This is a genomic window from Parasphingorhabdus sp. (genome assembly GCF_039977335.1).
GTDB lineage: Bacteria > Pseudomonadota > Alphaproteobacteria > Sphingomonadales > Sphingomonadaceae > Parasphingorhabdus.
The window spans coordinates 342487-400157 of sequence record NZ_JBDWDI010000004.1; the positions used below are offsets into that span (position 1 = coordinate 342487).

Below are 57671 nucleotides of genomic sequence, written 5' to 3' on the forward strand. Positions count from 1 at the left end.
TCGCTTTATTGGAGCGCTGCACACGGCCTTCCAAATTGACATAAGTGCCATTTTTCTCGGTATAGGCTGCAGCTGGCAGGATAACATCCGCTGCATGCGCACCGGCATCACCATGATGACCGATATAAACTTTGAAGCTTTTCTCAAACGCATCGTAGTTCATTTCATCCGCGCCGAGCGAGAAGAGCAACTTAGGTTTCTTCGCAGCAATTGCTTTGATCCCACCATCATAAGCGTAACCAAGCATCAAGCCACCGGTGCGGGAAGCACCGATATGCAGAACATTGAACCCGTTCCAGTCATCGCGAACCAGCTTATATTTCGTAGCGAGTTTCAAAGCTGCGCCATGCGCACCCTCAACACTCAAAGCACCGCCGCCTAGGATAAGCGCCGGCTTCTCAGCATTTTTTAGTGCATCCGCTACCGCTTTGGGAAGCTTGGCCAGCAAGCCCATATCATCACCCAGCCATTCCACCGGATAGGTTTGATCTGCCTCTGGTCCAATGCCAAAGACTTTCGCACCGCCCTTGCGCACCGCCTTGCGGATACGCGTGTTGACCAGTGACGCTTCCCAGCGCGGGTTGGTGGACACCAAAACGATCACATCGGCATCTTCGATACCAGCGATGGTCGTATTAAAGTTCACTGCAGCCAAATTGGATACGTCATAAGACAGACCGGTTTGGCGGCCTTCCAACATGTCCGACCGCATCGATTTCAGCAGCCGCTTGGTTGCATACATGGTTTCGCAATCGACCAGATCACCGGCAATGGCGGCCACGGAACTGCCTGCCTTGACCGCCGCAATAGCTTCAAAGGCTTCGTTCCAACTCGCGGGCATCACTTTATCGTCGCGGCGGATATAGGGTTTGTCGAGGCGGCGCTTCATCAAGCCATCGACCGCATGACGCGTCTTGTCGGTCGCCCATTCCTCGTTCACGTCATCATTGACGCGCGGCAATGCGCGCAGCACTTCGCGGCCACGGCTGTCGATGCGGATATTCGTGCCAACGCCGTCCATGACATCAATGCCCATGGTCTTCGTCAGCTCCCAAGGCCGCGCTTCAAAGGCATAAGGTTTACTGGTGAGCGCGCCAACGGGGCAAAGATCAACAACATTGCCGCTCAACTCACTATGCACTGCGCCTTCGAGATAAGAGGTAATCTCCATCCCCTCACCGCGTCCAATAGCACCAATTTCTTCCACGCCAGCCACTTCTTCGGCAAAGCGAACGCAGCGGGTGCAATGGATACAGCGGGTCATGATCGTCTTGACCACGGGACCCATATATTTCTCGGTCACCGCGCGCTTATTCTCGGCGTAGCGCGATCCGCCCTTGCCATAAGCCATGGCTTGATCCTGCAAGTCACACTCACCGCCCTGATCACAAATCGGGCAATCCAGCGGATGGTTGATGAGCAGAAACTCCATCACCCCTTCACGCGCCTTTTTGACCATTTCGCTATCGGTGCGGATTTCCTGGCCGTCGGCAGCGGGCAATGCACAGCTGGCCTGCGGTTTCGGCGGTCCGGGCTTCACTTCGACCAGACACATGCGACAGTTGCCAGCGATGCTAAGGCGTTCATGATAACAGAAACGCGGGATCTCCTTACCCGCAAGCTCAGCGGCCTGCAGCACAGTTGCACCTTGGGGAACCTCGAGTTCGATGCCATCTACGGTGACTTTAGGCATTAGTTTGCACCTTTCGAACTAGTTGTTTCCATGGAAATCCGCTCGACCAATCTGTAGTAGTTGAGCGCTATGGCTCCCCTCAACTGCATCATATCAAACGCCAAACCACCATGTTTTTCAGCACAAACGTTAAGCGCCGGCTTCAGGTCTTTGAATTTTAACCGTTCGGCATCACTAGACAATTTAGTGGACAAAAGATGCCGAACATCAACAGGGTTTTCTCTAGCAGTACACTCTCCGAAGATACTGAGAAGGTAATCAAGTTGTGCATGCTCCCAATTTTTTGCAACTTCCTTTTTCTTCTCAATTCCTCGCGCCTTAGCAACCAGTTTTTCAAACTTGGCTTTATCCGGTTTAGGCTGAGAAAGTGGTTCAACAGCGCTAAAATCATACGAGGCCATTAGAGAAACTTCTTTCGTGACAAAGCTTTCAGCCAATAGATATCGCAAAAGATCACGCGATAATTTCATTGATCCTGCATGATAGTTTGATCGCCTAAAACACACGTAGGCATCGCTGAAAAACGCGCGAAACTTCTTAAAATCATTTTCCTGATTGTCATAATGGAGCACATATTCTCTGGCCAACTTAGGCTCTCTTTCCGTCAAACAATCAGCGAATTTACCCATCAAAATCCGCGCTGCATCCCTACTCAAAGGCTCACCGCCCAACGTAGTCCGAGGTTGTGCGTCCACCGGAGAGACAAGCAACGAAGACAAAAGCAAAATGCACGCAGCCGCTAGAAAAAAAGTTTTCACGTAACTACTCACTCGGCCGCTTCCATTACTTCTGGCTGTGCGCCATTCTCACGTATCCGCCGCTCCATCTCTGGACGGAAATGGCGGATCAGGCCCTGTATCGGCCAGGCTGCTGCGTCACCGAGCGCGCAGATGGTGTGACCTTCAACCTGTTTGGTCACTTCATACAGCGTATCAATATCAGCAACATCCGCGTCGCCATCGCGCATCTTTTCCATCACGCGCCACATCCAGCCTGTGCCTTCGCGGCATGGGGTGCACTGGCCGCAACTTTCATGCTTGTAGAAATAACTGAGCCGCGAAATCGCACGGACGATGTCCGTGCTCTTGTCCATAACGATCACCGCTGCTGTACCAAGACCGGATTTGAGCGCGCTCAATCCGTCAAAATCCATCGGCGCGTCCATGATTTGTTCGGCAGGCACCAATGGCACCGAAGACCCACCCGGAATAACCGCGAGCAAATTGTCCCATCCGCCGGTTATGCCGCCGCAATGCTTCTCGATCATATCGCGAAACGGGATCGACATAGCTTCTTCGAAAACAGCAGGCTTTTCGACATGGCCAGAAACCTGAAACAGCTTCGTGCCGTGGTTATTTTCGCGCCCGAAGCTGGCGAACCAAGAAGCACCGCGCCGCAAGATCGTTGGAACAACCGCAATGGATTCCACATTGTTGACCGTTGTCGGGCAACCATAAAGGCCAGCACCCGCAGGAAATGGCGGCTTCAGGCGCGGTTGGCCTTTTTTACCTTCCAGGCTTTCGATCATCGCGGTTTCTTCGCCGCAAATATAAGCGCCTGCACCGCGGTGGACGAAGACGTCAAAATCATAGCCGGATTTGGCGGCGTTCTTACCAATCAGGCCAGCGTCATAGGCTTCCTTGACGGCCGCCTCCATGACCTTGGCTTCCATGATATATTCACCGCGAATATAGATGTAAGCAGCACGCGCCCGCATCGCGAAGCCGGCAATCAAAGCACCCTCGATCAGCTTGTGCGGATCATTGCGCAGAATTTCGCGATCTTTGCAGGAACCCGGTTCGGATTCATCGGCATTGATGACCAGAAAGCTCGGCCGGCCATCCGGAGACTCTTTCGGCATGAAGGACCATTTCAGGCCGGTTGGAAAACCCGCACCGCCGCGACCGCGCAGGCCGCTCTCCTTCATCTCGTTGATAATCTTGTCATTACCGCGCTTGATAATATCTGCGGTATTGTCCCAGTCACCGCGTTTTTGCGCCGCCTTCAGGTCCCATGACTGAAAGCCATAGACATTGGTAAAGATCCGGTCCTTGTCCTGCAGGAAATCAAAAGCCATTATTTTTTACTCCTGCGGCCCCAGAGACCACCTGCAACCGCAATGGCCACAACCGCCAGCGCGACCCATCCTGCATATCCGTCGAGCAGCATCTTACCACTCCTTCCGATAGTCATGATTGGCTTTGACCATCTCTTTCAAGACAACCGGACCGCCTTTGGGCTCACTAGTTTTGCGACCAGTTTGCGAACCAACCGGAATCTCTTTGCCGTCGGCCAGATCTTCCAAAATACGCGTCATGATATCGTAATCGAGATCTTCGTAATTATCGTCGTTAATCTGAACCATCGGCGCGTTGGAGCAATTGCCCATGCACTCGACCTCCGTCAGCGTGAACAGGCCGTCCGGTGTAGTCTTACCCTTGGCCATACCTTTGTTTTTACAGGCCGCCATAACATCATCGCTGCCGCGCAGCATGCACGGCGTTGTCCCACAAACCTGCACGTGAAAACGACCGACGGGCGCGAGATTGTACATGGTGTAGAAAGTCGCGACTTCATAAGCGCGCATATAAGGCATATCCAAATAGGCGGCGACATATTCGATCACCGGAACCGGCAACCAGCCTTGTGTTTTGGTATCCGCGCCAACCTGCCGCTGGGCCAGATCAAGCAAGGCCATAACCGCCGATTTCTGACGACCTTCCGGGTACTTCGCGATCTGCCATTTCGCGAGCTTCTCGTTCGCTGGCGTGAATTTAAAATCGCCCCATTTGGCGCGCACTTCAAGTTCATCAGGTATGTTTGGAGCTTCAGCCATCTAAATCACTTTTGTTTCGCGTATCAAAACGCGCTTCCCCGATTTCGTCCCAATGCTTTGAGAAATAGATATTCAACCAGAACCCGGCGACAATTATGCCCATGGTCATGGTAAGCAACAGGATGTTCCAGAACATGTTATCCGGCCGCCACAATTCCCAGAGCAACATGATGGCAACGATCACAAAGACCGTTGCGCCACCGCCGAGCGTCCAGCGCTTGGAGCTTTTGGGTGCATCAACCATGTCGTAACTTCCGTTCGAGATACCGCCCCGCATAAAGCCCGACAACTGCCGCGAAAGCCGTCGACAGTGTTTCCTTGAGACTGACTTCGCCGTGAAATGCCATAAGATAACCGGCCACAAGCGATGCAAAACCAGCGAACGCGGCGATAAAAATGATGATCTCGCGCCCGATCACCGGTCACACTCCCCGAACACGATATCCATCGCACCCAAAATGGCGGTGGCATCGGGCAGCATATGGCCTTTGGTCATAAAATCCATCGCCTGCAAATGCGAGAAGGCTGTTGGCCTGATCTTACAGCGATAAGGCTTGTTGCTGCCATCGCTGACCAGATATACGCCGAATTCACCCTTGGGGCTTTCGGTCGCTACATAGACTTCTCCAGCGGGAACGTGGAAGCCTTCGGTATAAAGTTTGAAATGATGGATTAATGCTTCCATCGACTGCTTCATCTCACCTCGTTTCGGAGGAACGATTTTGCGGTCGATGCTGGCAACGGGCCCGTCTGGCATTTCATTCAGGCACTGCCGCATGATCCGTGCAGATTGGCGCACTTCCTCGACCCGCACCATGAACCGGTCATAACAGTCACCGCGCGTGCCAACCGGCACTTCAAATTCCATGCGGTCGTAGACATCATAAGGCTGTGACTTGCGAAGGTCCCAAGCAATACCGCTGCCCCGGATCATCGGACCGGAAAAACCCCAGCGTACTGCGTCTTCTTTGGATACGGTCGCAATATCTACATTGCGCTGCTTGAAAATACGGTTGTCGATGACAAGGCTCATCGCATCTTCGAAAAAGGATGGAAACTCGTCCAGCCAATCGGCCATATCGGTGAGCAACTTCAGTGGGACATCCTGATGCACACCACCGGGACGGAACCAGGCGCTGTGCATACGGGCACCGCTGGCGCGCTCAAAAAAGGCCAGGCATTGCTCGCGAATTTCGAACACCCAGATATTCGGCGTCATTGCGCCAACATCCATGACATGCGCACCGATGTTGAGCATATGATTGCAGATACGGGTCAGTTCAGCGAACAACACCCGCAGATATTGACCGCGTAGAGGCACTTCGAGATCGAGCAACTTTTCAATCGCCAGCACATAGCTATGCTCCATCGCGAGCGGTGAACAATAATCCAACCGGTCAAAATAGGGCAAAGCCTGCAAATAGGTCTTGTTCTCGATCAGCTTTTCGGTGCCGCGGTGGAGCAAACCAACATGCGGATCGAGCCTTTCGACAACCTCACCGTCCAGTTCCATCACCAGCCGCAAAACACCATGCGCTGCGGGGTGTTGCGGACCAAAGTTGATCGTATAATTTTGGATCTCGACATCGCCGACCGTTGGGTCTGCCTCGTCGGTTATACCATCCATTTCATCAAGATAGTCAGCCATTATGTCTTGGCTCCCTTATCTTTGCCATCTTCCGGTTTCTCTTCGCCTTTTTCATCACCAGGCAAAATATAATCTGCGCCTTCCCATGGTGACATAAAGTCAAAACTGCGGAAATCCTGAGCGAGCTTCACCGGCTCATAGACCACGCGCTTAGCTTCCTCCGAATAGCGCATTTCGACATAGCCAGTCAGCGGGAAATCCTTGCGGAACGGATGCCCTTGAAAACCATAGTCGGTCAAGATGCGCCGTAAATCGGGATTGCCGTCAAATAACACGCCATAAAGATCGAACACTTCGCGTTCCAGCCAGCCTGCCACTTCCCAGATATGGGTCACAGTCGGCACCGGTGTATCTTCATCGGTTGTTACTTTGACACGAATGCGGTGATTTTTGGTCAGGCTGAGCAAGTGATAGCAAACCTCAAATCGCTCAGGCCGTTCGGGATAATCAACGCCAGCAATCTCGACGAGCTGCTGATATTCATGTTTGTCCCGCAACTTGTCCATGACAGTGGGCAGCTTCTTACGATCGACCGTAAAGCTGATCTCATCATATGCCTCAACCGTATCAAGTACGGCCGCGCCCAATGATTTGGCGAGTTTAGCAGCAACCCCTTCGTTGCTGGATATGACTGGGGCCCCGTTTGCCATATTAGCGCTCTAAAGTCCCGATGCGGCGGATTTTCCGCTGCAATTGCATGACCCCGTAAAGCAAAGCTTCTGCGGTCGGCGGACATCCAGGGACATAAATATCCACTGGCACGATCCGATCACAGCCGCGCACTACCGAATAACTATAGTGGTAATAGCCGCCGCCATTGGCACAGCTACCCATAGAGATCACATATTTCGGCTCCGACATCTGATCGTAAACCTTGCGCAACGCCGGTGCCATTTTATTACACAGCGTACCCGCCACAATCATCACATCCGATTGACGCGGGCTAGCACGCGGGGCGACGCCAAAACGTTCCATATCATAGCGCGGCATATTGACGTGGATCATCTCGACCGCACAACAAGCCAAACCAAAGGTCATCCACCAGAGCGAGCCTGTGCGTGCCCATTGGAATAGGTCTTCGGTAGACGTGACAAGAAAGCCCTTGTCATTCACTTCGGAATTCAGGTCTTTGAAAAACGCTTCATCCGGCTGCGTATTGGGGGCCATTGGCGTACCATCCGCATTCAGGATAACGTTGCTGGTAGTTTCTACTCCCAATCGAGCGCTCCCATTTTCCATTCGTAAATAAATCCAACCGTCAAGATGATCAGAAAGATCATCATTGATGACCAGCCAATCCAGCCGATTTGACCAAGCGATACGGCCCAAGGAAACAGAAAAGCTGCCTCCAGATCAAAAATGATGAACAAGATGGCGACGAGATAAAAGCGCACGTCAAATTGACTGCGAGAATCTTCAAAGGCCGGAAAACCACATTCATATTCAGACAGTTTTTCCGGATCTGGACTATGGGTTCCGGTCAATCGTGACACACCCATGGGCAGAAAAACAAACAGGGCAGAAAGGCTAAGAGCCACTGCTAGAAAAAGCAGGATCGGCGCATATTCGGAAAGATCGACCACAATAGACTCGTTTCTCTAAAATTCAGGGCCGCTTTTAGGGACAGGCTCGCCAAGCTGCAAGGATGAAATGGCTCGAATTGGCGGCATCTATCGCTGTTTACAGGTTAAAGTAGCGACCTAGCGAGAATTTTGTGCAGCTTGCTGTGGAGCGCTTCGTTCGCAGCGAGTATTTCGCGCTGTCCAATCGGCTGATCACCGCCCGTATAATCGCTCACAAAGCCGCCTGCTTCGCGGACCATCAAGATGCCTGCCGCAACATCCCAAACCTGCAAGTCCGCTTCCCAAAAACCGTCATAGCGACCGGCGGCCAACCAAGCGAGATCAAGAGATGCAGCGCCATTGCGGCGGATACCGGCCACTTGCGGTGCAATCGAACCGAAAATACGTGACCATTCGGCCAAGTCACCATGACCTTTAAAGGGAATGCCTGTTGCGATTAGTGCCTCGGACAAATCGCGCCGGGCAGACACCCGCAAACGTTTGTCACCGAGATAAGCGCCTTTGTCCATTTCCGCCCACCATGTCTGGTCGGAAACCGGCTCATAGATCAGACCACTGGTAATCTTTCCCCAGCCCTGTCCATCATAGGACCGTTCCTGCACAGCAATGGAAATCGCAAAATGCGGAATGCCGTGGAGAAAATTGCTGGTGCCGTCGAGTGGATCAACGATCCAGCGTGGCTTGCCCTCCTCGGCTTCAATCATGCCGCCTTCTTCGAGCACGAAGCCCCAACCCGGACGAACCTTCATCAACTCATCATAAAGAATGCGTTCCGACCGCATATCCGCTTTGGACACGAAATCAGCCGGGCCTTTTTTGGACACCTGAAGATGCTCTACTTCGCCAAAGTCGCGGCGCAGGCGTGATCCCGCCTTGCGCGCGGCGCGCTCCATGACGGTGATAAGGGCGGAATGTGCTGGCATGTAATCCTCTTACTGTGCCTTGCCGACATATTCGCGGGCGTAGACATCGACAATGATCCGCGTACCGGCCGAGATAAACGGCGGCACCATGACGCGAACCCCGTTATCGAGAACGGCAGGCTTGTAGCTGGAAGAAGCCGTCTGGCCTTTTACAACTGCATCGGCTTCGACAATTTCGGCTTCGATCTGGTCAGGCAACTGCACGGAAATTGGCTTCTCTTCATAAAGCTCAAGTTGAACATCCATACCATCCTGCAAAAACTCAACCGCATCGCCAAGCAAATCGGCAGGCAATGTGATCTGCTCGTAATTTTCCTTGTCCATGAAAGTCAGCATATCATCATCGGCAAAAAGATACTGAAACGTCTTGGTATCCAGACGAACTTTCTCCACCGTATCGGCGCTACGAAAGCGCACATTGGTTTTGCGGCCGTCGACTAGGTTCTTCATCTCAACCTGCATATAGGCGCCGCCTTTGCCAGGCTGCGTATGCTGAATCTTCGCAACCTTCCAAAGGCCGTTTTCATAATCCAATATGTTGCCGGGACGGATATCTACGCCGCTGATTTTCATGGAACGTCTCGCTTTCGGAAATCTTGTGTTGCGGCCCTCTATAACGGTCGAAGCATATAGGCAAGCATAGCGAAGACCCGATATGGCGATTTCATACAATACATTTTCCTAAGCGCGATCTACGCGGCAATTAATGGAAAACGTCACAGACTTGGTGTCGCCCGAAGAAACAACCGCTCCTGCTGCTGGTCTATTTAGCGGGATGATAACGCGCGCGCGCTGCCCTACGCCAACCTCTGTTGGCGGTTTTTTGAGTGAAATTGAACGCATGCCTCATTTCGGCATACCGTCCGAGGAGAGTTTCGTGAGAAACTTTCTGAAAGGGCGTAAAGTGTATTTTGTAGCAAAGTCCTAAATATTCAACGGCTGTCTTTTTCATACAATACTCTGCACTGACACCGATGTAATTAAGGGTCATGGGACAAGCAAACATCTTAGATCGCACCGCAAACCGACCAATGCCGGATACGGGTCAATGCAAGCCTGTTGCAGCAGGTTTATTTGGCTATTCCATTCGGGATGGCAGGACGGCTAGCTTCGTTCCACTACCCGGCTATGTGAGGGAGTTGGAACAATTACCCAATTTCGCGCTGCCTTCGATTGGCCGATTTGTCGCGCAATATGTTAGAAGCAATATTGGCGTGACCAGAAGCTCTTCCTGACCGCTATTAATCCGCCGACAATTTTGCGGTAAATCGCCTCACAGCATCCGCTGGACCTTTGGGATCATTCCAAACAGATCCACTAACCGCCAGGAAATCAGCGCCCGCATCAACCAGTGGCCTGCAATTGTCCGGTGTTATCCCGCCAATTGCGACACAGGGAATCTCCATCATCTTTGACCACCATTGCAGCACATCAAGCTCGGGCCGATGATGCGTTTCCTTGGTTTCGGTTGGGAAAAAGGCTCCAAAGGCGATATAGTTCGCACCGCCCTCCCCAGCCTCCATCGCCAGATGCCTGCTGTCGTGACAGGTAATGCCTATCTGTCCCTGATCCCCCAATTCCGCTCGCGCATCTTTCAGGTCATCGTCGCCCTGCCCCAAATGCACGCCGTCGGCGCCAAGGCGCTTGGCGAGTGCAACATCGTCATTCACAACGAAAGCAACATCATGCGCATCACAAATTTCTTTCAGCGGTTGGGCCAGTCGCGCTGCTTCATCCTGTTCCATATCTTTGACGCGAAACTGGAATGCAGCCACTGGGCCAGCTTCCAATGCAGATTGCAATTGCTCAGGAAAATCGCCGCCCACGTCGAGCGGTGAAATCAGATAGAGCTGACAAGATGGAATAGTCATATTCGTTAGCCTTTAATCATCCCGAACAATCCCCAAAAGAAAACCGTCCCATTTTTTCGAACCAACCGTCTGGATAGCCGTCGCATCGACCTTCGGGTGCTTTTGCAAAGCCGCATATAGTGCCCGGGTTCCCGGCACTTTGGGATCAGAACTATCAGGATCGATCACCTCGCCTTCCCGCACAACATTGTCAAAGACAAGCATTGCACCTGGCCGAGAGAGCCGGATTGCGTGGTCGAGATAAGCTGCGTAATTTTCTTTGTCCGCATCCACGAAGATAAAGTCGAACCGGGGCCTATCACTTTCTTCCAATGCCGCCAGCGAGCTGATCGCTTCGCCAACAATTATTTCAACTTTGTCCGACAGCCCCGCTCTTTCGATATTTGTACGGGCCAGCGCGGCATATTGTGGCTCCAGTTCCAATGAAACAAGGTGGCCATCATCAGGTAACGCGCGGGCTAGCGAAATCGCCGAATATCCCCCCAGCGTCCCGATTTCCAATATGTACTTCGCCCTGACGCCGCGCGCGAGTAGTTCCAGCATCCGGCCTTGGGCGGAGGAAACGTCAATAGCAGGAAGACCTTCACGCGCGTTGGCCGCCAAACAGGCGTCCAGAACCGGATCGTCACCGATCAAATGCTCGACGATATAGTCATCGACATCTGACCAGTTGGGATCGGATTTTGCCAAATGCTTTGCTCCTATACCTTTTCAGTCGAAGCCTTGTGAATCTGGTCAATGGCTCCGCCAAGCGAAGAATCAAATTCTTCATCGGTCATTGGGTGACGCAGGTCTTGTAGCAAGGCACGAGAGAAGCTCGCAATCATCCCTCGGTTCTTAGCAAGCTCGGAACAAGCCTCATCGCGCGAAAAACCACCGGAAAGGGCAACAACGCGGGCGACGCGAGGATGATCAACAAGCGGCGCATAGAGATTGGCTTGGGTAGGGATAGACAATTTTAGCATCACTTTGCGGTCTTCCGGCAACGCGTCGAGCTGCTTTGTGATCTCTTCGAGCAAGATAGCATCGCATTGGGCGCGCTCTGCGCTCTTGATGTTCACTTCAGGCTCAATCATCGGCATCAAGCCGTGATCCAGGATCTCGTTGCCAACCTCAAACTGCTGTTTGACGATGGCTGCTATGCCCGTTGGTGACGCGAGATTGATGACCGAACGCATCTTTGTACCAAACACACCTTTTGCCTTGGCGCGTTTCAGTAGTTCGCCAAGACCGGGGTTGGGTTTCATCATCTGAACGCCGTCGGCTTCATCTTCCAAACCTTTGTCCACTTTCAGGAACGGCACAACGCCGCGTTCCCAAAGCAATGCAGGCACAGGCTTTCCGCCCGCCTCGCCATCCATAGTTTTTTCAAACAGGATCGCGCCAATAACTTTGCCGCTGCCAAAACTTGGTGCGGTCACGATGCGGCTGCGCATGCCGTGGATCAGGGCAAACATCTCATCATCATTGGAAAAGGCATCTGCTTCGACGCCATATCCCGCCAGTGCTTTCGGGGTAGAACCACCGCTTTGGTCCAAAGCCGCGATAAAGCCAGCGCCATTTTCGATTTTGTCCATCATCTTCGGATCATGCATGAATTCTATCCTCGTTTAGTTAGATTGTTCGGCAAGAGTGTTGATATCCCGCCATATAATGCGCTCATTGGGAACAATGGTTCCATAAAGGTCTTTATCATCAATCCCGTCAGCTATGCCGCCAAGCCGGGTATATAGGCTTTTGGCGCGATCGTTTCCGACAACGACATGCAGCCATATCGTCTTCCGGCCATTTCTTTTTGCTGTTTCAGCGGCTGCCACAAGCAATTTGCGGCCAATGCCCTTGGACCGGCCGTCGCTACGAACATGAAGATTGTCGACATAGACCATCTCGTCATCCCAGGCGGCAACAAAGCCCTGAACTTGATCATCCTCGGCCACCAGTACGATATCCTGCGGGCCAATTTCCGCATTTCTCCAGCGCTCGGCCATCAATTCGGGGATCCGCTCATCCAGCAGTTCTGCGGGCAAATAGTCGCGATAGTTTTCCTGCCAGCTACGCGCATGGATTTCGGCGATTATCGGCCTGTCTTTATCTTCTGCAGGCCGAATATTCATTTTTGCAGAGCCTTTACACCCGGCAGGTCTTTGCCTTCCATCCATTCCAGGAAAGCGCCGCCAGCGGTCGAAACAAAGCTGAAATCGTCAGCCACACCGGCATGATTAAGCGCAGCAACCGTATCGCCGCCGCCAGCCACAGAGAGCAACGAGCCTTCTTTGGTAAGAGCAGCCGCCGTTTTTGCCAATGCTACAGTGGCCATATCAAAAGGCGGCGTCTCAAACGCGCCCATCGGGCCGTTCCAGACCAGTGTTTTACAGGTTTTCAGTACATCAGACAGCGCTTCGACTGCTGCCGGGCCAACGTCCAGGATCATTTCATCGGCCGCGACCTCATGCACATTCACGGTGCGGGTTGGCGGATTGGGCGCGAATTCTTTGGAGACCACAACGTCATAAGGCAGATGCACCGTGCAATCGGCCTTGTCGGCCGCTTCCAGGATTTCATTAGCCGTGTCGGTCAGGTCATGCTCGCACAGCGATTTGCCGACATCAACGCCGCGCGCAGCCAAAAATGTATTGGCCATGCCGCCGCCGATGATCAGATGGTCCACTTTTTCGACCATTTGACGCAAAACGTCGAGTTTGCTGGAGACTTTCGCTCCGCCAACAACGGCTACCACCGGATGCTCGGGATTCCCGAGCGCTTTATCAAGCGCACTTAGCTCCCGTTCCATGGAACGCCCTGCATAAGCTGGCAAATGTTCGGCCAAGCCAGCGGTCGTTACGTGCGCCCGGTGGGCGGCGGAGAAAGCATCATTGACGTAGAATTGACCAAAAGAGGCGATCGCCTTGGCCATGCCGGGATCGTTTTTCTCTTCGCCCGGGGCGAAACGGCTGTTTTCAACCACAACGATGCTGCCATTTGGCAAGGCGTCGATAGTATCGCGATCCGGCATTTGCATGAAACCAACATCGCGGCCCAGAACTTTAGCCAAAGGAGCGACCACTGGTTCCAGCGAATATTGCATATCCGCCTTTCCCTTTGGCCGTCCGAAATGGGCCAGCAACAAGACTTTTGCACCGCGATCAGCCAACTCGGTGACGGTCGGGACAACCGCTTTCAGCCGCGTATCGTCAGTAACCTTACCATCCGCCATCGGAACATTCAGGTCGACCCGAACGAGACCGGGCTTTCCTGACACATCCCCAATATCGTCCAGCGTTTTAAAATTGTTGCTAGCCATTGCTCAGAACCTTTCTGTTTAGAGCAAGCCTGCCATTACGCCCGCTGTGTCAATCATACGGTTGGAGAAGCCCCATTCATTGTCATACCAGCTGACAACGCGGACGAGCTTGCCGTCCATTACCGATGTTTCCAGGCTATCGACCGACGAGCTGGCAGGCTGATGGTTGAAATCGCTGGACACTAGCGGTTTGTCTTCAAAGACCAGCACACCGTTCATTGGCCCGTCAGCCGCGGCTTTCAGGGCCGCATTGATTTCTTCAACGCTGGTATCACGATTTGGCGTGAAGACCAGATCGACCAGACTGACATTCGGTGTTGGCACGCGAACCGAAGAGCCGTCGAGCTTGCCATTTAGCTCCGGCAGCACCAGACCAACCGCCCGGGCAGCGCCGGTAGTGGTCGGGATCATGTTCACTGCGCCAGCGCGGGCGCGGCGCATATCGCTGTGCATCTGATCGAGCATACGCTGGTCATTGGTATAGCTGTGAATTGTGGTCATGAAGCCGCGTTCAATACCAACCGCGTCGTTCAGCACCTTGGCAACCGGAGCGAGGCAGTTTGTCGTACAAGATGCATTAGAAACAATGACATCCGATGACGTCAATACGTCATGGTTCACCCCGTAAACGACCGTTTTCAAGTCACCTTTTGCCGGTGCAGAGATCAAAACGCGTTTTGCACCAGCATCAATATGAGGCTGCGCTGCTTCGACGGATTGGAAGAAGCCTGTGCATTCCAGAACGATATCAATGCCCATTTCGCCATGCGGTAGATTGCCAGGGTCACGTTCGGACGTGACGGCGATTTTCTTGCCGTTGACGGATATGCTGTTGCCATCAGCAGTTACTTCGCCCGGAAAACGGCCGTGGACGCTGTCATAACCAAACAAAAGCGCATTGGCGTCAGCATCAGCCAGATCGTTAATCGCAACCAGCTCAAGACCGCAGTCTGGGCGCTCGAGAATAGCGCGGGCTACCAAACGGCCGATGCGGCCAAATCCGTTAATTGCTACTTTTGTCATAGATGTTGCTCCTTTGAATTCCAGTTTCTAGCTGTTTTCAGCCCAGTTTTGTCATTATTTGCGGTGTAATTGCCTCTGCGGTGAGACCAAAATGCTCGAACAGATCGTTAATCGGTGCGGAGGCTCCGAAACTATCTATGCCAAAGCGCAGACCGTTCAACCCGGTATAGCGCTCCCAACCAAATGTCGTTCCGGCTTCGATGGAAACCCGCAAGATATCGTCACCACCTAGCAGTTCCGATTTATAATCGTCAGGCTGGGCATCGAATAATTCGGTACACGGCATGGAAACGACTTCGGCACCCACGCCCTTGGCCTCTAGCTGCGCTGCGACATCCATTGCCAGCGATACTTCAGAACCTGTGGCAACTAGGACCACCTTTTTGGCGTTTTCAGCCGACTTGATAGAATATGCGCCTTTTTCGCAGAGGTTTACGCTGACGTCATGGCGTAACGGCGGCAGGCCCTGACGGGTCAAAGCCAGCGTCGAAGGCCCATCAGAACGCTTGATGGCAAGCGCCCAGCACTCGGCTGTCTCGATTGCATCGGCAGGCCGGAAGACATGCATGTTCGGCATGAGGCGAAGGCTCTGGACATGCTCAATCGGCTGGTGAGTTGGCCCATCTTCGCCCAAACCGATGCTGTCATGGGTCATTACATAGATGGCACGGGTATTCTGAATGGCCGAAAGACGCATCGCGCCGCGGCAATAGTCGGTGAATACCAAAAATGTACCGCCATAAGGGATGATACCGCCATGCAGCGCCATGCCGTTCATCGCCGCTGCCATGCCAAATTCACGGATACCATAATAGATATAACGTCCAGAATAATCATCTTTAGTCAATGGTTTAGTAGACGAAGTTTTGGTATTGTTTGAACCCGTTAAGTCGGCACTGCCACCAACCATCTCAGGCAATGCGGCAGTAATCGCGCCCAATGCCATTTCCGAAGCCTTTCGGGTCGCAACCTTGGGTTGGTCCTTGGCGAGTTCCTCCAGATAGTCCTGCATCGCGCTGCTGTCCGGCAAAGCACCAGACATCCGGCGTTCAAATTCCGCCTGGTCGCTGTGGCCAGAAAGCCGTGCATTCCAGGCCTCATGCGCCGCAGCACCCTTTTCTCCCAAGGCAAGCCATGCCGCGCGAACATCGTCGGGAACGACGAAAGGTTCGTGATCCCATCCGAGCGCGTCGCGGGTTCCGGCGATTTCCTCATCACCAAGCGGTGCACCATGGGTGGCGGAAGTGCCCTGTTTCGTGGGCGCTCCATAACCAATCACGGTTTTGCACGCGATGAGCGAAGGCCGCGGATCGGCTTCTGCTTCTTTCAGCGCTTTGCGAATATCATCGAAATCATGCCCATCGCAGGACACGACATGCCAGCCAGAAGCCCGGTAACGCGCGGGAATATCCTCACTGGTGGACAATTCCGTGCCGCCATCAATGGTTATGCCATTGTCGTCCCACAGGACGTTAAGGCGGCCTAGCCCCAGATGTCCGCCCAAACCAACCGCTTCATGGTTGATAGCTTCCATCAGGCAGCCGTCGCCCGCAATGACCCAGGTTTTATGATCCACCAGATCGTCACCAAAATGCGCGTTCAAATGCCGCTCAGCAATCGCCATGCCGACAGCCATCGCAAATCCTTGGCCCAAAGGACCGGTTGTCGCCTCAACGCCTTCCAGCTTGAAATTTTCAGGGTGCCCCGCACAAGGCGACGATAATTGCCTGAAATCCTTGATATCCTGTAGGGTTGGGCGCTCATAGCCTGTCAGATGCAGGAGCGAATAAATCAACATCGATCCATGGCCTGCTGATAGTACAAACCGGTCGCGATCCGCCCATTTCGGCGCTTTCGGGTCGAATTTCAGAAAATCACTAAATAACACGGTTGCGACATCAGCCATACCCATGGGCATACCAGGATGGCCGCTATTGGCCGCTTGTACCGCGTCCATAGAGAGTGCGCGGATGGCATTTGCCATGGTTTTTTCAGAAACGGTCATAATATTTTCGGATCCCCCAGCTGTAGTCAAATGCAGTGATCAATTTATGACAACGGTGGACTTCGGAAATCTACCGATTCGCCAATTTGACACACCCTTTGCTGGCCTGCGCTCATATCGTCAAGGCTGCGCTTCACCGATCTCCTATTTACGCAACGGCCTGAGATTGTTACCAATGAAACACAATAACTTATATGTCGGAACCAAGTCATGGAAAATGAACGAGTGATCCTCGCGATAGGCCGCATTGAGCGAGCGCTCAGTCGCATAGAAGCGGCCAAGGTTGCCTCGTCTGATCCGCAGACCGATCCAGAGCTGGAAAAACGCCACGCTGCCCTTAAAGAAGAGATGAAACAAGCCATTCATACGATAGACGGGCTGATTGCCCGGCAGGAGCGCTGATATGGCGCAGGTAAAGCTAGAAATCGGCGGTCGGTCCTTCATGGTCACTTGTCAGGACGGCGAAGAAGAACATCTCGGCAAATTGGGCGCGATGGTGGACGCAAAAGCCGGGGAAGCTGGAGATCCCGCGGGGTTGACCGAGAGCCGGATGCTGCTGTTCACGTCGCTTTTGCTGGCAGACGAGTTGCACGGCACAAAAAATATGGAGCGCAATGAACCGGCTCCCCAACCCGCCATACCGCCAACTGCAAAACCTAAGAAAACCAACGATGCCGAAGATGAACGCGTTCTCCTCGCGCTCGAAAAACTGGCTGATCGCACAGAAGCCTTTGCAAACAGCCTTGAGCAGAGCAGCAATAATCCCTAGATAAGCGTTGACGGGTACTGCCTGATACGAGCTAGAAGCGAACATCCCTGAGGCGATATAACAACATAGGGAGCTGTCCCTGCCCGGATTGCGGATTTCTTTGGAAGTCGGGTCCGAAGCATATGGCGCCCACCTGACGTAATAGGCGTCAGAGGATTTTCCAGCAAACGACCTTGGCGGTCCCGTCACCTTTTCCCAAGAAAGATGATTTTTTGAATAGCTTAATTGAACAAAAGAAGAATTTACGTGAAGAGTATCGGCGACGTCGCGATGCTTTTCACAGTCAGTTGGATGCTGCGACACGCGGCTTGGCTTTCCGCCGGCCGGCATCGCCTTTGGCACGGTTGATTGAGCAAAGCGAAATCATCGCGCTATATAGCACTATGGGTTCAGAGGCGCCGACTGGGAAACTGACTGAATACTGCATTGAAATGGGAAAAATGGTCGCTTTTCCCTTAGTTACTGGTGATTCTCCGATGGAATTTCGTCATGTCGATAATGTCGATCTGTTAGAAAACGGTTTCAAAGATATACCCGAACCGAGCACCGACTGTCCGCTGGTCACCCCGGATCTGATCATTGCTCCTGTCCTTGCCTTTGACCGTTCCATGGGTAGACTTGGGCAAGGGGCTGGGCATTATGACCGGACATTTGAAAAATACCCGCAGGCGACGCGAGTAGGCCTTGCTTGGTCTGTCCAAGAAACCGATAATGTCCCCCTGCAACCCCATGACGTCACTTTAGAGATGATTGTCACAGAATCTGAAATAATTCAAAGAGTTAATAAGACGTCATGACTACAGAACCAGACGATAAAGCGCCCTATAATGCTCCAGATGCGCCGAATTGGCGCGCACCGGTTGGGATGATCTTGATGCTTGTCTTTATTCTGCTTTGGTGCGGCATTGTTGTCAGTATGATGGACTGGATCAGCGATCTGAACTTCTGGTTACAATTACCAATCTACATAGTAGCGGGGACTATCTGGATATATCCGATAAAACCGCTTCTGCTCTGGATAAATACCGGAAAATTCCGTTCCTGAACCGCCAATTGCCTTTTTGAGGCAATGGCGCGAGTGACGAGACTTGAACTCGCGACCTCCGGCGTGACAGGCCGGCGCTCTAACCAACTGAGCTACACCCGCTTAAGCGTCGACATACGTGCCGTGCTATGCAGTGGAGAAGCGCAAGTATAAGAGCTCTGCCTGACTGTCAACAACACTCTTGCAAAGATTCAAAGAAAATTCATCTGACGCTGATTTGATTATGAAAATCCAGGTGTCTGGTTGGTCGAATTGGCGTCAATTTGATCCAATCGGTCAAGCAAAATGCCTTGCTTTGAGAAAGCGCCATTTCGGATGTAAGCTTTACGGAATTTAACGAATGTTACAAATAGTTACGGTGAAAATTACGTTTACCAATCGGTAAGAAAGCCCTCAAAAATACCGCCATATCACTGTTTTTAAACACATTTAATCAAAATGACGGCAAAGACTTTTTGACGTCATCTTTACGAAATATTTGCCTTTTTCCTGCATATCAAATCCATGAATTGTGCACGAAAAACAAATTTGATCGGTCAAATCCGACCTGCGGGCGCGCTTGCAAGACGCGGCGCCATGACGCTAGCCCTAACGCTGTCCACGATGGCATTGGGGGCATTGGGCATGTCTGCGGCTCATGCCGCTGGCACGATAGCTGGCACGGATATTCTCAACACCGCGCAAGCCTCTTATGACGGACCAAGCGGGCCAGTCGTCATCGATTCCAACACGGTTACTATCACAGTTGACGAGTTGCTCGACGTTACGGTCGCATCAAGCGATCCGGGCGACATTGCTTCCGACAGCGGTGCCACGCAACAAGTTACGACCTATCAGGTCACCAACACGGGCAATGGCAATGAAGCCTTTACGCTTACAGCCGACACGGCCAAGGGTGGTGACGATTTCGATACCAGCAATGCGGTCATCTACATTGATACCAATGACAACGGCGTTTTTGATGTCGGTGTCGATACACTTTATTCGCCAGGGTCAAACGATCCGGTATTGGCGCCGGATTCCAGCGTCAACATCTTCATTCTGTCGGATATCCCGGTATCTGCGACGGACGGACAACGCGCCGAAGTAGAGTTATCAGCCGAGGCTGTTACTGGCAGCGGCACGCCCGGTACCAGTTTTGCCGGTCAAGGTGATGGCGGCGGCGATGCGGTCGTCGGTTCAACCGGCGCCGACGGCGAAGCTAGCAGTTTCTTCCTTATCCAGGCGGCCGAGGTTGCTTTGATTAAAAGCGCCACGGTGGTCGATCAATTTGGCGGCAATGAAGCGGTTCCAGGCGCGACCATTACCTATCAACTCGTCGCCACTGTCACGGGTTCAGGCAGCCTTACCAACCTGAATGTCACCGATGATATACCCGCCGATACCTCTTACACGGCCGAAAGCATCACTCTGGAAGGCGCAGCCCTGACGGACAGCGATGCCGACGCCGATGCAGGCTCCTTTGATGGCAGCGAGATTGCGGTCAGCCTTGGCACAGTAGCCGGTGGCCAGACCCGCACCATCACCTTCCAAGTAACGATAGATTGAGGAAAAGTTGATGAAAATCAATATCTTGAAGCGTCTGGCTATATTGGCTGCATTGGCGGTGCCGGTAATGGCTCCAAGCATGGCAATGGCTGCTAACAATGTTGCATTGTCCAGCGACGTTTTTGTCGAGCGTACGGTTGAAAAGCCGGATGGCAAAACTGCGGTCATGCTTGAAGCGCCAAAAACGGTGATTCCAGGCGATAATCTCGTCTTCGTCGTCAAATATAAGAATGTTGGCAGCACGCCAGCAACCGATTTCTCTGTCACCAACCCGCTCCCCAAAGCGGTCGCGTTCAATGGAACGTCTGATGGCACCGAAATTGTCTCCATTGACGGAGGCAAAAACTGGGGGCCGCTTTCGGCTCTTACCTATACGCGCGAAAATGGGGAGGTCCGCCCTGCCCTGATGAGCGATGTAACGCATATCAAGTGGAAATTTAATCGTTCTCTTTCAGTGGGTTCGGAAGGAAAACTTGTATTTCGCGGCACTGTAAAGTGACCGCAAACCGTATCGGATCGCCGCGGGGGTTGGGCGATCCACAATAGAGTGAAACAGGAGTACAGTAATGACCAGTAAACTGAAGCTTCTCGTTGCCACAGGTGCTGTGAGTGCCGCAATGCTGGGTGCAAACCCGGCTTTTGCTGCAGGAACAACCGCAGGCGACGCGATTACCAATAATGTTACCGTCAACTATCAGGTTGGCGGCGTATCGCAGACGGCTGAGACCGATTCAGACACGTTTACGGTTGACCGTAAGCTTGACCTGACTGTGTCGGAAGCCAATGGCGCGGCTCAGTCCGTAACGCCAGGCCAGACGGCAGGAGCGCCAAATCCGGCCTTCCTGACCTATACGGTGACCAACGATTCAAACGACGTGGTCGACTTTGAACTGAGCGCTGCACAGCAGACAACCGGCGCAGCCACGCCTTTCAGCGGCACCGATGACTTTGATGTCACCGGCCTGCTGATTTTCGTCGAATCCGGCGCAACTCCTGGCTATCAGCCAGCGGAAGATACCGCGACATTCATCGACGAGCTTGCTGAAGACGCAAACGCGACTGTCTATGTTGTTGGTAACATCCCATTGGGTCTCGCAACCGGCGATGCGGCAGGCGTTACGCTGACCGCAGCGATTAAAGAAGGCGATACCGGCGGAAGTCTTGGTGGTGATTATACCGTCAATGCTGGCGCAAACACCGAAGATGGTACCGTTAACGTTGCCAATATCGATAACGTGATCGTCAATGCTTCTGCTTCAGATACAGATAACTTCGTGATCAATGCTGCTAATGTCAGCGTTGTGAAATCAAGCGCGGTTCTCTGGGATCCAGTAAACGGTAGCACCAACCCGAAATCTATTCCGGGTGCGGTTATCGAATATTGTATCGCTGTGACCAACGCTACCGGCAGTGCAACCGCCACCAGCGTTAGCATTTCGGATGACATTTCCGCTCTGGACCTGTCTTTCTATGCGACGGCTCCGGGATCTGGACCAGCCACTATTCCGGCTGCGAACGGTGTCCGCTCTGCTCTGGCATGTGACGGCACGGGTACCAATGCCGATGCTGGCACGCTCGCAGAAGCTAGCGGTGTTATCTCCGGTGACCTCGGCGATGTCGCTGCAGGCGTTACCGAAACGCTGCTCTTCCGGGTAACGGTAGACTAGAAACTGAGGAAAGTGGCGGTTTACCGGACATTTCCGGTAGGCCGCCGCCTCCCCTTTTTTGGATGCGTTGGTTAACCAATCTCATTAAACCAGTCAGTCTGGCACTTGCTGCAGGAGCGATGATCGCGCCTGCCTCTATGGTTCCAGCGCACGCCCAAAGCTTCCCCCTTATAACTAATGTCGCAGAGGCGGAATGGGACGTTGGCAGTCAACGCCTGCAAACCCCGTCCAATCGCGTCGATATCCAGGTTGTCGCACCCCCAACAGTGCCGCCTGAGATCACATTATACCATTTTGATGATCCGCCAGGTGCGGAACAGCTTCGTCTTCCAGGTACCATCTGTAGAGGCTCCAGCGGCAATGTCCCCGTTGAGCTTCGCGGTGCATTTTCTGGAATCAATACCAATCCGGCTGCTATCGCCCCAACGAGTAGTATCCGTGCTGGAGAACCCCTGATTGTCTCAGTTGCTGCCCCAAACAGCAATCTGAACAGTGCCGCTATCGATAGTTTCGATATTGTGCTCACAACGCCTTCTGGCGACCGTGAGACCATCAATATCGTTGAAACCGAGGTCAATAGCGGCCGTTTCGTTGGCATGATCAATACCGCAGCGATACCGCCCGCGCCGGTCCAGAACGATTGCGTTCTGTCCGTGCAGCCCGGCGATCAGCTTAATGTCGGTATTGATGAGGTCAGCGGTAGTGCCATTGGCACAGTCGAAGTCGGGATTTTGATCGATCCCTTTGGTGAAACCTTTGACAGCGGCGACGGCGCCCCTGTTGATGGTACACGGGTGACGCTCATAGACGTCGCCACGGGCCTGCCAGCGGAAGTTTTCGGTGATGACGGCGTTTCTGTGTTCCCCAGCACAGTGATTTCCGGCGGATCCGTGACGGATAGCGGCGGCAATGTGTATAATTTTACCGAAGGTTTCTATCGCTTCCCGTTTGCCCGTCCCGGCCAGTACAGGCTGATCATAGAGCCGCCAGCGCCCTATACAGCGCCATCGGCGGCAACGCCTGAGGAGCTGCAAGGCTTCCGGCGCACGGACGGCCTGCCCTTCACTATTGTGGATGGCTCCTACGGCGGTATCATCACGCTGAATGACCCCGCACCTGTGCGGGTTGATGTCCCATTGGACAGGCCAGGCGTGCCGATAACCATCACCAAGACCACATCGACGACGATTGCGGTGCCAGGTGATGCGATACAATATCGGGTGACCGTGCAAAATAGCGATCCGGTGCGTACCACCGGCGCGATTACGATTGAGGACCAGCTGCCGAACGCCATGCGACTGCGCGTGGACACTGTTCGCTATAATGGCGCTCTCGTAACACCTATTGTGCAGCCCAATGGACAGAATTTTACGGTTAATGTGCCCGCTCTGCCCCCAGCAGGTAGCGGATTACTGACCTATTTGGCGGAAGTCCGCCAAGACGCCCAACCTGGCGATGCTATCAACACAGCTCAAGCACGCGACAATCGCGGTGCAGAGAGTCTAGTGACCAGTGTGCCTGTTCGCATCGAACGGGACGGTATTTCCGAAAGATTCACGATTATCGGCCGTATTACCGACGGCGGATGCGATGTTGACCCCCGAAAAGCCACCGGAATTGGCGGAATTCGGGTCATGTTGCAGGATAGCACCTATACCGTCACTGACGAAGACGGTCGTTATCATTTTGAGGGCATTAAGCCCGGCTTGCACGTCGTACAGGTCGATCCATCAACCTTCCCTGCCGATATGGCACCGATTAACTGCGCCCAGAACACACGCGCTGCTGGCAGCGACATTTCACGCTTTGTTGAAGGCCGGGGCGGCGCTCTGAAACGCGCAGATTTCCGTGCTCACAAGGTTGCTGCACGCGAAGTACAAGCAACTAAGACCTATCAGAAGCCCGAAATTCTCTCTGATCCGGAGGCCGCTGGCGCAGAGCGTAACTGGCTGGCCGGACAGGCTCCTGGAATCGGATGGGTTTTCCCGGAAACCGACTATAATCCTCGGGTTAAATCGCTGCGCGCTGCGGTCAAGCACCGTAAGGGCCAACGGGTCGAGCTTACGCTGAACGGCGAAAAGGTGAACCCACTGTCGTTTGAAGGAAAAGAAAAGAGCGCAACTGGTTCGGTACAGATCAGCATATGGCGCGGTTTGGACATTGAAAACCGCAAAAACACCCTTGTCGCGCGGGTTTTGGACAAAGATGGCAAGCTGGTCGAAGAACTGACCCGTGACGTCCATTATTCCGCCAGCCCGCTGCACGCTGAACTGCTGAAAGACAAATCCGTGCTGATCGCCGACGGTGTCACACGGCCACTTATCGCGGTGCGCCTGACCGATCGGGACGGCAAACCGGCGCATCACGGCGTAACCGGCGATTTCAGTGTTCCATCACCCTATATGCCGGCCATTGAGGTCGACGCGCAGCAGGCAAACCAGCTTTCCGGCCTGGAACGCGGTGCCCCTGTGTGGCGCGTAGAGGGCGATGACGGCATTGCCTATATCGAATTGGCTCCAACGACCGCTTCCGGCTCTGTCAGCATCACATTCCCGTTCCGGGATGGTGAAGTATCGCGCGAACAACGCATCGAAACATGGCTTGATCCCGGTGATCGTCCATGGACCGTTGTTGGCTTTGCCGCCGGAACCGTGGGTTTCAACACGCTCGACGAGCGTCTGGAAGACCTGACTGAGGATGATGACAATATCAATCTGGATGGTCGTGTAGCTCTCTATGCCAAGGGCCGTGTAACCGGAAAATGGCTGATGACCTTGTCTTACGATACCGACAAGGAAGAAGATGAAACCCGCTTTGCCGGCGTCATTGACCCGCGCCGATATTACACTGTTTATGCCGATCGTTCCGAGCAGCGCTACGACGCCGCATCGGTGCGCCGTCTGTATCTCAAGCTCGAACGGCCGCAATTTTATGCACTGTTCGGTGACTATGAGACCGGCATTAACGAACCGGAACTGGCGCGCTACCAGCGTGCGTTTAATGGCGTGAAAGCCGAATATCGCAGCGATCAGGTCAGTGCCCTCGCCTTTGGAGCGGATGCACCCAACCGGTTCCGCCGTGAAGAAATTCAGGGTAACGGCCTGTCTGGTCCTTATGCCCTCGCCACACGCGATATCATCGCCAATAGCGAGCGTATCACACTGGAAACTCGCGATCGTCTGCGCTCTGACCGGATTATCGAGCGCAAGGAGCTCACACGTCATATCGATTATGATATCGACTATCTTGCTGGATCATTGCATTTCCGCGAACCTATTCTCAGCCGCAGCAGCGGTCTGGATCCGCAATTCATCATCGCTGAATATGAAGTATTGGGCGTTGGTGGCCGTGATCTCAACACCGGTGGCCGTTTGACCTACGAGTCCAAGGACAAGAAGTTCAAAATCGGTGCGACCGCGATCCATGACGAGAATGAAACCGTCAAAAGCGACCTTTTGGGTGTGGATGTCCGCTATCGCCCCAATCTGAATACGGAATTCCGTGCAGAAGTCGCTTCCAGCGACAGCGAAAATAAGACCGCTGATGTGCTAAACGGAGAGCCGCGTCGTTCCGATAGTGCCGTGGCTTGGCTGGTTGAGGCCGAACATCATGGTTCGAAATTCGATGTACTCGCTTATGTCCGCCAACAATCCGCCGGTTTCGGTTTGGGTCAGCTCAATGCTGCCGAAAGCGGAACACGCAAATTTGGGATCGACACACGCGTCCGCCTGAGTGACAAACTTTCACTGGCTGCCAGCGGTTATCAGGAGAATTTCCTGACCACCAATGCTCGCCGGCGCTCCGGTACAGCCGAATTGGAATATCGCAGCGAGAAGACAGCCCTGCGCGCTGGTGTTGTCCATGCCGAAGACAGATTGTCTGATGGCAGCGTTAATCGCTCCACTCTGGCACGGCTCGGTGCGACGCAAAGACTGTTTGACGGCAAGCTGGAGCTCGACGCGCAAACCGAATTCGCATTGGGCGGACAGGATGAAAGTGTTGATTTTCCGGCGCGCCACAGTGTCACTGCGCGCTATGCGATCACCGATGACATCAAGCTGGTCGGCACATACGAGATTGCCGATGGCGAGAATATTGATGCACGCACCGCTCGCGTTGGTGTCGATGTCGCGCCATGGGACGGCGCCCGCGCCGTGGTTAGCGCCAATCAGCAAGAAATTACCGAGTTTGGACCACGTACCTTTGCGGCTTACGGACTGACGCAGAGCATTCCGCTCAACGACAAGTGGACGATTGATTTCTCACTCGACGGCAACGAAACCTTGGGGGGTTTTGACCGCAGCGATGTGATTAATGACGCACAGCCAGTCGCTTCAGGCGGTTTCCTGGGTAATGATGGTTCGCTGACGGAAGATTTCGTCGCTGTCACCGCCGGGGCGACCTTCAGAAACGATGACTGGAGCTGGGTATCGCGCGCAGAATATCGCGATGGTGATATCAGTGAACGTTATGGCTTCACCTCCGCTGTTTTGAAACAGATTGGTGAAGGCAGTTCTTTGGGAGCATTGGGCAGCATCTTTCACGCGAAAGATGAAACCGGAACCATTACGCAAGTGATCGAGGCAGAAGCCAGTTGGGCGCATCGCCCGGCCGACAGTCAATGGTCCTGGCTTGAAAAACTCGAGTTCCGCGAAGACAAAGTCCGCAATGCCGTCGCTGGCACGTCCGGACCGATTGGTGGCGCACCGTTGCTCGTCAACGGAAACGTCACTTCTCGTAGAATTATCAATAGTTTAAGCGTCAATTATACGCCGATTGACGCGGATGACGGCATCTTTACCGAAGCCGGAGAATATAGTTTCTTTTGGGGAAGCCGCTATGTTTTCGACAAATTTGGTGAAGATGATGTCAAAGGCTGGAGCAATGTGATCGGGGCGGACGTCAAGTTCGATCTATCCGATACCATTGACATCGGCGGACAGGCGACCGCGCGCATAGGCACTGATTTTGATACAATTGCCTATAGCGGGGGACCGAGCATCGGGATCACGCCATTTAAAAACGGCTATATCTCGCTCGGCTATAATGTGGTGGGTTTTGAAGACCGCGACTTTGAAGAAAGTCGCTATACCAGAGATGGGCCCTTCATCACCTTCCGCTTGAAATTTGATCAGCAAACGCTCGGGAATTTGGGGTTCTAGGGTATTTGCTGAACGAAAAGTCCTCTTTCAGGGGCACGACAAAACCAGCTGACATGGATCAGCGTGAAATTTAGCAGGCCAGAGCCTTTGGGGGGCAATGGGATTTGTTAAATTGGCCGCGCTATCAATCAGCGAACAACAGCACAGGTGTCTCAAGCAAATGCTTGAGCGCTTGCACATAGCTGGCGGCATCATAGCCGTCCACGACCCTGTGATCACACGAGATCGACAGATTCATGAGCTTGCGCGCCTGAATCTCGCCGTCAATGATCATGGGGCGCTCTACGATCTTATTAGGACCGATAATCGCAACCTGTGGGCGCTGAATCACGGGTGTAGTAGCGATACCGCCCAAGGGCCCCAGAGACGTCAATGTCAGCGTAGATCCTGACAATTCCTCGGGTTTCGCGCTCCCATCGCGTGCAGCAGCCGATAAACGGCCGATATCAGCGGCCAATTGCCATATATTCTTATCCTGAGCATCCCGTATAACGGGCACCATAAGCCCCTGATCGGTCTGTGTAGCCATTCCAAGGTGAACAGCGCCATGACGCGTCACAAGGCCAGCCTCGTCGTCATAGATGGCGTTTAGCATCGGAAATTGTGGCAATGATTTGCAGATCGCAACGATCATCAAAGGCAACATGGTGATCTTTGGACGGTCGCCGCGATTGGCATTGAGGTCCGCGCGCATGTCTTCTACCGCCGTCATATCAATCTCATCGACATAAGAAAAATGCGGAATATGACGCTTTGATTCAGCCATGTTCTGAGCGATCTTGCGACGCATGCCGATGACCTTGATCGTCTCGTCATTACGCTTCTGCGAGGCACCCGAAGGACGATAGCCCTGCCCGCTGCCATAACTAAGATAAGCATCCAGATCGCTGTGTCGGATATGCTCGCCCTGCGCTTTGACAAGGCTCAAATCGACACCCAGATCAGCGGCGCGCTTGCGCACTGCGGGGGTAGCCAGAACCTTTGCGGACGGCTTGGAATCAGCCGCCATGACGTCAGTTTCCGGTGGCTCAGGCGCTGGTTCGGGCGTTTTCGGTGGCGCAGCAGGAACAACCGGCTGTGCTTCAATTTTCTCTTTATTTTCAATCCTTTGAACCGACGTCACGGCGTCACGATTGCCAGAATCGGAGCCACTCTGGCCTTTCGCTTCTTCCGCTTCCACGGCATCTTCGCCAACTTCAGACTCTATCTGAACAAGCATCGATCCAATAGCAATGATATCGCCTTCTTCACCAGCAACAGCGATTACCGTTCCAGTCACCGGAGCTTCCATTTCAACGGTTGCTTTATCGGTCATCATGTCAGCAATCTGATCATCTTCTTCGACCCGATCACCGACCTTCACATGCCAAGCGACAATCTCTGCCTCGGCAATGCCTTCACCAATGTCAGGCAGGTTGAACGTGTAAATACTCATGATGTCAGCTCCCCGACTATCTTATCCAAAGCTTCCCCAATCCGAACCGGTCCCGGGAAATAAGCCCATTCCAACGAATGGGGGTAAGGCGTATCAAATCCAGTGACCCGCTCAATCGGCGCTTCGAGATGATAGAAGCACCGCTCCTGAACCAGAGCCGATAGCTCTGCACCAAAACCACTGGTACGGGTTGCTTCGTGAATGATCAAACAGCGTCCCGTCTTCTTCACCGACTCTTCAATGGTATCAATATCCAACGGTACGAGAGTTCGCAAATCGATCACCTCCGCGTCCACGCCATGTTCTTCGACCACAGCCTTGGCGACATGCACCATGGTGCCGTAAGCCAATATGGTCACGGCCTCGCCAGCCCGCACAATATTCGCCTTGCCAATCGGTATCTTGTAATAATCCTCGGGCACCTGAGACGCCTCAAATTTCGACCAAGGCTCAACCGGCTTATCATAATAGCCCGTGAACGGGCCGTTATAAATCCGTTTGGGCTCAAAGAACATCACTGGATCATTATCTTCAATCGCCGAAATCAAAAGGCCTTTTGCATCGTAAGGCGTTGAAGGAATAACGGTTTTCAAACCACAAACATGCGTAAACATGCTTTCCGGCGATTGGCTATGTGTCTGACCGCCAAATATACCACCACCGAACGGAGAACGCACAGTAATCGCACTGGTAAATTCAGCCGCCGACCGATAACGCAAGCGCGCCGCTTCCGACACCAACTGATCGAGTCCCGGGTAAATGTAGTCGGCAAACTGGATCTCTGGTACTGGCCGCATACCATAAGCCGCCATCCCTACCGCGACGCCGATAATCCCGCATTCGCTGATCGGTGTATCAAAGCAGCGCGTCTTGCCATGTTTCTCCTGAAGACCAGCTGTCGCCCTGAACACGCCACCGAAATAGCCGACATCTTCACCCATGACGACAACATCATCATCGCGCGCCATCATATTATCAAGGCCACTGTTAATGGCTTCTATCATGTTCATGGTTGTCATTATTTAGATGCCTCCGCATCTGGCCATTTGATTTCCCGTTCCTTATTGGCTTGCTCACTCTGTTCTTTCAGATGCCAAGGCATTTCCTCGAACACATCCTGGAACATAGTTTCAAACGGCTGGTGTAGACCATGGCCTAAAATACCGTTCTTCTCGGCCGCCTTGGTCGCCACTTTCACAGCGTCGATGCATTCTTTGTCGAGCGCCTCATGCTGCTCCTTGCTCCACACGCCGCGATGGATCAGATTGCGTTTCAGACGTGTAATCGGATCACCCAAAGGCCATTCCTCGCGTTCTTGAGCGCTACGATAGGCGCCTGGGTCATCTGATGTACTATGTGCGTCTGCTCGATAGGTGAAATGCTCGATCAATGTAGGGCCGTTGTTGGTTCGTGCCCGCTCGGCAGCCCATTGTGTTGCCGCATAAACAGCCAATGGATCATTACCGTCCACCCGCAAACCGGCGATGCCATAGCCAGCCGCCCTTGCAGCAAAAGTGGTTCGTTCTCCTCCCGCAAAACCCGAAAAGGAGGAGATAGCCCATTGGTTGTTCACAACATTCATGACAATCGGCGCATTATAAACCGTCGCAAATGTCATGGCACTGTGGAAATCGCCCTCAGCCGTAGAACCTTCACCACACCAAGTCGCTGCAATACGCGTATCGCCTTTGGCAGCGCTCGCCATTGCCCAGCCCACAGCTTGCGGATATTGGGTCGCCAAGTTGCCGGATATGGAGAAAAAACCAAGATCCCGAGAACAATACATGATCGGAAGCTGGCGACCTTTCAATTTATCTTCCCGGTTAGAGAAAATCTGATTGATCATATCCACCATCGGATAGCCGCGAACAAATAAAATGCCCTGCTGACGATAACTTGGAAAACACATATCATCGCTATGTAGCGCCATAGCGGCAGCAACGGACGTCGCTTCTTCACCAGTGCATTTCATATAGAAGCTGGTTTTGCCCTGCCGCTGCATCCGGTGAAGACGATCATCAAAAGCCCGGACCTGCGCCATGGTCTTGAGCATCTTCAGTAACGTGTCGTCGGAAAGCTTAGGATCCCATGGTCCAACCGCTTTATAATCATCATCCAATACGCGGACCATGTCATAAACCATCTCACGCATCTTTGCCGGATCGCTGTTTACATCAGGACGCGGCTGGTCACCTGCCTTGGGTATATCAACATCGCTATAATCAACTGGGTCACCCGGACGATATTTTGGTTCGGGAACATGCAGAGATAATGGCGGTAAATTGGTCTTGCTATTGTCATCAGCCATCCAAAATCTCCTGCTCCGCTGCCTTGCTGCAGCGCAATATTTATTTCAATCGTTTGTTATATTATTTCATCTTTCCAAAAAGGTCAATGTATCTGTCCTATAATCCCCAACAAAAAAGAGGGAGCAGATAACTGCCCCCTCTTTTCTGCATTATCGTAAAAGATGTCTATATCTAGAAGCGCACAGCCATGTTCACAACTGCCCGATCATCTCGATATATCTGCTGACCCATCCGGGTTTCAATTGCGGCACCAATGCTTAACGGGCCATTGATCAGCTTAAACCCGCCCTTCATCTCTCCATAAGACGCATCCTGCAATCCAATGGGCAAAGCGAACGGCAAGTTTTCGGCATCCAGGAACGTGACGCTAAAATTCGTGTCATTCCCGGAAATCCGGTTCACATAATCAAGTTTCATCTCAGGCTGGAACGACCATCCTGATGCAAAACCCATTTTTGTGTTGCCAGAGATTTTCAGGCCTACTTTAGCCTCCAAGCCGGCACGACTAATCTCATCCACAGCCATTGCGAGACTACCGGCATTATCGCGAAACCCGTCAACGCTGTAGGATGAATAACCGATACTGGCTCGCGGTGTCAGCAGCAAACCATCCACATCGATATTATAGCCCGCTTCAATTTCACTCGCGAATGCCAGAGAGCTGGTATTCAAATTGCTAAGTGCAGCGGCACTGGATACTCTGCTGTCAGAGTCAATCCGGGAATGCGACATGGAGGCTTGCCCACCAATGTAGAAGTTACCGCCAAGACGATAACTGCCATAGACCGACGCTTGATTGGTCTCAACATTCGCCAGACTGCCGCTCACTTGTTGGGCACCATCGGCATAGCCAAAGGCAGTTCCCAGCGTTGTGCGGTCATCGAGGCCAAATTCCAGTCCCATGGCAATATGCCAGCTTCCTTGCTTGTCCTGCCCAACGTTGCCACCAAAGGCCAATGCTGACTGGTTGTATCCAGCCGACATAAAGCCGCTCATATTCTCCGGCAGTTGAACGGCATTCCAGTTTGAAGACTGGTAGTTTCCGGCAAAGCTAAGTTGCGAAGCGGAACTATTCGTCAGCTGGCGATTATTCAAAACCCCCGGAGCACCGATGATCCTGATCTTGCCTTTCACGCCTTCTTTGGCACCCAGCAGCGATAGTCGATCAGAAACAAGGTTGCGCATAGCAGAGTTTTGTTGTTGATCGAGCGTCGTCGTACGACCTGCCTGCGAGGCCGACAGGCTTTGGAAGGTAGCGCTTAACTGGCCCACTTCCATGACATCAATCAACCCAAAGACATTACTCAAATCAGAGTAGGAATTGCCGCGAGCACCATCTAGTGCACGGCCAAATGCAAGAGAAAATGGGTTGGTGACACCGCCGCTGTTGAAGAAGTCAGAGAAGCGGAGAGCCCGCATCCTCGCGGTAACATTGTTCGGACCGTAAATCAGTTCCGGATAAAGAACACCAATCCTTCCAACAACATCATCAAAGGTATTTTCGACACCACCCTCGGCTGTGATGATTTCAAAGGTTTGACCAAACCGCGCGCTGTTGCGGCCAAAGGCATTTACCACAGCTGCGGTACCACCCAGCGAAATAATGCCAGAGTTGTCAGCATCGCCAATTACAGCCAGCTTGTCGTTGCCTCGCCGGCTCACATCAAAAATAGCCAATGTACCAGAAGCTAATATGACGTCGCCTGCGATTGTCAGAGTACCCTGGTTTCCAAAGTTACGGCCAGGCGCTATTGAACCATTGACAGACGTCAGGAATGTCGGATCAAACAATCCATCACCCGTCAACAGTCCCACACCAAGGAAGGCTTCTCCTGTTGTAAGGGTGCCCCGAAGATCGAGCCAACCTCCAGTCTGGGTATAATCGCCCCAAACCTTAAGATTCCCTCGCCTGCGAATATCGAGCCGTGCTGCACCTTCTATGTTCAGGCGGTCGATGGTTACGTCATCGCGCAGTCTTGTTGCTCCGTTTGCAGCCAATGTCACTTCATAGTAGCGGGCCCGAATGTCGGCTGATGGATCAGCAACTATGTTGTTTGGTACGAAATTGCGGCTACCGGGACCACCTTCGATAAAGACACTGTTGGGCGTTCCTTCATCAAAATCAACACTCAAGGTCGAGAGATCCAGACAATCATCCAGAAAGCAGACATTGCCAAATTTTGGAGTGTCGCCTGTAACGCCCGGTGCTTCAAAACCAGGGAGCGCATTAACGAGTTCACCATCAACACTGATGCCGTAATTCGGATCGATGTCCTGCACCCAATGGCGTGGATTCATCCAGTTGCGCGTTCCAGCACGGCTGGATGCATAAACATAGCTGTTGTTAGCTACGATCTGATCCCAGAAAAGATAAAGCGGCTGATAGAAGCTTTGCGTTCCATAAGATGAAAATGGTTGGAAGGTAAGCGCTGGATCAGGATCATCCTCAGAACCGAAAAACCGCGAACCGCCAGAAAGCACCGACGTAATCACTGGTGTATCGAATAGCTCATCCGCAACCAATGCGCTGCCGGAGTCGCCGCCCGCAGTTGTTCCTTCGCGTGGTAACGCAGCTCCATCATAGAGATCGAAATCGAACCGACCATTTTCTGAGTCAAAAGCTGCTTGACCTTCAGGACTATCAAAATCCGTGTTATACAGCGTTTGTGGCAAATTCGGATCGCCAGGGCCAAAGAGGAAGTTATTCCTGTCGTCCAGAGAGCTAGCGGATGAAATCATATTCTCCGCAATACGCCGTCGGAAATCGATGCCGAGATTGGATCCATCAGGTCCTAGTCCCCTTGCCCCGTAGCCGTTGATTACGCCGTGGGTTTCTTCTCTTAGCGGCGAGAATAAAAGGGTCCAAGTCGGGACGCCATCAGCATGGGTATCGAGTGTAGCGAGAGCAACATCTGCCTCCAGAAAGCCGGTTGGAATTGAGCGTTCATCATACCAGACCTGCTCCACATTATAGATATTGAAATCGACGTCAGTCTCATTAGCCACGCCACCATCAAGCCCGACCCAACGGCGCACAGCAGGGCGATTGTCTGCACTAAAACCAAAGGCTATTGCCGTACCGCCCGTTGCAAAGCCATAGCTTTCAGCTGCTTGGCTATTCACACAATGAGCCGCAAAAATAACTGTGCGAGGATTGATCAATGTTCCTGTACAAAGGCCCAGCCCAAATGAATCCTGGTCAGGCCGCGTGGTCATTTGTCCCACACCCGTCACATCAACAATATTATCAAAAACACCGACCGGGGGTGGATCGTCTAAAGTGAGATCATCTCGAATTACGATACTGGGAGCATTTTCAACCATTACCGGACGGGATTGGGCAGAATTATCTGCAACGTTCACCTCGGTTTGGGCTTGGGCAGTCGCCGCAAATCCAGCGACACAAGCCGTCGCAGATACTGTTACGAATAAGGCACGACTAATAGTTTGAAATGACATTTCAGCTCTCCCTAAAGTTGGTTGAACTACGCCTAACTACTAATTTTTGAGAATCCCCTGCGACTCGTCAAGATCGAATGATTATCATACTTTCTTGTAAACTTACATTCCTCCACTGGAATAAAGTTGCTCCATTTTGGTATGCAATAACCATTAAGAGTAATTTTGCAGCGGTTAGAGAAAGAACTCTTAAACTGCCACAGGCGCAGAAATATGGGATTGCGGTTCGTAATTCTGTACTTCAAAATCAGTAATCTGATAATCGAAAATCGAATTTGGCTTGCGCAGTATTGTGAATCTTGGGGTGCCAAACGGCTTGCGGGACAGCTGCTCCTCAACAAGCTCAGCGTGATTTAGATATAGATGTACATCACCGCCATTCCAAACCAGCTCACCTGCTTCCAGGTCACATTGTTGCGCGATCATGCGCAGCAGCAAAGCAGCAGAATAGATGTTAAACGCGAACCCAAGTCCAAGATCACAGCTACGTTGATAAAGAATGGCGGAAAGTTTGCCGTCAGATACGTAGAATTGATATGTCTTGTGACAAGGTGGTAAAGCCATCTCATCTAGTTCCGCGACATTCCATCCCGTAAAAATATGCCGCCGAGATCCCGGATTATTCTTTAGACTATCGATGAGCAACTTGATCTGATTGATACCGTTCTTTTCACGGCGATAGAGCCCCTCACCTGCTGGCGTATAACGCGGCCAATTGACCCATTGCGTTCCATAGACAGGCCCCAAATCGCCCCATTGATCAGCAAATGATTTATCGTCGATGATCCTCTGTTCAAAAACATCTCGACTGATTTCATCACCCGTTTCTTTGCGATATTTGTCTAATGGCCAATCCGTCCAAATATGAACTTTTTGCTCAACCAAAGATCGAATGTTGGTATCACCCGTCAGAAACCAAAGCATTTCCCGAGTAGCTGTTTTCCAGAAAACTCGCTTTGTCGTTAAAAGAGGGATGGCCTCCTCAGCAAGATCAAATCGCATGGTTGCGCCAAATACTGCCCGAGTGCCAACACCCGTACGGTCAACACGCTCGTCACCGCTTGTCCAAATATGACGCATCAGATCAAGATATTGCTGCTCATAGTGCTGGTCAGGATTCACAACGCTTACTCCAAAATATTCTTCGCGACGCTATACAGCAATCTCGCGTTCCTCAACCAAGCAATTGAACTTAATCGTCCGCAAGCAGAGCAGTTGGTCAGAATAGCTTCACATCAACCCGGCTAAATCGGCTCCAACATCTCCCTTCACTTCCTCCATAACCGGGAAAGTTGTTGTCTGATAAACACCCGGTAGATCGTTGATGCAATCTGTAAGGATCTCTCGATATTCCTCCATATTCCGGCAACGTACCTTGACAAGATAGTCAAAGCCGCCAGCCATCATATGGCATGACTGTATCGTGTCGATTTTTCGAACGGCCGCATTAAACTGTTCCAGATGCCGACGACTGGTTGCTTCAAGCTTTACCTGAATGAAGACCACATAGTTTTTACGTATCTTTCGCATATTCAAATGCGCATGATAGCCTGTAATATATCCGTCTTCCTCAAGACGTTTGAGGCGGATCTGACACGGTGTTTTCGATAATCCGACTTGTTCAGAAAGCGAAGAAAGTGAAAGCCGACCATCGGCCTGAACTGCTTTCAATATACGCCAATCAAATTTATCAAGATTCCTATCATCCATCTCTTTTCAGACCTTTCACCCTATTAATAATAAGTATATTAGTATATTTTTCTATATAAACTCGGTTTTAGATATTACTAACCTAATGACAGCCAATAAATTCGCAAGATGAATCAACAAACCTCTATCCATCCATCTAACCAAAAACTTCGTACTGCGATTTCGGCTGCGACTTGGCGCTGCGAAAACGCGTTGCAAGCGCAAATGCAAAAGGACCTGCAGCTGGACAGCACAACCTGGGAAAAAATATCGGCCAGCAGTAGCAGCTTGATAGAACAGCTACGTGCCAGCAAAAAACAGCCGTTAATCGATCAATTCCTAACCGAATATGGTCTCTCGAGTGACGAAGGTGTTCAACTTATGCGGTTAGCCGAGGCTTTATCTCGAACCACCGATCCCATCACGGCCAATGAACTCATCCGCGACAAATTGATCGGTCGGCGTTGGTTGTCCCACAGCGGGGCTGGCCATACGCTAGTGATGAGCCTTGCCGGGAGAGCATTGCATCTGACCGACAAATGGCTGCAATGGACTAGAAATGCCAGAAACCCTCTAACAAAAATAGGCGACGCCAAACTACGCTTTGCCACCCGGACGGCAATCAAGGCGCTTTCCTCTCAATTTGTGTTTGCCGAAACGCTCGATCAAGCATTGAAGCGCGTCAAGCAATATGGCCGACAGGGCTATGTTTTCTCGTTCGATATGCTCGGCGAAGCGGCACGCACGGAGGCGGATGCGGAAAAATATTATACCGCTTACGCCGACGCCTTGGACAAAGTCGCGCGCCACGCCCAATTTAATGACCCTCGCCTCAATCATGGGATTTCCATAAAGCTATCAGCCTTGCACCCACGATACGAATATGCACAGGCTGAACATGTTGTTCCGCTTATTGCCGCCAAGTTGCAAAGGCTTGCAATCAAGGCCCGCCAAGCGAATGTCCAGATCACCATCGATGCGGAAGAAGCTGAGCTGCTCGACATATCTATGGACGTGCTCGAAGCCATCATGGCCGATCCTGAACTAAAAGGATGGCAAGGCCTTGGCTTTGTCGTGCAAGCTTATCAGCGACGTGCCCTGCCCTTGCTTGACTGGTTAGCGGAAAAGGCACGACAATTTGAAGCGCCTCTTTTCATCCGGCTGGTAAAGGGCGCTTATTGGGATAGCGAAATAAAACGTGCCCAGGAAATGGGGCTGGAGAGCTATCCAGTATTCACGCGAAAGGAGATGACGGACCTCAGCTATCTGGCCTGCGCGCAAAAATTGTTAGACCATCCTGAATGCTTCCATCCGCAATTTGCGACGCATAACGCATATAGCATTGCGGCCATCCGCCAGTTGGCTGGTGCCGATCGAGCGATTGAGTTTCAGCGCCTCTTTGGCATGGGCCAACAATTGCACGACATTATATTGACCAAACCCAATGCCAGCAGCCGTATATATGCGCCCGTAGGCACACAAAAGGACCTTCTATCTTATCTGATCCGGCGGTTGCTGGAAAATGGAGCCAACAGTTCTTTCGTACATAAGCTTGCTGACCACGATGTTGAACTGTCCACGCTCACCCAAGATCCAACTACTGCGTTGGCACGATATCCTTCGGCTACGAACAACAATATTCCTGCGCCGCGCGGCTATTTGAATGATACTCGGGCAATCGCGGCGGGTTGGGACTTGTCCAATCCAGCGGTCCGGCAGCGCTTTCAAAAAGGCTTGGATCAAGCTGCCAATCATAGCTATCTTGCCACACCTATTGTCGCAGGCAAGGAAACCTCCGGGAGTGCACATCCCGTCAAAAATCCCGCCAGGTTCAACGAGCATGTTGGTGAAGTCATTTCAGCGGACAAGAAGCTTGCCGAAACCGCGATGGAAACTGCCAGCAAGGCATATAAATTCTGGTCCAGTCGCCCTACAGCTGAACGCGCTTCCGCATTGGAGAATGCCGCCGACTTGCTAGAAAAGCGCGCTGCAACTTTCCATTATCTTGCAATGAAGGAAGCCGGAAAAACATGGTCGGATGCCATAGATGAAGTGCGCGAAGCAGTGGATTTCTGCCGCTACTATGAACAGCAAATCAAGACCCCGTCTTTCGAAGATCGAAAAGCGTTAGGGGTAGCTGTCTGCATTTCTCCATGGAATTTTCCCTTGGCGATATTCCTCGGGCAGATCACGGCAGCGCTAGCCGCCGGGAATACCGTTGTAGCTAAACCTGCCGAACAAACTCCCCTCATCGCGACCGAGGCAGTGCGATTGTTACACGATGCTGGAATTGATCCAGCTGCGATTAACCTGGTTCTCGGTGATGGCGCTGATATCGGCGAAGCCTTGGTCTCTAACCCATCCGCAGCGACAGTAATCTTTACAGGTTCCACAGCGACGGCAAAACGTATAGCAAGCCGTCTTGCGAAAGATGGCCGCCCGCTTACGCCCCTGATCGCTGAGACGGGCGGCATTAATGCGATGATCGTCGATTCATCAGCACTCTTGGAACAAACTGTCGACGATGTTGTATCTTCCGCTTTTCAAAGCGCCGGACAACGCTGCTCCGCCTTGCGTATTTTGTGCATACAAGAGGATATCGCCGACGAGTTCAACAATCTGTTAAGCGGTGCAATGAACGCCTTGATAATCGGCAATCCCGATCAAATCGATTGCGATATCGGTCCAGTCATTGATGCTGGCGCAAAAGAGAATATCGTCAAACATATAGAGCGGCTGGACAAAGTTGGACGAAAAATCGGACAAACGCCCGAAGGCGATATCCAAGATGGCTATTTCATTCGCCCGGTCGCTTATGAGCTCGATCATTTTTCTGATATAGATCAAGAGATTTTCGGACCTGTGCTCCATATCGTTCGGTTCCCGGCCAGCGAAAAAAGCGATATGATTGACCAGGTCAACCAAAGTGGGTTTGGTTTAACACTTGGTATTCAGAGCAGGATTGAAAGCATATGCGATAACATGGCCAAAAAGGCCGATGTGGGTAACATTTACATTAATCGCAACCAGATTGGCGCTGTTGTAGGTGTTCAACCTTTCGGTGGTCAAGGACTGTCTGGAACAGGACCAAAGGCTGGCGGACCTCTCTATTTGCTCCGTCTGTCAAATAAGATGGGATCGGATACAGGCATTTCTAGAGCGCCGGTTGTCCCGACAGAAACTGACGGCCAAATCCTTTCCAACAAACTTTCCGAACCTGTCTCAAAAGGCCTCGCGGCTCATCGTCAGATTGATGACAATTTTCTACATAGAGATAGTGTCGGTGCTCTTTTGCAAGATATCGGCGGCGAGTTTGGAAAAATTATCGACCGAGAACTCGGGTCGAGAGATTCAATTTTCGCAAATGATATAGTCCTTGCATCACCGGCTGGAGAAACCAACTCCTATAGCATCCAGGGACGCGGTCTTATCATTTCGATGCTTCGGGATCCCAGAGATATTTTAACTGCATGTGCTCGTGCCATTGTGACCGGCAATAGCTTTCTTCAAATAGATCAAGACAGCGCGAACAAAAACATTGATCCATGGTTTGCGAGCATAAACCATGCGATCGGGATTGATAATTTCGTTCAACGTGCAGGATCCACGCTAGATGATATAACTGGCCAGTTGCAAAACAGACCGGTCGCAGCTCTTGTCGTCGAATCAAATGACCCTAATATTCCAGCAATTGGTAATGCTATCGCCGCGAGGAAAGGCGCTATCTTACCCATCCTAACCGTGGCTGATATGCACGACCGCTTTGTCCACGAGAAAACGGTTACTCGCAATATTGCGGCCGCCGGCGGGGATGTCTCGTTACTCAACGCTTGATTGTCATTACTTTCTGACGGTTTTTTACTTTTAAAACGTTAGATATCAAACAGCCACAATACCAAAATCGCGTTAACCTTATTTTGATTATCGCTGCGTAATGCAGCCCTATGACAACGCGCGTTCTCATTGTCGATGACCGGCCAACGAATCTCAGGATTTACGCCCAGTTTGTAACTATCATGGGGGAGAAATACTCCTCCGTGACATTTGCCGATCCCGTGGAAGCGCTGGAATGGCTGGGAAACAACAGCGCTGAGCTGCTAGTTGTGGACTACCGGATGCCGCAAATGAACGGCGCGGAATTCATAAAAAAAGTCCGTAAGATGTCGAATTGTAGTGACGTCCCGGCAATTGTCATCACGGCGCACCAGGACCGTGAATGTCGGTTATCCGCTTTGGATGCCGGCGCCACCGATTTCCTGCAAAGCCCCGTATCCCATGTAGAGTTCTGCAAACGCGCCATGTCGCTTTTGACCAAAAGCCAAAAAAGCGTCAATTTGCGGAAACGAGCATCCGAAATTGAACGAAAACACGCAGCACTCTCCGATGCCGTGGATCAAGGTGCTCCAGCAAGCAAAAGCATGTTGGAACAAATTATTGATACCATACCAATCATGATAAACGCCACGGATCGTTCTGGTCGGTGCCTGTTTACCAATGCCTATCAATCTGCACTATTTGATAAGACGCCAGATCAGATGGTTGGAAAAGATTTTGGTGAAATACTCGGCCCAGAGCTCGCCCTAAATTCGGAGCGCAGAAATAATAGTGTTCTGAAAACAGAACAGCCTATCCCCCATTATGAAGAAAAGTTCACCAGTGACGGCGTCGAACTTATCTTTCACTGCAACAAATCTCCGCTGTTAAACCATAATGGTGAGACCATCGGGGTGTTGACAACAGCGGTTGATATTACAGCACGAAAATTTGCGGAAGAACATCGCACCCATCTTGCTTTGCATGACATGTTGACCGGATTGCCCAATCGCGCGTTGCTAGCCGAGAAGGTTCGCAAAGCGATCGATACCTGCGAAAAAACCGGTCAAGAAGCAGCTTTGTTGCTGCTTGACCTTGATCGCTTCAAGGTGATCAACGACACACGCGGGCACCATAGCGGCGACACTTTGCTGCGTGAAGTGGCTGATCGGCTCCTTGAAATGATCGGCCCAGACGATTTCGCAGCCCGTATCGGCGGCGACGAATTTGCTATCATACTAGGCAAAGTAGATGGCGCTGATGCCATTAATTCGCGATGCACCAAAATATTGAAAGCCATCAATCAACCCTATTCCATAAGTGGTATCGAGCAAGTCATCGGCGCGAGTATTGGCGTGAGCTTGATACCAACCGATGGTAATGAATATGAAGAGTTACTGCGCCTCGCGGACCTCGCCATGTATGATGCAAAAGCCAATGGCCGCAATTGCCATCGTTTCTTCTCAGAAGGCATGAACCAGATTGCACAGGCTGATGCTGCTCTGGAAATAGAATTGCGTGACGCACTCGGCCAGGATCAGTTTGCCCTCGAGTATCAACCCATTGTTGACGCAAAGACCTTAAACTATGTCGGACTGGAAGCGTTGATCCGTTGGGATCACCCTACCCGTGGGCGTTTGCTGCCAGTACAATTTATCAGAGTTGCTGACGACACAGGTATCATGGATAGCTTGGGCAAATGGGTTATTGCCGAAGTGTGTAGGCAAATCCGGCAGTTTGCAGACGATGGTATCGATCTTCCACGGGTAGCAATAAATGTCTCCCCTCGCCAATTCCAGAACCAGAATGTCTGCGAAGAGATATTGAAAAATATCGAGAAAAACGGAATTGATCCGTCAAAAATCGTCGTTGAAATCACCGAAGAATTACTGCTGGATAACAATGATCACGTCCGTGAAACTTTGAACCGTTTGCGCAAAACTGGCGTGGGAATCTCTATCGATGACTTTGGTACGGGCTATTCATCGTTGCAATATCTTCGTGATCTGCCAGCCAACTGCCTGAAAATTGACCGGACTTTTATCTCTCGCATTGAGCAGTCTGCTGCTGATCGTGCCATTATTGGCACAATTTCACATCTCGCCCACGCACTTGATATGCGCGTCATCGCCGAGGGTGTTGAGAATGATGCACAGCTTGAACTGCTGCAAGTTTCGGGTGTTGACGAAATTCAAGGATTCAAAATTGCCCGGCCGCAGCGCGTTGAAGATTTACCAAAGCTATTCGGTATGGCGGCAAACCATACTTCCAGTGCTGTGGAAGGTTGAATAGGATGCTCTCATTTGGTCCGCGCTCGCAGCATAAAAGTTCAAGCCAATCCAAATCCCATCACCGCCACCACAGCAGCCATCATAATCATCATGGTGTAGCTGCACGAGACCGCGGTCGCGGCCGTGATCGGGAACGGGAAATGATCATAAACCGCCTGGTTTTGATCCTCATAACGCTTGCCATCTCGTTATTCCTGGGCGCCTCGCAAGATATTATGTTGGGATTCCAGCTGCACCTTATAGCAAGTTGGGCAATCTTTATCGCCTATCGCTTGAATCCTGGCCCCAGCAGTGCGAGGCGCGTTGTAGGGCTTGTGACCGATTTTGGGGTATCAACTTACCTTTTTGCGATCGGTGGCAGCGCCCTTGCAGCCCTCTATCCTTTATATCTTTGGGTGATATTGGGTTACGGCTTTCGCTTTGGCATCAAATGGTTGGCAATCGCAGCTGTTATGGGAACATTATCGTTTGGCTGGACAGTCTACAATGTTCCATTCTGGAAAGAAAATCTCTCGCTCTCTTTGGGCCTGCTAGTTGGACTAATCGTTATCCCAGGCTATTGTTCAACATTGATCAAGAAAATATCCCAAGCCACAAAAGAGGCGGAGGAAGCAAACAAAGCCAAAAGCCTTTTCTTGGCCAGCATCAGCCACGAATTACGGACACCGCTCAATGCTATCATTGGATATGGCACGCATTTGCTGGATATGAAACTGCCGGACGCGCAGCAACAAATGGTAAGTACAAGTGTATCTGCTGGTCAACATCTCCTGCACCTTATCAATCAGTTGTTGAATTTTGCGCGATCCGACACTCGGGAAGAGTTACCGGAACCAAAAACATTTAGTGTCGTTGATGTGCTTACCGAAGTCAGAGATATCATGCAGTTGGCGGCAAATGAGAAAGGCCTGACCATTCATTTACAAGCAGAAGCGATGAGTGATCAACCCATCTCGGGGCAGTTAGAATATATTCGCAACATATTGATCAATCTAACCAGCAACGCTGTGAAGTTCACAGAAACCGGTTCAATAACATTGAAGTGCGGAATAAATAGCGACGTCGATATCCCTGTGCTTTGGTGTTCTGTTACCGATACAGGCCCCGGTATTGAAGCCGAAGCACATGAAAAAATATTCGGCGTATTCCAGCAAGCCGATGAGAGCATCATCGACAATTTCGGTGGAACGGGTCTGGGGCTCGCCATCTGCAAGCAACTGGCCTTGCAAATGGGTGGTGATATCAGTTTGGAGAGTGCGGTCACGGAAGGCAGCACCTTTACGCTTACTTGTCCGGTCGATGCTATTGCCGAAATCGAAGAAATCTCAGATGAAGAAAGCTTCAGAATATTATCATTGGGTTTTGGACTGAGCGGTCCGGATATCTCAAAACAAGAGGCCAAAAAAGTCCATATTGATCATATTCAATGTGCAAAAAATGACAGGCTGGAAACGATTCTCAAAAATCGTGCTCTTGCCTCTTATGACCTAGCTCTACTTGACGATGAAATAGCCGAGCAACACAAGGATGATCCCATATTCTGGGACCATTTCCGCGACGCCAATCTGCCACCGGTCTTGTTGTCGAAAAATAGTGGCAGAAGTCTTGATGAAATTAAGTTACGCGCGGCGTTTGCATCTGTTTTACCGGCATCCCCGGATTTCGACGCGGTACGTAGCGTTGTTCAAATCGGCTGTTCATTCAACCGCACAAGCAAAAAACCAGAGGATGATCCTCAGCGCATTATCCGGACATCGGTTTCACTTGATGTACTGGTTGCCGATGATAACCGCACCAACCAGATGGTCTTGCAAACGATCCTCACCAACGCTGGCCACAAGGTTGTTGCTGTTTCTGATGGCGAGCAAGCATTGGATGAACTCGAGAAATATACCTTTGATATTGTATTTCTCGACGTCAACATGCCCAATATTGGCGGTATTGAATGTTGCAAATTATGGCGTCAGATCGAAGGTCCACGCAATCCTATCCCTATCATCGGCCTGACAGCTGATTCCACCGATGAGACAGAGAAGAAATGTCTCGACGCCGGTATGGACCTGCGCCTTACAAAACCGATTGAAGCAGGTGTTTTGCTGGACACGGTCGCGGAACAAACCGGTAATTTCCTCGAACCGGATACCGCCGATCCAGTTGGCGATATCGATCCATTTAATGTTGTTCGTTCAATCGGATCAAAATCGGCAGATAATCTAGAGCCGCCTATAGATGTGAAGCAGATGGATTATCTCAAATCGATCGGCGATGAAACCTTCGTCCAGTCAATAATCGACGCCTATATCGAAGACACATCAGACATCATGATTGCCTTTGAACGAGCGATAGAAGACGAAAATGTCGAAGAGTTCCGTTTCCACGCACATGCTTTCAAGAGCGGCGCAAATAATGTCGGAGCGAGCAGATTAGCTCAGATGTGTGGCCAACTCGAAGTCATCACCGAGCTGGATTTTACCGAACGACGCATTGAATATCTTGCGCAAATCAAGGAAGAGGTCTCACGGATCACTGACTTCTTGAACAAACCGGAAGCAGCTAAAACAGGCGATATTCAAGACGACTTTAGCGCAGCAGGCTATTATCGGTAGTCAGACAGCTTTAAGCGAGCGCTCTATTCTGCGTTCTTGAGCCGACGCCAAACGCTCCATTTTCCGCACATCAGCTTCTTCAAGATGTAGCGCTGTTTCAGCCCACATGTCGGTAATTTCAAGCAATTCGTCGATCGTTACCGGATTGGAAAGGCGCCGCGCCTTGTAGACAGCACGTTCGGCATGGAACCGTTTCTTGTTCTCTTTGGTATATTCAACAATCGCCTCTTCGCCCTTGCCATCCTCAGCCAGGATATCAACCACGCCCATGTCGTATAGCTCTTCGGCGGTGAACAATTTTCCTTCCAGAATAAATTTTTCTGTCTCACGGCGGCTAAGGCGCTGTCTAAGATAGCTATATGCCCCCATTCCCGGGAACAGATTAAACAAAATTTCTGGCAAGCCAAGTCGCGCACTTCGTTCTGCAACCAGAATATCAAACGCCAGGGCATGTTCAAAACCGCCACCCAATGCGTCTCCCTGAACTAAGGCCATCGTGATGATCGGAGCGCCAAAGCCTGTGCTATTGGCATATTGCATGTGAACACAAGTGCGCGCATATTTCTTCAGGGCACCCAGATCACGTCGCCTGATGCAATCAGCAAAATGCTTCAGATCACCGCCGAGATTGTAAATTCCCGGAGTATGAGAGCCACAAACAAAATACCGTAAAGGATCGACAGCGCGCCCAGCATCCATAGCATAATTTGTATGCACCCAATCCTGTACCAACTGGATTTCGTCACCTAGTTCATAGGTGTAACTAGGGCGGGATTTCTGGTTCATATAGCACCAGAAAATTTCATCGGATTTATCAAACCGCAGATCTATCTCGTTGAAATTCTGTGTAAGTATATCCTGTCCGAAACCATGCTGCGATATGATCAATGAATCGGTTCCATCAACGACCAAATCGGTCTCGATATCATTCACGGCTTGGCTTCTCAAATCCATATATACTCTCCACATAATCGGGGCTACGTCGAAACTCTGGCGTAACAATTCCCGAACTGCTTGGGACATATTTTTATGACACGCCCCAAAAAGAAGCAAGTAAAAGTCAAAGGATTAAATTACATCCTTAATGGACCTAAAAAAACACCAGTCTTTGGCGGCACTTAGTGGTAAATAACCGATTGTAAAATTTGGTAAAATTGGCAAATACTGCCAACAAAAAGTGGATATCAACTTGTCCTGCAACCATCTAATCTTGTTAATAAATAGCTGGTTCTTGTAGTTACTGTTAACCAGCTTCAGCCTCAGAACCCGCTGATGCACTGATCAAACCACGATAGGCCCGCACAGCAGATCTGGTTCCCTTCGTAACCTCAAAGACGTCCTCAGCGATGGGCATTGCCACATTATATTTTTTTGCTAGTGCCATTACTGTTGGAGCGCTTTTCACGCCCTCTGCGACCATGAGCATTTCTTCAATGATTTCATCAATATTGCGGCCTTTACCAAGCTCAACGCCGACATGCCTATTCCGGCTCAGCGGGCTGGTACAGGTTGCGATCATATCACCCATACCTGTCAAACCTGCAAATGTTTCCGGGCGTCCACCCATGGCGACGCCCAACCGGGTAATCTCAGCAAGACCGCGGGTGATCAGAGCAGAGCGGGTATTGTCCCCAGCTCCCAGTCCATCACCCATGCCGACAGCGATGGCGATGATGTTTTTCAATACCCCGCCTAATTCACATCCTAGCAGGTCGGTATTGGTGTAAACGCGAAACAGCCCTGAATGAAACAGCTGCTGCAACTGTTTGACAATAATCTCGTCTTCCATGGAGATAACGCTGGCGGCTGCCTGCCCCGCCATAATTTCCCGCGCCAGATTGGGGCCCGTCAATACGCCAACTGGGTGACCAGGCAGCACATCTTCAATGACTTCCGTCATGCGTTTGCCTGTGGATAGCTCCAGACCTTTGGTCAGGCTGATAACGGGAACCCAAGGTCGCAAATAAGATTTGGCTTCTTCAAGAACGCCGCGGAAATTATTTGACGGAATTCCCATAACAAGAACGTCGGCATCAGATACAGCCTCTCCAATATCGCCAGTAGCTTCTAGTGCTTCCGGTAATTCGGCATCAGGTAGGTATTTTCTGTTGCGACTATTTTCGTTAATGTCGCGAACGGTATCGCTATCTCTAGCCCACATCTTGATCGGTGCGTTGCGCGAAACCAAAGAAGCTACGGTCGTTCCCCAAGAACCGCCACCCAATAGTCCAACACGCAATTTCATAGCTTTTCCCCATTTTTCCGCGACTCCTCTTTTTAAGAAGCTCTATGCGACCAAACTGGCTGCAAATTTAATGTTTTGCAAGAAATGCCCGATGCACTGCGGCAGTCTCTTTTGGTTTCTCGATCATCGGAATATGGCCAGTCTCTTCAAAGATCACCGCCTCGCTGTCTCGGATTCCTTCATCTAGTACCGCAACACAGCTAACATCAATTAAGCGGTCATGACGCCCCCAGATAATCAAGCTTGGTGCCATCACTTCGCCAAGGCGGTCATTAAGGGGATGATTGATACCTGCACCAGCAATTTGCCAGAAAATCTTATCCAGAACTTCTCTGTGAGCTTCTGCCTCCGCAAAAAATATCTTTTTGAAGTTTTTGGGCATCGGTACAGGTTTATAGGAAACGAACGCCATGAGCCGATCGACATCCGCAACATTGCTCAAAGCTAAGGAATTCTCGCCTTTCTCAGCAGCAACGGCCAGTTCGCTCTTGTCTTCCCCCATTACACCGGCATTGTTGAACAATGTAAGCGAGGACACTTTATCGGGATATTCCATCGCAAATTGCAGAGCGATGAAGCCCCCCATACTATTGCCGCCAATATGACATTTCGTGATATTCATAGCGTCCAGAAATGCGTTTAGTCGATGCACTTGGGAGGAAATATCATAATCGCGATCGAGAGACCGGTTGTTCTCGCCAAAACCCGGCAAATCAGGCGCAATTAATCGATGATACTTTGTGATATGCGGCGCGTAAATGGACCAGTTATCCTTGTCCCCTCCAAAACCATGCAGCAAAACAACCGGCACACCGTCTCCTCGTCCACCTTCCAGAAAAGGCCAGACGTTGTCACCGACACGGACTGACTTTTGCCGTATCCCACCGCGCAGGCGCAGCATTGCGGTCATCAAGTCATAGAGCGCTTTTGGAAGTATGAAATAGGCGACCAAAACGGCCAATATTAAGGCGCCCAAAAAGTACAAAATGATCATCATTGCGAAATCCCCCCTATTCGCATCTACCGCCATTATCGCGTCAATATACGTTTAATCCAGTCGGTCATGTCGGTCAGTACCATGTCTTTTTCCGGTTCATTGAAAATCTCGTGAAACAGCTCAGGATAGATTCTCAACATTTTTTCTTCGGAACCTATATTCTCATTGAGAAATACCGATCCCTCCGGGGCAGTCAGGCTATCATTCTCACCGTGCAGCATCAACGTCGGCAGCGTGATCTTCGCCGCATGGCTTTGTACCAGCTCCATATTGGCCATCATTTCAGCAGCCAACCGGGCACTAATTTTGGTGCCAGACACCAGCGGATCAGCCAGATAGTCGGAAACAACCTTAGGGTCGCGGCTGACCCCGTTGGCATCCAGTGCGAGAACGCCCATTTTTGGCGCCGCTTTTGAAAGTATCTTGCTGAGCGCTTTCATGAAGGAAGACGGTTCTTCGGTGGCCTTTATCGCCGGACCGGACAATACAGCGGCGGTAAAACGAGACTGCTTCTTCAGCAAGTAAGTCGCGCCAATCAAACCGCCTAGACTATGACCCACCAATATCAACGGAAGCACCTTTTGCTCCTCTGGCAGCTCGTCGATTAGGGCATCGAGACCGTCATGATAGACTGAAAAATCCGGGACAAAACCATTGTCTCCACTCGACTTGCCGTGCCCCCAATGGTCTAGCGTGTGCACCGCCAGCCCGTGTTGCACACAATGTTCAGCAAAATAGCCATATCGCCCGCTATGCTCATCATAACCGTGGACCAATATGATGACCGCTTTGACAGCGCTTTCCGGAGTCCAGCTTTGGCAATAGAGTGAAGCTCCTGCTCCGGCAGACGAGGCCGCCAGCGTCAATGCCCCCTCTTGATGCCTCAAGCTATTTTCCTTTTCATCGCAACCATATGATCATGCGCCAATTCAGTTTCATATTCGAACAAGATGCGATCCAGTGTCTGGCTGATTTTCGTCTGCGTACGCACCATTTCGATCTTCGGCCACGTTGTACGCTCGCCAAGTTGAATTAGCTCGCCAATCTCTTCCATCGATAAATCACTGAGAATTTTCGCCGGACTCCAGAACATCGTTGGACGAATGACATTGATATCGCCGGTATAGTCCTGATTGATCACCGACAGCGTCATATTCGCCATACTGTTGAGCCGTGGAAAATAGGACAACGGTTTCTGCATGATCTCGACATTAGCATTGAGCCAAGCTTTCATTGTCGATGTCGTTGCATTTCTGATTGCAGAAATAGGGGTCTTTTGCTGTTTCACGTCGGTCGCAAAGGGCGTGATCAGCGGATTGGCTTGGCTGACGATATGATGATTAACCCCATAGAGCCTCCCGAGCCGTTTGGCTGGTAAGTCATGGGTTACCGAACCATCGACCCATTTTCGATTGGGCAAATAGGGCTTGCGCTCTCCAGTATGGTCCTTAGCCGCTAGTGTCACCGGCGGATAAACACCAGGAACAGCGCAGGACGCCATAACCGCTTCGCGAATATAGACATTAGGCGAAGCGATAGCATTCAACAGACGCGACGTCTGATGCTTTTCTGCTGGCGCAATAGAAACATTGAGGTGTCTTCCGGTAAGCTCATAAGCCTCTTGAAAAGTGAGATCAGGGATCATCGTCGCGATCCGTTCGCGAATTTCGTCGATTTTCAGGCGCCTTGTGCCACCAAATATGCTCAACCCCGTTTGCGCCGCTATTTCGTCCCGGCCATCTGTGACCAAGTTTTCAGGTTCAAAAAACGGGGGAATTTCGTTATCTACATGGGTGCTGATCAAAGCCCCGACTACAGACCCCCCGCTGGAACCGGACATGATGTGCGGCAAGAGCCCTTCGGACCAAAGTGATTTCACCACTCCCATATGAAAATAGAGAAAAGCACCCGATCCGCTCATCAAGAACGCAGAGCGGCCATAGCAATGCTGCGCCCGACGAAAGAAATCTAGCTTCTCTTCAAACGGTATATCATCAACCTTATCACTCGCCAGATATTCCAGCGAATTTACAATAGCGTCGACATAATCTTGGATCAGTTGTTTGGTGCCAAATTTGGCTTTCTGGTGCAGGCGATCATTGCCCATGCCGTCCATATTTCCATGTATGCCCTCATTCAACGCATAGAGGAGGCCAGCATTGTCCTGGGCTTTCCAGAGTTTTGAGAGGCGTTTAAGGCGCCGGCGGATAGAAGCATTATCGAAATGCTTGCTCTCGTCAGACGCCTTCCATTTATCGACCCCAGTTGAGCGATCATGCGCAGCAGCGGCATCAGACCAGTCGGAATAATTTTCCGCCTGGGCCATCGCCTTTTCCATCTTCAAAGTGGTATTCAAAATCATAATTTACTCGCTTACTGTGAGACCGAATACACGCATCGTCGCAGAAAGACACCTGTTAACGGCGATTTCCAATAGTTATCCACTGCTTACTTCGCCTTATCCGATTGCGCTTTTCTTGGTGTTTTGGACACCCGCCGGTACATGACAGAGCCATCATTGGGCTGCGTAGCCTTTTTAGCAGGCGAGATTCTCGTCTTTGCTTTGCGTCTCCCAGCCCCTGGCTTTGCGGCCTTCAACTGGGCAAAGGCCGCTTCAATACACTCCCGGAAAAATTCAATGTCAGGCATAATTTTTCTGTCAGTGGTGATCGCAAAAGACATAGTGCCATTATAGCTGGGTGTTGCAATAAACAGCCCCATTCCATTGCCCAACGGCGCCATGCCATATTGATGGGTTAATTCTGCGCCATTCATATACATGGGCATTTGCGGACCCGGTACGTTGGAAATGAAGACATTGCTCATTTTCGGGGCAAACCGCTCACTGGTTAAAATTTTGGCAGCGCCAGCCATAGTCGCGCCGGGAATATGCTGGGTAAGGTCCGTCATAATCCGTGCACTCAACCCAGATTTAGCCGCCTTCGTTTCCCGGGTAGTGTTGCGAACCGCCTCCAATCGCTCCAATGGATTGGCAATATTGGTCCAAAGCTTGACCGTCATTGCAGTTATTTTGTTACCCGGGGTGTTTTCCTGACCATCCCGTTTCCGGGCGTTGACCGGAGCAACACCCACCAGCGTCTCTTTCGGCAATTCCTTATGCTTCATCAGATATTTACGCAGCGCACCACTACAAATGGTCAGTACGACATCGTTAATCGTTGCACCTTCCACTTTGGTGCGCATAGCTTTCAGCTCGTTCAAATCGAAACTGACGGCATCGAACATTTTATGCGGCGAAACAGTTCCATTAAACCGGGTCTCAGGAACAGCGAGACCACTGCCCTCCCCGCCACTAGATATGTTTTTTTGTGCTGCATCCCATAAGGTTGGAGTCAGCTTCAGTACAGCATTTGCTAGCTTCACCGGCGAAGTCAAGTTGCTCGAAACAGCGCGATTCATAACTTCCGAAGAAGATGGCACATCACCATAATCCCAATCGGAATGCGGCACCTCTATCGCCGGCGTGCCCTTCGTATCCCTGTCGCTAAGCGCAGTGAAAAAATATGCAGCTGATGCACCATCAATGGCGGCATGATGCACCCGCGTCAAAATTGCATAGCTACCCTTGCCGTAGCCTTTAACGCGGTCAAGCCCTTCGACCACATACATGTCCCACAGCGGACGGTTCATATCCATGGGTTTACTGAAATGGCGCGCCACATGGATACAAAATTGTCGCCAATCACCCGGCTCCGGCAGTCGCCCATGGGAAATATGGGCTTCTATGTCGAAATGTTCATCCTCAACCCAATAGGGATGATCAACATCAAACGGCAGACGATACAGCTTTCGCTTGAAAACCGGTGATATATGCTGCCGGCTGCGGACATGCTCGATAATGTCCTTGAAACGCACCTTCTTGGTAGGAGCACTTGATGGATCATAGACATAAATGGCCATGACATGAGTCAAGTTTTCCGGCGTCTGAATATAAAGGAACTGGGCGTCTTGGGCGCTAAGCTGATGCAACATATGCGGTTCCTCTATATCCTATGGTTCTAGTCAAAAATCTTGTCGGCTAGGCTCAGCACCTCAAGGCGCGATTTTTCCATTCGCCGCGACAATGCCCTGAATTTACGTAGCAAAGCCTTGCGTTTAGCTATAGTTTCTTCAGTCGTCTCGCCAGTCAGTCCTTGGCTGGCGGCCATCTTAAAGCCGTTTTCGAACAGGATTTTGCCAATCGACGCTTCACTTGTAATCCGTCGCAGCAAATAAGCCTGACGCCCCTCTTTAAGGGTCGCTTCTACACAGTGCTGTTTATCGATTGCCTCTCCCGGTTCCAACCGTGACAATATATCTAACACAACAGTATAGGATTCCACGAACGGCAGGAAAACAGCATGGCCGATTAGCGGCTGGAATCGATTGGTGAGGCTTTTCAGCAAAACCCCACCCTTATCCAACTTCATTTCCCAATCGGGACAAGCGCGAGTTAGTTCGGCTTCCAGATTTTTTCGATATTCTTCTTTGGGCGGATAGAAAAATTCAAATTTAAACAAATCACGTAAACGCTCGGTTTCGGCCCAGAATACGTCCTTGGCGACATTATCCTTGTCTTCTCGTGCCTTTAGCAGCGATAGTTCAATAATGGCCTTGTCGAGAAAATGATGAATTATGGAATTGCGGTAGTAGCTCGCCAAGGGATGTTTTTCGGGCTGAATCGCATAAACAGTACTTGATCCCTGATCATAACGTACAAACAGGCCGCTGTTGACCAGCGTATCAACTACTTTTTGAATGCCTTCCAAATTTTGCTTGGTCAGATCATCGCTAAACCGGATTTTGCGTTCTTGTGCCCATTCGACAAAGAAATTGATCACCGCGCGCAATTCATCTGCTGTCATTGCCCGGGGCGCTGTGCCGAGCAAGCTCAGGCACATTAGTGACGTCAATGTTAGCGGCGTAGCACGATTGGCTTCGACCGCCACTTCGAAGGCGATTTTCGACAATCCTATGCGATCATCCGGTTCTGGCGCTCGTTTGACCACGACTGGATCACCAAAATCAACATAGACCTTGCCCATAGGCTCACGCAGGCTGCGGAGGTAGCCGATAAACCAACTCAGCGATTCCGCCTTTTTAACACGTCCCGTTTGCTCGCTAGCATATTCTTCAACATCGCGGATCAGATCAAAACTGGTTACCACCGGGATGATGTGAACATTTTCGATATCATTCACATTGGCACTGTCCATGACATATTTCAGCAAGCCATAGCGTGGCGGCATCAATTTCCCGAGACGCGATCGCGTGCCTTCAAAAGCCCATGTCATCGGAAAACGTTTTTCCAGCAAATAACTAACGTAGTGACGCAACACCAACTTGTAGACTGGATTATTCTCAAAGCTGCGTCGAATAAAAATCGTTCCCGCACGACGTAGTACGAAGCCGAGGCCGAAAAAGTCGAGATTAATGCCGCCAAAAACATGCACCATTGGCAGGTCATTCTGATATGCCAGATCAGTGGGTGTCACCCCATCGATATAGGTTTTATGGGTAAACAGTAGCAATGTAGGATGATCACGCATTGTCTTACGTAACCGAGCCAACTCACTCTTTTTAAACACAACATCATCTTCATAGCCTTGCGACAGCATGAAACGGTCGAGTTTCGCCTTCATATCTATAAAGAAGGCACTCGGCCGCGCGATGAGCTCTTTCATATATTTGCTGGCTTCGTCGTATAGCGCCGTTTCAGACTTGTCGAGATCAGCTGCCAGCTCGGACATCGCCGCCCGGAATTTCGGACTTGTGCGCAGCCCATCGGCGACAAAACGCGGCACTTTATAACGCCGCCCGCGCAGACCGCGCTCTTCGATATCAAGGACGAGACCGGCTTGACGGACCACAAAACCGGCAAATTCATGCTCATTGTCACCTTGACCTTCAACGACATGATGCAGCTCGAAACGCTGCCTCAAGTCACCGATTGTTGCCGGTTGCCCGGTCAGGCAATGGGCACGACGCTTGTTACGAAGCAATATCGTACGGGCCCGAAAACTGCCTGGTGTTCTGGGATCACCGAACAGGGCGTGCCGCTTTTTTAAAGCCCGGCTCTTTTCAAAATTAGGTATTCTCCACGCGATACGCACCGGTATCACCAAGGTGTCTGGCTCTGCCTCCAATTTTCGCGTCAACTCTTTCAACCGCAAACGAGCGCGTTCATCAGATATCGGGAGACTGACCCAGTTTATTTCCCTGCCAGGTCCACCTTCGGCTAAGGAGGTGTGTAACCAGTCAAGAAGGTAGCGACGCTCGACACGGTTACGCGCATCAATGACAAATAGCTTTGGCCCCTGTGTCAGCAGAGGAACTGCCTTTGCTATTGCCGTTGATTCATCCATTCTGCCTCACTATTTTTTTGGACCGGATGGTTTTTTGGGTGGCGACTTCCGAGCCACCGCCTTTTTTCCCGCCGGTTTTCTAGCGGTTGTTTTTCCTGCTGTCGCCGTAACCGTTTTTTTGGCGGCCGAAGTTACTTTCTTTGGAACAACTTTTGCAGCTGGTCTTTTTTTGACCTTTACCGGCGTCACTTTCTTCACGGTTTTCCGACGGACCGCAGGTGTCGCGGCTTCAACCATTACCAAGTCTTCATCTGTTTGGCCAAGCGCCTCGAGGAACATACCACGGACCTCAGCAACATGATCATTCAAGGTTGTTTTCTTCCATTTGCTGGTATCAACCGGCGGCAGAATATCAACTTTCACGGTAGCCGGCCGCATTACAAACTCATTTTTAGGGGCGACATCGCCTGCATTGTGAATGACAATCGGAACCATTGGTACGCCAGCCTGCATGGCCAGATGGAAAGCACCTTTCTTGAACGGGCCTATTTTCGGAGACAGAGTCCGCGTTCCTTCTGGCGCGATGCAGATCGACTTTCCATCGATCTTGATGGCATCGATCAACGGTTCCATCGCCTTTATCGCGTTACGACCATCGGCGCGATCAACAAACACCGTCCCTGCCATTTCCATGACCTTACCAATAACCGGCGTGTCTTTAACTTCTTTCTTGGCGATCCCTCCTACATCCTTGCGCACCAGCTTGGCCATGATCATCACATCGGCTTTGCTCTGATGATTGAAAACAAAGATACAGGGTCGGTTCACCCAGAGATTTTCTTCGCCGCTAATATCCAGTTCAACGCCTGTAAGCGCGGTAGCAATATCACCGAACAGGCCAGTTGAGAAATTGGTCGCTTCACGTTGCGAGCCGGTCAATGCCCAAATGGGCAATCCAGCTACAAAGGAGGTAACCAGCGATCCTGTCGCATAAATAGTCCGTAGATAATCAACCGGTTTCCCCTGCCCGCGACTATCAAATTTCTGCAAGGGCCAACCACGTTCTTCAGCGACTTCTGTGAGCTTACTATTCGGGTTCAAAGGTCGCGGCTTCCCAACCCTTTCCAACAATTCAATATCGTCATAACTGTCAGAATAGAAATAGCTCTTTTTAAGATCGAGATTATGCTCTTTTGCTAGCCTTTCCGCCGCGATCACTTTGCCTTCGCCAAAACAAAGCGGACGAATGATATTCCCGGTAAACTCTCCGTTCTCGACTTCATATTGAGAACATAATACGTGTTCAATATTCAGATCACGTGCGGTAGGTTCAATTTGATAGATTGTCGCCGAAGAAACAATCGCCACCGTGTGCCCCTTGGCCATGTGGGCTTCGATCAAGTCTCGCGATTCTGGATAAACCTTACGCGCGATATGCTTCTGATAAAGCTCTTCGCCAAATTCGAAATAGCTATCCTCGGTTACGCCCTTCATGAATTTGGATGCCGCCATCATCAGACCGGAGAAGCCCATGCTCCCCATGCTATATTGCGCCATAACATTAGCGGTTTCGACCAACTCTTCAGCTGTCATTTCCCGACGTTTGATTTTTTCCCACAACATGGCGGTCGCAGAATATCCGGCAATAATCGTACCATCAAAATCGAATAGGGCAGCAATATGCGGCCCCTCAGGCGCCTTAAGCACATCCTGTAGATGAGAATCCCGATCAGCCATATTGTCCCTCAAATCATCTCGGCCCCCATGGCCGAAAAGCTATCCTGCCAAAAAAAAGCAACGTTTCACAGTCTTTATTGGCCGAGAAGGCGATTAGCTCACGATTTAAATATCCGTGTCCAGATTTGAACCAGTCACAGCCTTTAAGAAATTCGGCTCGAATCTTGACGAAAATCAAGAAAATAGAGCAAAATCTTATTGTTAGAGGCGAAAAAAGCACCCTGCAAAAAAACAAACGAACCAGAAATCTGCGCAGTTCTTTGGTTACATTGTTATTAATCCATCTTTTTGCGCACTGGTTAACAAACGACCCCTATTTCGTTCATTATAAGTTCGTGGGTGAACGGGGAACAAATGAAACGACCATCTAACTATCGCTCTAGCAAATTGGCTATTGCAACGATCATATTCGGGACGGCTGTGCCATCTGTGGCGCAAACCATTGATCCTGTCGTTGAAGCACCAGTTGTTAGCGCAAGCGAGCAGGCGCAAGGCGCTGCTACATCTGTAGATCAGGATCTGCGGCCGATTGTCCCAATGGGCGGCAGCATCGATCCCTTCTCAGGTAGTATTGATCCTTTTTCTGGTTCGCTTGATCCGTTTAGCGGTTCGATTGATCCTTTCGCTGGCAATATCAATCCATTTGAAGGCAATATCGATCCATTTTCCGGCAATCTGAATCCATTCCATGGAGAAATCAGAGCACTTTGGGGCGCTATTGATCCATTTGGTGGTAATGTTGATCCATTCGCGGGCAATGTTGACCCGTTTGCAGGCAATGTCGACCCCTTCTATGGCAATATTGACCCATTGGTTGGGCAAACAGATCCTCTAAGCGGCGTGGTACTGCCCAGCTATGTTGATATCAACTCCTTCTGGCACGAATTTGGTGCTAATTGGAGAGAAGTGAATCTTCTGGTTAACGAGATCCAATCAGAAGGAATTTCTTACGAGAGATACCAGGCCATTCAAACCCTAAGCAATCTGCTTATAACTCATTCTGAGACGGTTTGGGATGAAGCAATTTTGGCCAGAGAGGGCTCTTCCGCTAAATCTAGTTTCCTGACTCCTCTTCTAGCCAAATATGGTGTTTCCGCCAATAATCCGACGGGTTTGATAAACTTGACGCAAGCGCAACGCGCGCAATTGGTTACCGAATGGTATGATGGCCTTATGGGATATAGCGGCCACGACCATGTCGACCATTGGATGCGGACTATAAACTGGACTCCTGAGTTGACGAAAATTCAGGGAAGCGGTGCCGATAGCGTTATTGGTATTTTGGACTCTTCCATTGTCAATGACCCGGACCTGGAGGGCAATGTCTTCCATTCCGGCGGCTATCAAGCGCATGTTGGTGGACATGGTACAGGTGTGGCAAGTTTGCTCATTGCCGATCATGATGGTCTCGGTGTGATGGGCATCGCACCCAACGCTTCGGTGGCTACCTATAATCCATTTGATCATACTGGGAGTGCCTCTTGGGATGATATTCGCGCAGGTATCGTTTCCCTTAAAAGCGCAAACGCCAGCGTCATCAACATGTCGCTTGGTGTGTCGGGTTGGACATTGCACCCTGAATGGAACAATGTTTTCAACGATTCCGCTGTAGCAAGTGCCAGCAAAAACACCGTTTTTGTTATTGCCGCTGGCAATGACGGACTCACTCAAACACAGAATATTGAGTGGAAGGCAGTTAAAGATACTGGCT

General features: G+C 51.1%; 45 protein-coding genes, 1 tRNA gene and 1 pseudogene (2 of these 47 only partly in view). 13 read left to right on the plus strand and 34 right to left on the minus strand.

Going from position 1 to position 57671, the window contains the following annotated elements; genetic code table 11:
• The 12 genes and pseudogenes from nuoG to efp all read right to left on the minus strand — a co-directional run.
• Nucleotides 1-1693 carry the 5' portion of an NADH-quinone oxidoreductase subunit NuoG gene (gene nuoG / locus ABJM21_RS08875; protein WP_348301499.1) on the minus strand. It extends 320 nt beyond the left edge of the window, so 1693 of the gene's 2013 nt are visible here — the first part of the coding sequence; its start codon is at nucleotides 1691-1693; the stop codon falls past the left edge of the window.
• Nucleotides 1693-2451: a hypothetical protein gene (locus ABJM21_RS08880; RefSeq protein ID WP_348301498.1), complete on the minus strand. Its 759-nt coding sequence runs from the start codon at nucleotides 2449-2451 to the stop codon at nucleotides 1693-1695. Before ABJM21_RS08880 ends, nuoG begins: the two co-directional genes overlap by 1 nt.
• 8 nt (nucleotides 2452-2459) lie before the next feature.
• The gene (gene nuoF / locus ABJM21_RS08885) at nucleotides 2460-3770 is read right to left on the minus strand and encodes an NADH-quinone oxidoreductase subunit NuoF (RefSeq protein ID WP_348301497.1); all 1311 of its coding nucleotides are present in this window, start codon (nucleotides 3768-3770) and stop codon (nucleotides 2460-2462) included.
• Nucleotides 3771-3863: 93 nt separating this feature from the next.
• The gene (locus ABJM21_RS08890; protein ID WP_348301496.1) at nucleotides 3864-4529 is read right to left on the minus strand and encodes an NAD(P)H-dependent oxidoreductase subunit E; all 666 of its coding nucleotides are present in this window, start codon (nucleotides 4527-4529) and stop codon (nucleotides 3864-3866) included.
• Nucleotides 4522-4773 (minus strand): hypothetical protein, encoded by a 252-nt coding sequence (locus ABJM21_RS08895; RefSeq protein WP_348301495.1) that lies wholly within the window; start codon nucleotides 4771-4773, stop codon nucleotides 4522-4524. The genes ABJM21_RS08890 and ABJM21_RS08895 overlap by 8 nt, the downstream gene beginning before the upstream one ends.
• A complete protein-coding gene (locus tag ABJM21_RS08900; protein WP_348301494.1) occupies nucleotides 4766-4948 on the minus strand; it encodes a hypothetical protein in 183 nt (60 codons plus the stop codon). Before ABJM21_RS08900 ends, ABJM21_RS08895 begins: the two co-directional genes overlap by 8 nt.
• On the minus strand, nucleotides 4945-6177 hold the full coding sequence (locus tag ABJM21_RS08905) for an NADH-quinone oxidoreductase subunit D (RefSeq protein WP_348301493.1): 1233 nt from the start codon (nucleotides 6175-6177) through the stop codon (nucleotides 4945-4947). Before ABJM21_RS08905 ends, ABJM21_RS08900 begins: the two co-directional genes overlap by 4 nt.
• A 47-nt stretch (nucleotides 6178-6224) precedes the next feature.
• A pseudogene (locus ABJM21_RS08910) lies at nucleotides 6225-6827 on the minus strand (NADH-quinone oxidoreductase subunit C); the annotation flags it as partial.
• A 1-nt stretch (nucleotide 6828) separates the two neighbouring features.
• On the minus strand, nucleotides 6829-7344 hold the full coding sequence (locus tag ABJM21_RS08915) for an NADH-quinone oxidoreductase subunit B family protein (RefSeq protein ID WP_348301690.1): 516 nt from the start codon (nucleotides 7342-7344) through the stop codon (nucleotides 6829-6831).
• A gap of 41 nt (nucleotides 7345-7385) precedes the next feature.
• On the minus strand, nucleotides 7386-7760 hold the full coding sequence (locus tag ABJM21_RS08920) for an NADH-quinone oxidoreductase subunit A (RefSeq protein WP_229953546.1): 375 nt from the start codon (nucleotides 7758-7760) through the stop codon (nucleotides 7386-7388).
• A gap of 104 nt (nucleotides 7761-7864) precedes the next feature.
• Nucleotides 7865-8683, minus strand: coding sequence for an inositol monophosphatase family protein (locus ABJM21_RS08925; RefSeq protein ID WP_109356816.1), 819 nt, complete (start codon nucleotides 8681-8683; stop codon nucleotides 7865-7867).
• Nucleotides 8684-8692: 9 nt separating this feature from the next.
• Complete coding sequence (efp, locus tag ABJM21_RS08930; protein WP_348301492.1) at nucleotides 8693-9256, minus strand: elongation factor P; 564 nt, start codon at nucleotides 9254-9256, stop codon at nucleotides 8693-8695.
• A gap of 133 nt (nucleotides 9257-9389) precedes the next feature.
• Here efp and ABJM21_RS08935 point away from each other — a divergent pair, with 133 nt between their 5' ends.
• On the plus strand, nucleotides 9390-9611 hold the full coding sequence (locus ABJM21_RS08935; protein ID WP_348301491.1) for a hypothetical protein: 222 nt from the start codon (nucleotides 9390-9392) through the stop codon (nucleotides 9609-9611).
• Between the two features lie 313 nt (nucleotides 9612-9924).
• Here the strand turns inward: ABJM21_RS08935 and thiE are convergent, their stop codons facing one another.
• From thiE to tkt, 7 genes are read right to left on the minus strand one after another with little or no spacing between them, the layout of a single operon-like run.
• The gene (thiE, locus tag ABJM21_RS08940) at nucleotides 9925-10554 is read right to left on the minus strand and encodes a thiamine phosphate synthase (RefSeq protein WP_348301490.1); all 630 of its coding nucleotides are present in this window, start codon (nucleotides 10552-10554) and stop codon (nucleotides 9925-9927) included.
• Between the two features lie 12 nt (nucleotides 10555-10566).
• Nucleotides 10567-11244, minus strand: coding sequence for an O-methyltransferase (locus ABJM21_RS08945; RefSeq protein WP_348301489.1), 678 nt, complete (start codon nucleotides 11242-11244; stop codon nucleotides 10567-10569).
• Nucleotides 11245-11255: 11 nt separating this feature from the next.
• A complete protein-coding gene (locus ABJM21_RS08950; protein WP_348301488.1) occupies nucleotides 11256-12149 on the minus strand; it encodes a fructose bisphosphate aldolase in 894 nt (297 codons plus the stop codon).
• 15 nt (nucleotides 12150-12164) lie between these two features.
• Complete coding sequence (locus tag ABJM21_RS08955; protein WP_348301487.1) at nucleotides 12165-12668, minus strand: GNAT family N-acetyltransferase; 504 nt, start codon at nucleotides 12666-12668, stop codon at nucleotides 12165-12167.
• Nucleotides 12665-13855, minus strand: coding sequence for a phosphoglycerate kinase (locus ABJM21_RS08960; protein WP_348301486.1), 1191 nt, complete (start codon nucleotides 13853-13855; stop codon nucleotides 12665-12667). Before ABJM21_RS08960 ends, ABJM21_RS08955 begins: the two co-directional genes overlap by 4 nt.
• 18 nt (nucleotides 13856-13873) lie before the next feature.
• Nucleotides 13874-14878, minus strand: a complete 1005-nt coding sequence (gap, locus tag ABJM21_RS08965; RefSeq protein WP_348301485.1) for a type I glyceraldehyde-3-phosphate dehydrogenase — start codon at nucleotides 14876-14878, stop codon at nucleotides 13874-13876.
• Nucleotides 14879-14915: 37 nt separating this feature from the next.
• A complete protein-coding gene (tkt, locus tag ABJM21_RS08970) occupies nucleotides 14916-16883 on the minus strand; it encodes a transketolase (RefSeq protein WP_348301484.1) in 1968 nt (655 codons plus the stop codon).
• Nucleotides 16884-17093: 210 nt separating this feature from the next.
• On the opposite strand from tkt, the gene ABJM21_RS08975 reads away from it, so the two are divergent.
• The 4 genes from ABJM21_RS08975 (at nucleotide 17094) to ABJM21_RS08990 (ending at nucleotide 18697) form a co-directional block, all read left to right on the plus strand.
• Nucleotides 17094-17285 carry a hypothetical protein gene (locus tag ABJM21_RS08975; RefSeq protein WP_348301483.1) on the plus strand — a complete coding sequence of 64 codons (192 nt, stop codon included), beginning with the start codon at nucleotides 17094-17096 and terminating at the stop codon, nucleotides 17283-17285.
• Nucleotide 17286: 1 nt separating this feature from the next.
• A complete protein-coding gene (locus tag ABJM21_RS08980; protein ID WP_348301482.1) occupies nucleotides 17287-17652 on the plus strand; it encodes a cell division protein ZapA in 366 nt (121 codons plus the stop codon).
• Between the two features lie 173 nt (nucleotides 17653-17825).
• Nucleotides 17826-18449 carry a 5-formyltetrahydrofolate cyclo-ligase gene (locus ABJM21_RS08985; RefSeq protein ID WP_348301481.1) on the plus strand — a complete coding sequence of 208 codons (624 nt, stop codon included), beginning with the start codon at nucleotides 17826-17828 and terminating at the stop codon, nucleotides 18447-18449.
• A complete protein-coding gene (locus tag ABJM21_RS08990) occupies nucleotides 18446-18697 on the plus strand; it encodes a DUF2842 domain-containing protein (protein ID WP_348301480.1) in 252 nt (83 codons plus the stop codon). Before ABJM21_RS08985 ends, ABJM21_RS08990 begins: the two co-directional genes overlap by 4 nt.
• A gap of 25 nt (nucleotides 18698-18722) precedes the next feature.
• Here ABJM21_RS08990 and ABJM21_RS08995 read toward each other — a convergent pair.
• Nucleotides 18723-18799 (minus strand) — tRNA-Asp (locus ABJM21_RS08995).
• Nucleotides 18800-19273: 474 nt separating this feature from the next.
• Between ABJM21_RS08995 and ABJM21_RS09000 the strand changes: the two genes are divergently transcribed.
• The 4 genes from ABJM21_RS09000 to ABJM21_RS09015 all read left to right on the plus strand — a co-directional run bounded on the left by ABJM21_RS09000 (nucleotide 19274) and on the right by ABJM21_RS09015 (nucleotide 27074).
• Nucleotides 19274-20245, plus strand: a complete 972-nt coding sequence (locus ABJM21_RS09000) for a hypothetical protein (RefSeq protein WP_348301479.1) — start codon at nucleotides 19274-19276, stop codon at nucleotides 20243-20245.
• A gap of 10 nt (nucleotides 20246-20255) precedes the next feature.
• Nucleotides 20256-20744, plus strand: coding sequence for a hypothetical protein (locus ABJM21_RS09005; protein ID WP_348301478.1), 489 nt, complete (start codon nucleotides 20256-20258; stop codon nucleotides 20742-20744).
• Nucleotides 20745-20811: 67 nt separating this feature from the next.
• Nucleotides 20812-21912, plus strand: a complete 1101-nt coding sequence (locus tag ABJM21_RS09010; protein ID WP_348301477.1) for a hypothetical protein — start codon at nucleotides 20812-20814, stop codon at nucleotides 21910-21912.
• Between the two features lie 62 nt (nucleotides 21913-21974).
• Nucleotides 21975-27074, plus strand: coding sequence for a hypothetical protein (locus ABJM21_RS09015; protein ID WP_348301476.1), 5100 nt, complete (start codon nucleotides 21975-21977; stop codon nucleotides 27072-27074).
• A 124-nt stretch (nucleotides 27075-27198) separates the two neighbouring features.
• Here ABJM21_RS09015 and ABJM21_RS09020 read toward each other — a convergent pair whose 3' ends face one another.
• The 6 genes from ABJM21_RS09020 to ABJM21_RS09045 all read right to left on the minus strand — a co-directional run bounded on the left by ABJM21_RS09020 (nucleotide 27199) and on the right by ABJM21_RS09045 (nucleotide 35987).
• Nucleotides 27199-28509 carry a dihydrolipoamide acetyltransferase family protein gene (locus tag ABJM21_RS09020; protein WP_348301475.1) on the minus strand — a complete coding sequence of 437 codons (1311 nt, stop codon included), beginning with the start codon at nucleotides 28507-28509 and terminating at the stop codon, nucleotides 27199-27201.
• Entirely contained in the window at nucleotides 28506-29519 is a 1014-nt protein-coding gene (locus ABJM21_RS09025; protein WP_348301689.1) for an alpha-ketoacid dehydrogenase subunit beta, read from the minus strand. The genes ABJM21_RS09020 and ABJM21_RS09025 overlap by 4 nt, the downstream gene beginning before the upstream one ends.
• An 8-nt stretch (nucleotides 29520-29527) precedes the next feature.
• Nucleotides 29528-30817, minus strand: coding sequence for a 3-methyl-2-oxobutanoate dehydrogenase (2-methylpropanoyl-transferring) subunit alpha (locus tag ABJM21_RS09030; RefSeq protein ID WP_348301474.1), 1290 nt, complete (start codon nucleotides 30815-30817; stop codon nucleotides 29528-29530).
• Nucleotides 30818-30989: 172 nt separating this feature from the next.
• Nucleotides 30990-34277, minus strand: coding sequence for an autotransporter domain-containing protein (locus ABJM21_RS09035; RefSeq protein WP_348301473.1), 3288 nt, complete (start codon nucleotides 34275-34277; stop codon nucleotides 30990-30992).
• Nucleotides 34278-34466: 189 nt separating this feature from the next.
• Nucleotides 34467-35399, minus strand: coding sequence for a thymidylate synthase (locus ABJM21_RS09040; RefSeq protein WP_348301472.1), 933 nt, complete (start codon nucleotides 35397-35399; stop codon nucleotides 34467-34469).
• Nucleotides 35400-35507: 108 nt separating this feature from the next.
• Nucleotides 35508-35987 (minus strand): Lrp/AsnC ligand binding domain-containing protein, encoded by a 480-nt coding sequence (locus ABJM21_RS09045; protein ID WP_348301471.1) that lies wholly within the window; start codon nucleotides 35985-35987, stop codon nucleotides 35508-35510.
• Nucleotides 35988-36095: 108 nt separating this feature from the next.
• On the opposite strand from ABJM21_RS09045, the gene putA reads away from it, so the two are divergent.
• The 3 genes from putA (at nucleotide 36096) to ABJM21_RS09060 (ending at nucleotide 44676) form a co-directional block, all read left to right on the plus strand.
• Nucleotides 36096-39800, plus strand: a complete 3705-nt coding sequence (gene putA, locus ABJM21_RS09050; RefSeq protein WP_348301470.1) for a bifunctional proline dehydrogenase/L-glutamate gamma-semialdehyde dehydrogenase PutA — start codon at nucleotides 36096-36098, stop codon at nucleotides 39798-39800.
• 110 nt (nucleotides 39801-39910) lie between these two features.
• Nucleotides 39911-42067: an EAL domain-containing protein gene (locus tag ABJM21_RS09055; protein ID WP_348301469.1), complete on the plus strand. Its 2157-nt coding sequence runs from the start codon at nucleotides 39911-39913 to the stop codon at nucleotides 42065-42067.
• A 317-nt stretch (nucleotides 42068-42384) separates the two neighbouring features.
• Nucleotides 42385-44676 (plus strand): response regulator, encoded by a 2292-nt coding sequence (locus ABJM21_RS09060; RefSeq protein WP_348301468.1) that lies wholly within the window; start codon nucleotides 42385-42387, stop codon nucleotides 44674-44676.
• Here ABJM21_RS09060 and ABJM21_RS09065 read toward each other — a convergent pair whose 3' ends face one another.
• From ABJM21_RS09065 to ABJM21_RS09100, 8 genes are all read right to left on the minus strand, one after another.
• Nucleotides 44677-45630 carry a crotonase/enoyl-CoA hydratase family protein gene (locus tag ABJM21_RS09065; protein ID WP_348301467.1) on the minus strand — a complete coding sequence of 318 codons (954 nt, stop codon included), beginning with the start codon at nucleotides 45628-45630 and terminating at the stop codon, nucleotides 44677-44679.
• 289 nt (nucleotides 45631-45919) lie between these two features.
• The gene (locus ABJM21_RS09070; protein WP_348301466.1) at nucleotides 45920-46921 is read right to left on the minus strand and encodes an NAD(P)H-dependent glycerol-3-phosphate dehydrogenase; all 1002 of its coding nucleotides are present in this window, start codon (nucleotides 46919-46921) and stop codon (nucleotides 45920-45922) included.
• A 67-nt stretch (nucleotides 46922-46988) separates the two neighbouring features.
• On the minus strand, nucleotides 46989-47918 hold the full coding sequence (locus ABJM21_RS09075; protein ID WP_348301465.1) for an alpha/beta fold hydrolase: 930 nt from the start codon (nucleotides 47916-47918) through the stop codon (nucleotides 46989-46991).
• Nucleotides 47919-47950: 32 nt separating this feature from the next.
• A complete protein-coding gene (locus ABJM21_RS09080; protein WP_348301464.1) occupies nucleotides 47951-48805 on the minus strand; it encodes a lysophospholipase in 855 nt (284 codons plus the stop codon).
• Nucleotides 48802-50280 (minus strand): DUF3336 domain-containing protein, encoded by a 1479-nt coding sequence (locus ABJM21_RS09085; protein WP_348301463.1) that lies wholly within the window; start codon nucleotides 50278-50280, stop codon nucleotides 48802-48804. The genes ABJM21_RS09080 and ABJM21_RS09085 overlap by 4 nt, the downstream gene beginning before the upstream one ends.
• A gap of 86 nt (nucleotides 50281-50366) precedes the next feature.
• Nucleotides 50367-51911: a wax ester/triacylglycerol synthase family O-acyltransferase gene (locus tag ABJM21_RS09090; RefSeq protein WP_348301462.1), complete on the minus strand. Its 1545-nt coding sequence runs from the start codon at nucleotides 51909-51911 to the stop codon at nucleotides 50367-50369.
• Between the two features lie 26 nt (nucleotides 51912-51937).
• On the minus strand, nucleotides 51938-54283 hold the full coding sequence (locus tag ABJM21_RS09095; RefSeq protein WP_348301461.1) for a glycerol-3-phosphate 1-O-acyltransferase: 2346 nt from the start codon (nucleotides 54281-54283) through the stop codon (nucleotides 51938-51940).
• Between the two features lie 9 nt (nucleotides 54284-54292).
• Nucleotides 54293-55960, minus strand: a complete 1668-nt coding sequence (locus ABJM21_RS09100) for an HAD-IB family hydrolase (protein WP_348301460.1) — start codon at nucleotides 55958-55960, stop codon at nucleotides 54293-54295.
• 354 nt (nucleotides 55961-56314) lie between these two features.
• On the opposite strand from ABJM21_RS09100, the gene ABJM21_RS09105 reads away from it, so the two are divergent.
• Nucleotides 56315-57671: the start of a S8 family peptidase gene (locus ABJM21_RS09105; protein WP_348301459.1), read on the plus strand. 1691 nt of this gene lie beyond the right edge of the window; only the first 1357 of its 3048 coding nucleotides appear in the window; its start codon is at nucleotides 56315-56317; its stop codon lies beyond the right edge, outside the window.

Excerpts from the sequence above, each read along its gene's own strand:
- nuoF (WP_348301497.1), bottom strand. The coding sequence starts at position 3,770 with ATGGCTTTTGATTTCCTGCAGGACAAGGACCGGATCTTTACCAATGTC.
- ABJM21_RS08890 (WP_348301496.1), bottom strand. The coding sequence starts at position 4,529 with ATGGCTGAAGCTCCAAACATACCTGATGAACTTGAAGTGCGCGCCAAA.
- ABJM21_RS08895 (WP_348301495.1), bottom strand. The coding sequence starts at position 4,773 with ATGGTTGATGCACCCAAAAGCTCCAAGCGCTGGACGCTCGGCGGTGGC.
- ABJM21_RS08905 (WP_348301493.1), bottom strand. The coding sequence starts at position 6,177 with ATGGCTGACTATCTTGATGAAATGGATGGTATAACCGACGAGGCAGAC.
- ABJM21_RS08915 (WP_348301690.1), bottom strand. The coding sequence starts at position 7,344 with ATGGCCCCCAATACGCAGCCGGATGAAGCGTTTTTCAAAGACCTGAAT.
- ABJM21_RS08925 (WP_109356816.1), bottom strand. The coding sequence starts at position 8,683 with ATGCCAGCACATTCCGCCCTTATCACCGTCATGGAGCGCGCCGCGCGC.
- efp (WP_348301492.1), bottom strand. The coding sequence starts at position 9,256 with ATGAAAATCAGCGGCGTAGATATCCGTCCCGGCAACATATTGGATTAT.
- ABJM21_RS08935 (WP_348301491.1), top strand. The coding sequence starts at position 9,390 with ATGGAAAACGTCACAGACTTGGTGTCGCCCGAAGAAACAACCGCTCCT.
- thiE (WP_348301490.1), bottom strand. The coding sequence starts at position 10,554 with ATGACTATTCCATCTTGTCAGCTCTATCTGATTTCACCGCTCGACGTG.
- ABJM21_RS08950 (WP_348301488.1), bottom strand. The coding sequence starts at position 12,149 with ATGCATGATCCGAAGATGATGGACAAAATCGAAAATGGCGCTGGCTTT.
- ABJM21_RS08955 (WP_348301487.1), bottom strand. The coding sequence starts at position 12,668 with ATGAATATTCGGCCTGCAGAAGATAAAGACAGGCCGATAATCGCCGAA.
- ABJM21_RS08960 (WP_348301486.1), bottom strand. The coding sequence starts at position 13,855 with ATGGCTAGCAACAATTTTAAAACGCTGGACGATATTGGGGATGTGTCA.
- gap (WP_348301485.1), bottom strand. The coding sequence starts at position 14,878 with ATGACAAAAGTAGCAATTAACGGATTTGGCCGCATCGGCCGTTTGGTA.
- tkt (WP_348301484.1), bottom strand. The coding sequence starts at position 16,883 with ATGACCGTTTCTGAAAAAACCATGGCAAATGCCATCCGCGCACTCTCT.
- ABJM21_RS08975 (WP_348301483.1), top strand. The coding sequence starts at position 17,094 with ATGGAAAATGAACGAGTGATCCTCGCGATAGGCCGCATTGAGCGAGCG.
- ABJM21_RS08980 (WP_348301482.1), top strand. The coding sequence starts at position 17,287 with ATGGCGCAGGTAAAGCTAGAAATCGGCGGTCGGTCCTTCATGGTCACT.
- ABJM21_RS08990 (WP_348301480.1), top strand. The coding sequence starts at position 18,446 with ATGACTACAGAACCAGACGATAAAGCGCCCTATAATGCTCCAGATGCG.
- ABJM21_RS09000 (WP_348301479.1), top strand. The coding sequence starts at position 19,274 with ATGACGCTAGCCCTAACGCTGTCCACGATGGCATTGGGGGCATTGGGC.
- ABJM21_RS09005 (WP_348301478.1), top strand. The coding sequence starts at position 20,256 with ATGAAAATCAATATCTTGAAGCGTCTGGCTATATTGGCTGCATTGGCG.
- ABJM21_RS09010 (WP_348301477.1), top strand. The coding sequence starts at position 20,812 with ATGACCAGTAAACTGAAGCTTCTCGTTGCCACAGGTGCTGTGAGTGCC.
- ABJM21_RS09015 (WP_348301476.1), top strand. The coding sequence starts at position 21,975 with ATGCGTTGGTTAACCAATCTCATTAAACCAGTCAGTCTGGCACTTGCT.
- ABJM21_RS09020 (WP_348301475.1), bottom strand. The coding sequence starts at position 28,509 with ATGAGTATTTACACGTTCAACCTGCCTGACATTGGTGAAGGCATTGCC.
- ABJM21_RS09025 (WP_348301689.1), bottom strand. The coding sequence starts at position 29,519 with ATGAACATGATAGAAGCCATTAACAGTGGCCTTGATAATATGATGGCG.
- ABJM21_RS09030 (WP_348301474.1), bottom strand. The coding sequence starts at position 30,817 with ATGGCTGATGACAATAGCAAGACCAATTTACCGCCATTATCTCTGCAT.
- ABJM21_RS09035 (WP_348301473.1), bottom strand. The coding sequence starts at position 34,277 with ATGTCATTTCAAACTATTAGTCGTGCCTTATTCGTAACAGTATCTGCG.
- ABJM21_RS09045 (WP_348301471.1), bottom strand. The coding sequence starts at position 35,987 with ATGGATGATAGGAATCTTGATAAATTTGATTGGCGTATATTGAAAGCA.
- putA (WP_348301470.1), top strand. The coding sequence starts at position 36,096 with ATGAATCAACAAACCTCTATCCATCCATCTAACCAAAAACTTCGTACT.
- ABJM21_RS09055 (WP_348301469.1), top strand. The coding sequence starts at position 39,911 with ATGACAACGCGCGTTCTCATTGTCGATGACCGGCCAACGAATCTCAGG.
- ABJM21_RS09065 (WP_348301467.1), bottom strand. The coding sequence starts at position 45,630 with ATGGATTTGAGAAGCCAAGCCGTGAATGATATCGAGACCGATTTGGTC.
- ABJM21_RS09070 (WP_348301466.1), bottom strand. The coding sequence starts at position 46,921 with ATGAAATTGCGTGTTGGACTATTGGGTGGCGGTTCTTGGGGAACGACC.
- ABJM21_RS09075 (WP_348301465.1), bottom strand. The coding sequence starts at position 47,918 with ATGATGATCATTTTGTACTTTTTGGGCGCCTTAATATTGGCCGTTTTG.
- ABJM21_RS09085 (WP_348301463.1), bottom strand. The coding sequence starts at position 50,280 with ATGATTTTGAATACCACTTTGAAGATGGAAAAGGCGATGGCCCAGGCG.
- ABJM21_RS09090 (WP_348301462.1), bottom strand. The coding sequence starts at position 51,911 with ATGTTGCATCAGCTTAGCGCCCAAGACGCCCAGTTCCTTTATATTCAG.
- ABJM21_RS09095 (WP_348301461.1), bottom strand. The coding sequence starts at position 54,283 with ATGGATGAATCAACGGCAATAGCAAAGGCAGTTCCTCTGCTGACACAG.
- ABJM21_RS09100 (WP_348301460.1), bottom strand. The coding sequence starts at position 55,960 with ATGGCTGATCGGGATTCTCATCTACAGGATGTGCTTAAGGCGCCTGAG.